General features: G+C 62.3%; 45 protein-coding genes (2 of these 45 running past the window's edge). 27 read left to right on the plus strand and 18 right to left on the minus strand.

Features of this window, described 5'->3' with window-relative positions; genetic code table 11:
- From gyrA to dnaA, 7 genes are all read right to left on the minus strand, one after another.
- A protein-coding gene (gene gyrA, locus HNP00_RS18960) for a DNA gyrase subunit A (RefSeq protein ID WP_184741273.1) crosses the window boundary here: on the minus strand, positions 1 to 1,481 show its 5' portion. 1,261 nt of this gene lie to the left of the window's left edge; only the first 1,481 of its 2,742 coding nucleotides appear in the window; the start codon lies at positions 1,479 to 1,481; its stop codon lies beyond the left edge, outside the window.
- Positions 1,482 to 1,542: 61 nt separating this feature from the next.
- Positions 1,543 to 3,618 carry a DNA topoisomerase (ATP-hydrolyzing) subunit B gene (gene gyrB / locus HNP00_RS18965; protein WP_184741274.1) on the minus strand — a complete coding sequence of 692 codons (2,076 nt, stop codon included), beginning with the start codon at positions 3,616 to 3,618 and terminating at the stop codon, positions 1,543 to 1,545.
- A 396-nt stretch (positions 3,619 to 4,014) separates the two neighbouring features.
- Positions 4,015 to 4,569 (minus strand): DUF721 domain-containing protein, encoded by a 555-nt coding sequence (locus tag HNP00_RS18970; RefSeq protein WP_184741275.1) that lies wholly within the window; start codon positions 4,567 to 4,569, stop codon positions 4,015 to 4,017.
- Complete coding sequence (gene recF / locus HNP00_RS18975) at positions 4,556 to 5,749, minus strand: DNA replication/repair protein RecF (RefSeq protein ID WP_184741276.1); 1,194 nt, start codon at positions 5,747 to 5,749, stop codon at positions 4,556 to 4,558. Before recF ends, HNP00_RS18970 begins: the two co-directional genes overlap by 14 nt.
- A gap of 23 nt (positions 5,750 to 5,772) precedes the next feature.
- Complete coding sequence (gene gnd / locus HNP00_RS18980; protein ID WP_184741277.1) at positions 5,773 to 6,657, minus strand: phosphogluconate dehydrogenase (NAD(+)-dependent, decarboxylating); 885 nt, start codon at positions 6,655 to 6,657, stop codon at positions 5,773 to 5,775.
- A 96-nt stretch (positions 6,658 to 6,753) separates the two neighbouring features.
- Positions 6,754 to 7,878 (minus strand): DNA polymerase III subunit beta, encoded by a 1,125-nt coding sequence (dnaN, locus tag HNP00_RS18985; RefSeq protein ID WP_184741278.1) that lies wholly within the window; start codon positions 7,876 to 7,878, stop codon positions 6,754 to 6,756.
- A gap of 522 nt (positions 7,879 to 8,400) precedes the next feature.
- Entirely contained in the window at positions 8,401 to 9,822 is a 1,422-nt protein-coding gene (gene dnaA, locus HNP00_RS18990; protein WP_184741279.1) for a chromosomal replication initiator protein DnaA, read from the minus strand.
- Between the two features lie 459 nt (positions 9,823 to 10,281).
- Between dnaA and rpmH the strand changes: the two genes are divergently transcribed.
- The 8 genes from rpmH (at position 10,282) to HNP00_RS19030 (ending at position 15,881) form a co-directional block, all read left to right on the plus strand.
- Positions 10,282 to 10,419 carry a 50S ribosomal protein L34 gene (gene rpmH, locus HNP00_RS18995; protein WP_011776797.1) on the plus strand — a complete coding sequence of 46 codons (138 nt, stop codon included), beginning with the start codon at positions 10,282 to 10,284 and terminating at the stop codon, positions 10,417 to 10,419.
- Positions 10,420 to 10,459: 40 nt separating this feature from the next.
- Positions 10,460 to 10,867, plus strand: a complete 408-nt coding sequence (gene rnpA, locus HNP00_RS19000; RefSeq protein ID WP_184741280.1) for a ribonuclease P protein component — start codon at positions 10,460 to 10,462, stop codon at positions 10,865 to 10,867.
- On the plus strand, positions 10,860 to 11,258 hold the full coding sequence (gene yidD / locus HNP00_RS19005; RefSeq protein WP_184741281.1) for a membrane protein insertion efficiency factor YidD: 399 nt from the start codon (positions 10,860 to 10,862) through the stop codon (positions 11,256 to 11,258). The genes rnpA and yidD overlap by 8 nt, the downstream gene beginning before the upstream one ends.
- Positions 11,259 to 11,274: 16 nt before the next feature.
- Entirely contained in the window at positions 11,275 to 12,246 is a 972-nt protein-coding gene (gene yidC / locus HNP00_RS19010) for a membrane protein insertase YidC (RefSeq protein WP_184741282.1), read from the plus strand.
- Positions 12,246 to 12,824: a R3H domain-containing nucleic acid-binding protein gene (locus tag HNP00_RS19015; RefSeq protein ID WP_184741283.1), complete on the plus strand. Its 579-nt coding sequence runs from the start codon at positions 12,246 to 12,248 to the stop codon at positions 12,822 to 12,824. Before yidC ends, HNP00_RS19015 begins: the two co-directional genes overlap by 1 nt.
- A 6-nt stretch (positions 12,825 to 12,830) precedes the next feature.
- Complete coding sequence (gene rsmG, locus HNP00_RS19020; RefSeq protein WP_184741284.1) at positions 12,831 to 13,481, plus strand: 16S rRNA (guanine(527)-N(7))-methyltransferase RsmG; 651 nt, start codon at positions 12,831 to 12,833, stop codon at positions 13,479 to 13,481.
- Positions 13,482 to 13,567: 86 nt separating this feature from the next.
- Positions 13,568 to 14,623, plus strand: coding sequence for a ParA family protein (locus tag HNP00_RS19025; protein ID WP_311770616.1), 1,056 nt, complete (start codon positions 13,568 to 13,570; stop codon positions 14,621 to 14,623).
- 67 nt (positions 14,624 to 14,690) lie between these two features.
- A complete protein-coding gene (locus HNP00_RS19030) occupies positions 14,691 to 15,881 on the plus strand; it encodes a ParB/RepB/Spo0J family partition protein (protein WP_184741285.1) in 1,191 nt (396 codons plus the stop codon).
- A 6,818-nt stretch (positions 15,882 to 22,699) separates the two neighbouring features.
- Here HNP00_RS19030 and trxA read toward each other — a convergent pair.
- The 5 genes from trxA to HNP00_RS19055 all read right to left on the minus strand — a co-directional run bounded on the left by trxA (position 22,700) and on the right by HNP00_RS19055 (position 28,757).
- Positions 22,700 to 23,026 carry a thioredoxin gene (gene trxA / locus HNP00_RS19035; RefSeq protein WP_184741286.1) on the minus strand — a complete coding sequence of 109 codons (327 nt, stop codon included), beginning with the start codon at positions 23,024 to 23,026 and terminating at the stop codon, positions 22,700 to 22,702.
- A 36-nt stretch (positions 23,027 to 23,062) separates the two neighbouring features.
- Entirely contained in the window at positions 23,063 to 24,019 is a 957-nt protein-coding gene (gene trxB / locus HNP00_RS19040) for a thioredoxin-disulfide reductase (RefSeq protein WP_184741287.1), read from the minus strand.
- 302 nt (positions 24,020 to 24,321) lie between these two features.
- A complete protein-coding gene (locus HNP00_RS19045; protein ID WP_184741288.1) occupies positions 24,322 to 25,953 on the minus strand; it encodes an ABC transporter substrate-binding protein in 1,632 nt (543 codons plus the stop codon).
- Between the two features lie 142 nt (positions 25,954 to 26,095).
- Positions 26,096 to 28,186: a murein biosynthesis integral membrane protein MurJ gene (gene murJ / locus HNP00_RS19050; RefSeq protein WP_184741289.1), complete on the minus strand. Its 2,091-nt coding sequence runs from the start codon at positions 28,184 to 28,186 to the stop codon at positions 26,096 to 26,098.
- Between the two features lie 70 nt (positions 28,187 to 28,256).
- Positions 28,257 to 28,757 carry an NUDIX hydrolase gene (locus HNP00_RS19055; RefSeq protein ID WP_184741317.1) on the minus strand — a complete coding sequence of 167 codons (501 nt, stop codon included), beginning with the start codon at positions 28,755 to 28,757 and terminating at the stop codon, positions 28,257 to 28,259.
- A 216-nt stretch (positions 28,758 to 28,973) separates the two neighbouring features.
- Between HNP00_RS19055 and HNP00_RS19060 the strand changes: the two genes are divergently transcribed.
- From HNP00_RS19060 to HNP00_RS19080, 5 genes are all read left to right on the plus strand, one after another.
- A complete protein-coding gene (locus HNP00_RS19060) occupies positions 28,974 to 30,470 on the plus strand; it encodes a CCA tRNA nucleotidyltransferase (protein ID WP_184741290.1) in 1,497 nt (498 codons plus the stop codon).
- Positions 30,471 to 31,055, plus strand: coding sequence for a histidine phosphatase family protein (locus HNP00_RS19065; RefSeq protein ID WP_311770617.1), 585 nt, complete (start codon positions 30,471 to 30,473; stop codon positions 31,053 to 31,055).
- 600 nt (positions 31,056 to 31,655) lie between these two features.
- Positions 31,656 to 31,796 (plus strand): hypothetical protein, encoded by a 141-nt coding sequence (locus tag HNP00_RS19070; protein ID WP_184741291.1) that lies wholly within the window; start codon positions 31,656 to 31,658, stop codon positions 31,794 to 31,796.
- A 151-nt stretch (positions 31,797 to 31,947) separates the two neighbouring features.
- Complete coding sequence (locus tag HNP00_RS19075) at positions 31,948 to 33,480, plus strand: glycosyltransferase family 87 protein (RefSeq protein WP_184741292.1); 1,533 nt, start codon at positions 31,948 to 31,950, stop codon at positions 33,478 to 33,480.
- Positions 33,473 to 34,918, plus strand: a complete 1,446-nt coding sequence (locus HNP00_RS19080; RefSeq protein ID WP_184741293.1) for an NAD(P)/FAD-dependent oxidoreductase — start codon at positions 33,473 to 33,475, stop codon at positions 34,916 to 34,918. Before HNP00_RS19075 ends, HNP00_RS19080 begins: the two co-directional genes overlap by 8 nt.
- Before the next feature lie 254 nt (positions 34,919 to 35,172).
- Here HNP00_RS19080 and HNP00_RS19085 read toward each other — a convergent pair whose 3' ends face one another.
- Positions 35,173 to 35,778 (minus strand): NAD(P)-dependent oxidoreductase, encoded by a 606-nt coding sequence (locus tag HNP00_RS19085; RefSeq protein WP_184741294.1) that lies wholly within the window; start codon positions 35,776 to 35,778, stop codon positions 35,173 to 35,175.
- Positions 35,779 to 35,861: 83 nt separating this feature from the next.
- On the opposite strand from HNP00_RS19085, the gene HNP00_RS19090 reads away from it, so the two are divergent.
- Entirely contained in the window at positions 35,862 to 36,254 is a 393-nt protein-coding gene (locus tag HNP00_RS19090) for a helix-turn-helix domain-containing protein (RefSeq protein ID WP_184741295.1), read from the plus strand.
- 13 nt (positions 36,255 to 36,267) lie between these two features.
- Here HNP00_RS19090 and HNP00_RS19095 read toward each other — a convergent pair whose 3' ends face one another.
- Positions 36,268 to 36,966 carry an ABC transporter ATP-binding protein gene (locus tag HNP00_RS19095; protein ID WP_184741296.1) on the minus strand — a complete coding sequence of 233 codons (699 nt, stop codon included), beginning with the start codon at positions 36,964 to 36,966 and terminating at the stop codon, positions 36,268 to 36,270.
- 45 nt (positions 36,967 to 37,011) lie between these two features.
- Positions 37,012 to 38,103 (minus strand): ABC transporter permease, encoded by a 1,092-nt coding sequence (locus tag HNP00_RS19100; protein ID WP_184741318.1) that lies wholly within the window; start codon positions 38,101 to 38,103, stop codon positions 37,012 to 37,014.
- 199 nt (positions 38,104 to 38,302) lie between these two features.
- Here HNP00_RS19100 and HNP00_RS19105 point away from each other — a divergent pair, with 199 nt between their 5' ends.
- The 3 genes from HNP00_RS19105 to HNP00_RS19115 all read left to right on the plus strand — a co-directional run bounded on the left by HNP00_RS19105 (position 38,303) and on the right by HNP00_RS19115 (position 42,402).
- Positions 38,303 to 39,664, plus strand: coding sequence for a sensor histidine kinase (locus HNP00_RS19105; protein WP_184741297.1), 1,362 nt, complete (start codon positions 38,303 to 38,305; stop codon positions 39,662 to 39,664).
- Entirely contained in the window at positions 39,661 to 40,320 is a 660-nt protein-coding gene (locus tag HNP00_RS19110) for a response regulator transcription factor (RefSeq protein WP_311770618.1), read from the plus strand. The genes HNP00_RS19105 and HNP00_RS19110 overlap by 4 nt, the downstream gene beginning before the upstream one ends.
- Before the next feature lie 102 nt (positions 40,321 to 40,422).
- Positions 40,423 to 42,402, plus strand: a complete 1,980-nt coding sequence (locus tag HNP00_RS19115; RefSeq protein WP_184741298.1) for a penicillin-binding transpeptidase domain-containing protein — start codon at positions 40,423 to 40,425, stop codon at positions 42,400 to 42,402.
- A gap of 160 nt (positions 42,403 to 42,562) precedes the next feature.
- Here HNP00_RS19115 and HNP00_RS19120 read toward each other — a convergent pair whose 3' ends face one another.
- Both HNP00_RS19120 and HNP00_RS19125 read right to left on the minus strand, forming a co-directional pair.
- Positions 42,563 to 43,987, minus strand: coding sequence for an aspartate aminotransferase family protein (locus HNP00_RS19120; protein ID WP_184741299.1), 1,425 nt, complete (start codon positions 43,985 to 43,987; stop codon positions 42,563 to 42,565).
- A gap of 27 nt (positions 43,988 to 44,014) precedes the next feature.
- Complete coding sequence (locus tag HNP00_RS19125; protein WP_184741300.1) at positions 44,015 to 45,502, minus strand: CoA-acylating methylmalonate-semialdehyde dehydrogenase; 1,488 nt, start codon at positions 45,500 to 45,502, stop codon at positions 44,015 to 44,017.
- Between the two features lie 125 nt (positions 45,503 to 45,627).
- Here HNP00_RS19125 and HNP00_RS19130 point away from each other — a divergent pair, with 125 nt between their 5' ends.
- The 7 genes from HNP00_RS19130 (at position 45,628) to HNP00_RS19160 (ending at position 54,724) form a co-directional block, all read left to right on the plus strand.
- Positions 45,628 to 47,283: a PucR family transcriptional regulator gene (locus HNP00_RS19130; protein WP_184741301.1), complete on the plus strand. Its 1,656-nt coding sequence runs from the start codon at positions 45,628 to 45,630 to the stop codon at positions 47,281 to 47,283.
- 34 nt (positions 47,284 to 47,317) lie between these two features.
- On the plus strand, positions 47,318 to 48,235 hold the full coding sequence (locus HNP00_RS19135; RefSeq protein WP_184741302.1) for a LysR family transcriptional regulator: 918 nt from the start codon (positions 47,318 to 47,320) through the stop codon (positions 48,233 to 48,235).
- Between the two features lie 349 nt (positions 48,236 to 48,584).
- A complete protein-coding gene (locus HNP00_RS19140; protein WP_184741303.1) occupies positions 48,585 to 49,946 on the plus strand; it encodes an MFS transporter in 1,362 nt (453 codons plus the stop codon).
- A 33-nt stretch (positions 49,947 to 49,979) separates the two neighbouring features.
- A complete protein-coding gene (locus HNP00_RS19145; protein WP_184741304.1) occupies positions 49,980 to 51,242 on the plus strand; it encodes a M20 family metallo-hydrolase in 1,263 nt (420 codons plus the stop codon).
- A complete protein-coding gene (locus HNP00_RS19150; protein WP_184741305.1) occupies positions 51,239 to 52,663 on the plus strand; it encodes an amidase in 1,425 nt (474 codons plus the stop codon). Before HNP00_RS19145 ends, HNP00_RS19150 begins: the two co-directional genes overlap by 4 nt.
- 169 nt (positions 52,664 to 52,832) lie before the next feature.
- Positions 52,833 to 54,113, plus strand: a complete 1,281-nt coding sequence (locus tag HNP00_RS19155) for an FAD-dependent oxidoreductase (RefSeq protein ID WP_184741306.1) — start codon at positions 52,833 to 52,835, stop codon at positions 54,111 to 54,113.
- 23 nt (positions 54,114 to 54,136) lie between these two features.
- On the plus strand, positions 54,137 to 54,724 hold the full coding sequence (locus tag HNP00_RS19160) for a TetR family transcriptional regulator (RefSeq protein WP_221451640.1): 588 nt from the start codon (positions 54,137 to 54,139) through the stop codon (positions 54,722 to 54,724).
- Between the two features lie 4 nt (positions 54,725 to 54,728).
- On the opposite strand, the gene HNP00_RS19165 is transcribed toward HNP00_RS19160, so the two are convergent.
- Positions 54,729 to 55,220, minus strand: coding sequence for a MarR family winged helix-turn-helix transcriptional regulator (locus HNP00_RS19165; RefSeq protein ID WP_184741308.1), 492 nt, complete (start codon positions 55,218 to 55,220; stop codon positions 54,729 to 54,731).
- Between the two features lie 62 nt (positions 55,221 to 55,282).
- On the opposite strand from HNP00_RS19165, the gene HNP00_RS19170 reads away from it, so the two are divergent.
- The 3 genes from HNP00_RS19170 to HNP00_RS19180 form a co-directional block, all read left to right on the plus strand.
- Positions 55,283 to 56,014, plus strand: a complete 732-nt coding sequence (locus HNP00_RS19170) for an NAD(P)-dependent oxidoreductase (protein WP_184741309.1) — start codon at positions 55,283 to 55,285, stop codon at positions 56,012 to 56,014.
- Complete coding sequence (locus tag HNP00_RS19175; RefSeq protein ID WP_184741320.1) at positions 56,014 to 56,499, plus strand: anthrone oxygenase family protein; 486 nt, start codon at positions 56,014 to 56,016, stop codon at positions 56,497 to 56,499. Before HNP00_RS19170 ends, HNP00_RS19175 begins: the two co-directional genes overlap by 1 nt.
- An 83-nt stretch (positions 56,500 to 56,582) precedes the next feature.
- Positions 56,583 to 57,671 carry the 5' portion of an ATP-binding cassette domain-containing protein gene (locus HNP00_RS19180; protein ID WP_184741310.1) on the plus strand. 594 nt of this gene lie beyond the right edge of the window, so 1,089 of the gene's 1,683 nt are visible here — the first part of the coding sequence; its start codon is at positions 56,583 to 56,585; its stop codon lies off the right edge, out of view.

Genomic DNA, 57,671 nt, shown 5'->3' on the forward strand with positions numbered 1-57,671 from the left:
TGACTGATGATGTCGCGCTGGCGCTGTTCGGAGGCCAGGATCGCGTTGAACTCCGTGATCATGGCCTCAAGCTCGGAATGCCTGTCCTGGATCTTCTGCCGTTCCAATGCGGCGAGCCGGCGGAGCTGCATGTCGAGGATGGCGCGGGCTTGGAGCTCGTCGATATCCAGCAGCCCCATCAAGCCATCGCGGGCGGCCTCAGTGGTGTTGGACGCTCGGATGAGCGCGATAACCTCATCCAGCATGTCCAGGGCCTTGAGAAGCGCGCGCAGGATGTGCGCCTCTTCCTCGGCCTTGCGCAGGCGGTAGCGGGTCCGCCGGACAATGACACTGATCTGGTGGGTCACCCAGTGCCGGATAAAGGCGTCCAGGCTCAGTGTGCGGGGTACCCCGTCGACGATCGCCAGCATGTTGGCACCGAAATTGTCCTGCAGCTGGGTGTGCTTGTAGAGGTTGTTGAGCACAACCTTGGCCACGGCGTCGCGTTTGAGGACAATCACCAGTCGCTGACCGGTGCGGCCGGACGTCTCGTCGCGGAGGTCCGCGATGCCTTGGATCTTGCCGTCCTTGACGAGTTCGGCGATCTTGATGGCCAGGTTGTCCGGGTTGGCCTGATACGGAAGTTCGGTGACCACCAGGCACGTGCGGCCCTGAAGTTCCTCCACGTTCACCACAGCGCGCATGGTGATGGAGCCGCGGCCCGTGCGGTACGCGTCCTCGATGCCCTTGTGGCCCAGGATGGTGGCACCGGTCGGGAAATCCGGACCCTTGATGCGCACGAGCAATGCCTCAAGAAGCTCTTCACGGCTGGCCGTCGGGTTGGCCAGATACCACTGCACACCCTCTGCGACTTCGCGGAGGTTGTGGGGCGGAATGTTGGTGGCCATACCGACGGCGATGCCGGAGGAACCGTTGACAAGCAGGTTGGGGAAACGCGCCGGCAGGATGGTGGGTTCCTGGTTCTTGCCGTCGTAGTTGTCCTGGAAGTCGACAGTTTCCTCGTCGATGTCACGGACCATTTCCATAGCCAGCTGGGCCATCTTGGTTTCCGTGTATCGCGGAGCTGCGGCACCGTCGTTGCCGGGGGAACCGAAGTTGCCCTGGCCGAGCGCCAGCGGATAGCGCATGGTCCAGTCCTGGATGAGGCGGACCAAGGCATCGTAGATCGCGGTGTCACCGTGCGGGTGGTACTGGCCCATGACCTCGCCCACCACGCGGGCGCACTTGTTGAAGGAGCGGTCCGGGCGGTAGCCGCCGTCGAACATCGCGTAGAGCACCCGACGGTGAACCGGCTTCAAGCCGTCGCGGACGTCCGGAAGCGCACGGCCAACAATAACGGCCATCGCATAGTCCAGGTAGGAACGCTGCATCTCCGTCTGGAGGTCCACCTGGTCTACGCGGTCGGTCAGCACATCGCCCTCTAGTACGGGTTCCGGAATGCCGGCCGACTCAGCGGGGACCTCGGGTGTTTCTTCACTCATAGTTTATGATTTCCGTTTCAGGTATATGTCAGTTCTGGAATATTCCTAGGCTTTGAAGTCTCTAGATATCCAGGAACCTGACGTCCTTGGCGTTCTGCTGAATGAAGTTCCGGCGCGATTCCACGTCCTCACCCATCAGTACGGAGAAGGTCTGGTCCGCCGCCAGGGCATCGTCCATGGTGACTTGCAGGAGGGTGCGGTGGTCCGGGTCCATGGTGGTATCCCAGAGTTCGGTGTAGTCCATTTCACCGAGGCCCTTGTAGCGCTGGATGCCGTTGTCCTTCGGGATTCGGCGGCCAGCGGCCTGGCCGGAGACCAGCTTGGCGTCACGTTCACGGTCGCTGTAGACATAGTCGTGAGGGGCGTTCGACCACTTGATGCGGTACAGCGGCGGCTGGGCCAGGTAGACGTAGCCGTTCTCAATCAGAGGCCGCATGTAGCGGAACAGCAGTGTCATGAGCAGCGTGGTGATGTGCTGGCCGTCCACGTCGGCATCGGCCATGAGGACGATCTTGTGGTACCGCAGCTTGGAGATGTCGAAGTCCTCGCCGATGCCCGTGCCGAAGGCCGTGATCATGGACTGGACTTCATTGTTGCCGAGGGCCTTGTCCAGGCGTGCGCGTTCCACGTTAAGGATCTTGCCGCGCAGCGGCAGGATGGCCTGGGTTTCGGGGTTTCGGCCACGCTTGGCCGAACCGCCGGCGGAGTCACCCTCCACGAGGTAAACCTCGCAGCGCGCGGGGTCCTTTGAGGAGCAATCGGACAGTTTGCCCGGCATGCCGAAGGACTCCAGGGGGCTCTTGCGACGTGCGTTGTCGCGGGCCTTGCGGGCAGCCATGCGGGCTTGGGCAGCCTGGACAGCCTTGCGGATGACGTCGCGGGCCGGTCCGGGATTGCGTTCCAACCAGTCGCCAAGCTGGTCGGTGACCACGCGCTGAACGAAGCCCTTGACCTCGGAGTTGCCCAGTTTGGTCTTGGTCTGGCCTTCGAACTGGGGTTCGGACAACTTCACTGAGATGACGGCTGTGAGTCCCTCACGAATGTCGTCACCGGTGAGGTTGTCTTCCTTCTCCTTGATGATGGTTTTCTCGCGCGCGTAACGATTGATGAGGGACGTCATCGCGGCGCGGAACCCTTCTTCGTGGGTGCCGCCCTCGTGCGTGTTGATGGTGTTGGCGTAGGTGTGAACGCTCTCGGAATAGGCTGTGGTCCACTGCATCGCGACCTCGACGGCGATGTGCCGCTCGATGTCTTCGGTCTCGAAGGCGATGACGTCCTCGTGGACGATGTCTACCTTCTTGCTTGAGTTGAGGTGCTTGACGTAGTCGAGCAGGCCATCGTTGTACTGGTAGACGACCGTGCGGTGTTCTGCCGCCACTTCGCCGTCAGTAGCAACCGCGTCAAGATCCAGGTCATCGTCGCGTACCCCTGCCACAGGACGCTCGTCCGTGAGGGTGATGCGCAGGCCCTTGTTGAGGAAGGCCATCTGCTGGAAGCGTGCACGGAGCGTCTCGAAATCGAAATCGGTGCTCTCGAAAATGGTGCCGTCCGGGTAGAACGTCTGCGACGTTCCGGTCTGGTCCGTTGCTTCGCCCTGGACGAGTCCACCCTGTGGCTTGCCGCCGTCGGCGAAAGTCATCCTCCAGACGTGGCCTTGGCGACGAACCTCGGTGTTTACCCTGCGCGAAAGTGCGTTGACAACGGAAATACCCACGCCATGGAGGCCACCGGACACGGCATAGCCACCGCCGCCGAATTTGCCGCCCGCGTGCAGGATGGTCATGACAACTTCAACAGTCGGCTTCTTCTCAGTGGGGTGCATGTCCACCGGGATGCCGCGGCCGTCGTCCACCACCTTCACGCCACCGTCGGCCTGAAGGGTCACCTCAATGTGGCTGCAGTAACCGGCAAGAGCCTCGTCCACCGAGTTGTCCACCACTTCGTACACCAGGTGATGGAGACCGCGTGGACCCGTGGATCCGATGTACATGCCGGGGCGTTTGCGCACCGCCTCGAGACCCTCAAGTACGGTGATATCGCTCGCACCGTATCCTTTGGCCTCCGCGGGCGTATCAGGCGTGTGGGCATTCCCTTCCGCGGGCTCTACTGCCAAGGTCTCTGCATTGTCGTTAGCCACAGGCGCTTTCGACTCCTCTGTACTCGATGGTCGCCGGCCGTCACCGCACCAAGGAAGCACGTCCGTCAGGACACACCACGGGGATACGGCAGCCGCCAACAGGGACGTCACTGCTAACGCCGGCTACTTCGCGACTGGCGGATCCGCTTTCACATTGCTGTTTAGCGGAGCCAATCAACGTTCACCGGCGCCCAGTTGTCTATGCCGATTCTATCGTGACTGAGCGCAGTTCCTTACAAAACCCGGCCCGAATGCCAACGAATGTACCTGTGGGAGGCCGCTGGCCCCATCTGCAAGCCGTCAAAAGAGCACCCTCTAGGGAGCTATACGGTCCGGGGAGGTTTCTCGCCCCTGTGCGCCGTTCAAGGAAACCGGCCGACACGGGCGCCCAGGAAGTTACCCGTAGGTATCCCGGGGACCCCGTCCGTTGACGCTCCGGCCGCCCTTTCGCCAGCTCGGTGCGGTTGGCGCGAGCACTTGGATCGACGTCACCACACCATCGCCGAGTTCCCTCCGGAACATTTCCAAGAGGCTGGTACTGAGAAGCCGGAGTTGCGTTGCCCAGGCCGTGGAATCACAGCGGACGTGGAGCGTGGTGTCGGTAAAGCTCTCCGGGGTGCAATGCGCGGAAATTTCCGGTCCCACCAAGGCGTCCCATTCCGCCATCACGGAGCCCACAGCTACAGGAGAAGTCCAACCCCGTTCGGCCACGAGCCTCCCGACGACTTTCCCCAAGCCAAGGGGGTCCCGGCCTGTGCCGTGGAATTGGCTGAATCCACGGGTATCACGGACGCCTTTCCGTTTCGCAGCGGCACCGGCACGGGGCGCAGCACGCCGGATTTCGCCACGTGCAGCGGCCGCTTCGCGCATCCGGTTCAGGGCCGATTGGGCAGCGTCAATCTCGTCAGGGTCCCTGCCCGGCTGGCGTCCGCCGGGGCTATCCTTCTCCATCAATGCCTCCGGGCACAACCTTCACGCGCCGCCCAGCCAGTTCGTCGGGAATATCGGCGTCGACGGCGGCTGTCACCAGCACCTGTTCGGCGCCGGCCACTATTGCAGCCAGTTTACGCCTGCGCTGGACGTCAAGTTCGGCGAACACGTCGTCAAGAATGAGGATCGGGGCAGAACCGCCGGTCCGCGTGTCATCGAGCATGACGTAGTAGGAGGCCAGGCGCAGGGAAAGGCACATCGACCACGTTTCACCGTGGGAGGCATAGCCCTTGGCTGGCGCGTGCCCTAGAACCAATTCGAGTTCGTCACGGTGAGGGCCAACCAGGGAAATCCCTCGTTCCAGCTCCTTGCGGCGCGAGGCGGCGAAAGCTTGGATGTAACGCTCGGTGAGCTGTTCCACCGAAAGCAAGCGGAGCTCCTCAACCCCGTCCGAACCTTCGTCGAGACGCTCGGCGGGACCGCCGTCGTCGTCCAACACGCCCTGGATGGTGGAGCGGTAAACCGCGCCGGCCTCTTTGGTGCCATCCGTCAGTTGCGCGTAAGCGCTCTTGAGGTGGGGGCGGAGCCGCTCCACGAGTTCCAACCGTGCATGCAGGAGTTCCGCACCGGCACGGGCCATGTGCTGGTCCCAAACATCGAGGGTTGCTTCATGGCCCGCAGTGAACTTCCCGGTGCGGGCCGATTTCAGCAAGGCGTTGCGTTGTTTGAGCACGCGGTCGTAGTCACTGCGGGTCGCCGCATGCATTGGCATGAGGCTGACCAGAAGTTCGTCGAGGAAGCGTCGACGGTTGGACGGATCACCCTTGACCAAAGCGAGGTCTTCAGGGGCGAAAAGCACCATGTGGCAAATGCCCAGGATGTCGCGGGCACGCACCGGATTTCCGCGGTTGATCCGGCCACGGTTGGCGCGGCCGGCATTGATTTCGAGTTCGACCACGGTTGATTGTTCTCCGCGGACAAGCTTCGCCCGGATCAAAGCCCGTTCGGTGCCGAAGCGCAAGAGCGGCGCATCCGTACTGACCCGATGCGAACTCAGGGTGGCCAGGTACCCAATGGCTTCCATGAGGTTCGTCTTGCCGATGCCGTTGGACCCCACCAGGACCGTGACACCGGGGCCGAGCTTGAGGTCAACCTGCGCGTAACTGCGGAAATCGGTGAGGGAAAGATGTTCGAGGTACACGCGTACTGCTGTTTGCCCTGGGCCTAGTTGGCCGGACGGGTGGCGTGTCCGCCGAACTGATTGCGCAGCGCCGAAACCATCTTCATGGCCGGTGAGTTATCCTCGCGGGAGGAGAAGCGGGCGAAGAGCGCAGCGGTTATGGCGGGTGCCGGAATCGCGTTGGCGATGGCTTCTTCCACGGTCCAGCGTCCCTCGCCGGAATCTTCGACGTAGTCGCCGATCGAGGCCAGGCCCGGGTCTTCATCCAAAGCCTTGACCATGAGGTCCAACAGCCACGACCGAACAACCGTGCCCTTTTGCCAGGCGCGGAAGGTGCCGGGAAGATCTTTGATGATGTCCTTGGCCGCCAGCAGTTCGTAGCCTTCGGCGTAGGCCTGCATCAGACCATATTCGATGCCGTTGTGCACCATCTTGGCGTAGTGGCCCGCACCCACGCCGCCTACATGGACGAAGCTGTCGGCGCGTTCGCCTTCGGGGCGGAGGGCATCGAACACCGGCATGGCGAGTTCGATGTCTTCGTCAGACCCGCCTGCCATGAGTCCATAGCCATTCTGCAGGCCCCAGACGCCACCGGAAACGCCGCAATCGGCAAATCGGATGTCCTTGGATCCCAGGAAAACGGCGTGCTTCTGGTCTTCGGTGAAGCGTGAGTTTCCGCCGTCGATCACCATGTCTCCGGGAGAGAGCTTCTCGCCAAGTTCGCTGATCACGGCATCGGTAATGTCCCCGGAGGGAACCATGACCCAGACCAGGCGCGGCGCCGGAAGGGCTGCGATGAGTTCATCGATCGAAGCGACGTCGGCGACGTCGGGATTGCGGTCAAAGCCAGTGACTTCGATTCCGCCGTTCCGCATGCGCTCACGCATGTTGAAACCCATTTTTCCAAGGCCGATCAGTCCGATGTGCACGGTGTGAACTCTTTTCTGCGTTGGTTGATAACTGTCTGGGCCCACCCCGCCAGGGTTCCCCGGCGGGGACTTGCGAGGCGAGGGTGGCGGTGGGGACTAGTTGGGCAGGCGGACGGGCATCACGAGGTAGCGGTAGTCGCCCTTGTCGTCGCCGTCGGCGTCAGCCTGGGCAGTGATCATGGCCGGCTTGGGCGCTGTGGTGAAGGAGAAGCGCACGAACTTGGTTTCGATAACGCTCAGGCCTTCCACCAGATAGTGCGGGTTGAAAGCTACCGTGATGTCTTCACCGCTGAGCTGGGCTTCGAGTTCCTCGGACGCCTGGGCGTCTTCGCCAGTACCGGCGTCAAGGCTCAGCTGGCCTTGGGTGAACGCCAGGCGGACCGGGGTGTTTCGTTCAGCGACCAAGGACACGCGGCGAACGGCCTCGACGAGCTCCTGCGTCTGGACAGTTGCGTGGATCGGAGTGGAATCCGGGAACAACGAGCGGATCTTGGGGTAGTCGCCGTCCACGAGCAGGGACGTGGTGGTGCGTCCGCCGCTTTCGAAGCCAATCAGGCGGCTGTCGTCATCAGCGAGGGCAAGGTGGATGTCACCGCTGCCGCCGAGGGTCTTCGCCACTTCGTTGAGGGTCTTGGATTTCACCAGGGCACTCGTGGAAATCCCCGGAGTAACGGGCTTCCACGGTACTTCTCTCATGGCGAGGCGGTAACGGTCCGTGGCGAGGAGGGTGATCATGTCATCCTCGATCTCCATTCGAACGCCCGTGAGGATCGGCAATGTGTCGTCCTTGCTGGCCGCGATGATGACCTGTGAGACGGCCTGGGCGAAGGCGTCGCCGGGCAAGGTTCCGCTGATGGCGGGAAGTGCGGGAAGCGGCGGGTATTCGGATTCCGGCATCGTGGCGAGGTGGAAGCTGCTTCGACGGCACGTGAGGGTGACCTTGCTGCCATCGGTTTCGATTTCGACGGGCGCCGATGGCAGGCTGCGGCAGATATCGGCCAGGAGACGCCCGGAAACCAGGATTGTTCCCTCGGTGGTGATGTCTGCGGGAATCTCAAGACGGGCAGAGGTCTCGTAGTCAAAGCTCGAGAGGCTCACGGTTCCGGCTTCTGCCTTGAGCAGGAGACCTGAAAGGACCGGGACGGGCGGCCGCGGAGACAACGACCGGGCTGTCCATGTGACGGCTTCTGCCAGGACATCCCGCTCGACTCTGAACTTCACGGAAGGGTGCCGCCTTTCATTGCTGCTGCCAGTGTTCCACCGGAAACTCCCCAGGAGCCCCGAAAACCAGCGCCCGGAACCCGAAAGCTGCATGGTCCGCAGTGAGCGAACTACAAAGCAGCGCCAAGGATGGACGCGATGCAGACAGCTTAGCGGGAAGTTCGGGCATTAACCCATCCCCGGCCTGCTGGCTTGGGGTTCAGGCAGCCACTGGCTGCGTCGGTCAGCGGGCGGAAGGAGATTGTTATTTGAGGGAATTCATTTTTTTGGGATTAGTAGTGTTAATAACCCCTGTGGAAACTGTGGATAACTGCCTCTGGACCCGCAGTTCCGCGGTTAAGGCCTGTTCACGATGTGTGGGCGACGGGGTTTTAAACAGGGTGTGGACGTGGATAACCCCCAGGGCCGTTTTTAACGATCCACAGATGCCTTAAGGGTTTTAAGCCCATTAACCGAGCTTGTCCCCTTAAGTATCCACAGGCTTATCCACATGCGCCTGTTAATAAGGTATGTAGTGGCCGCTTAGGAATCGCGTTGCTGCTGTTTGATGCGGTTGGTCAGCTCTGTCACCTGGTTGTAGATCACACGGCGCTCGGCCATGAGTTCGCGTATCTTGCGATCGGCGTGGATCACCGTGGTGTGGTCGCGGCCGCCGAGCTCCTGGCCGATCTTGGGCAGGGACATATCCGTGAGCTCACGGCACAGGTACATCGCGATTTGCCGCGCAGTCACCAAGGTGCGTGTACGGGACTTGCTGCAGAGCTCTTCCATGCTGAGCTTGAAGTACTCGGCCGTCTGCTTCAGGATCTGGTCAGCCGTGATCTCCTGGGCGCCGTCGTCGGTGATCAGGTCCTTAAGGACCATTTCGGCGAGGGCTACATCCACGGGCTGGCGGTTAAGGCTGGCGAACGCCGTGACGCGGATCAGTGCGCCTTCGAGCTCGCGGATGTTGCTGGAGATCTTGGAAGCGATGTACTCCAAGGCGTCGTCGGGGGCGGACAGTCCCTCGCTTTGTGCCTTCTTGCGGAGGATGGCGATGCGGGTTTCGAGTTCCGGCGGCTGGATATCGGTCAGCAGGCCCCACTCGAAACGGGACTTCATGCGGTCTTCGAAGCCCGCCAACTGCTTGGGGGGCAGGTCCGAGGTGATGACCACTTGTTTGTTGTTGTTGTGCAGGGCATTGAAGGTGTGGAAGAACTCTTCGAGCGTCCGGTCCTTGCCCGCCAGGAACTGGATATCGTCAATCAGCAGAACGTCGACGTTGCGGTAAGTGGTCTTGAAACTGGCACCTTCGTCGTCGCGGATGGAGTTGATGAAGTCGTTGGTGAACTCCTCGGAATTCACGTAGCGCACCCGGATCCCGCTGTAGAGCCGGCGGGCATAGTGGCCGATCGCGTGCAACAGGTGCGTCTTGCCGAGCCCGGAATCCCCGTAGATGAACAGCGGGTTGTAGGCCTTGGCAGGTGCTTCCGCGACCGCCACAGCTGCAGCATGGGCGAAGCGGTTGGAGGAGCCGATCACGAAGGTGTCAAAGACGTACTTCGGGTTCAGCCGGCCGAATTCGTGCGAAGTGCTCGGCGGAGTGGGCTGGGGCTTCAGTTCCACTGCCAGGTCGTTTGCGGAAGAAAGCTCGACGACGGCGGCCGGCTCTTCGTGGATGGGCACCAGATCCGTGTCGACGTCGATCGCGCACCGGATGTCATCGGAAAAGACACTGCGGAGGGCGTCGTCGAGGGCTTCCTTGACTTGTGTCTGGAGAACCTCGCGGGTCAGCTCATTGGGCACGGCCACCAGGAGGGTGGAGCCGATCAGGCCTTGCGCCTGGGCGAGGATAACGAAACCACGTTGCCGGGGTGTGACGCGATCGTCTTGTTCCAGCAGGCTCAGCACCCGCCGCCAGGAACTTCCGACCGTGTTGGCGTGGTTGGCGTCGTCTACCGTCATCAATTGGTTCCCTCGAGTGCTTGCTTGCCTTGATTGCGGCAGCCGAAAGGTCCAAACCATGAGTGGATTTCAAACCGAATCCACAGGGTTATGCACAGTCCGTGGATAATCGGCTACTGAGCCACTCTAGGGGATGGAAACCCCAGAAGATAGCTGGGAACATGCTTGTGGATAATTACACCGTTGTGGTTCTGAAACGGGCCCTGTGAGCCACTTCATCCACAGGCTGTTGGGGTCACTTAGCCACAGTTGGGGATAGCGGGCAAAACGGCTCCCGGTTTGACCTGGGGGGTCTTTTTGCCCTAACGTTGTGAAGTCCTATGTGTCCGCTTTTTGACCACCCGCACCTCCGGTAAATCCGGCGTTGGGCGGCGGCGGATACACAAATAAACTTAGCGTCGGCCAGTTCTTCCCCTTTTGATCGGGTGGGCGCACCTTTGATCCACTGGAGTAACTAACGTGAGCAAGCGGACTTTTCAGCCGAATAACCGCCGTCGGGCCAAGAAGCACGGCTTCCGCCTTCGTATGCGCACCCGTGCCGGCCGCGCCATCTTGGCCGCCCGTCGTGGCAAGGGCCGCGTCGAACTGTCGGCCTAAATAACTGACTCGTCGGTCAGTCTCCCAAGCGAGTCACTAGGTGCTAGCCACCCGTAACCGTCTACGGACTTCAACCGACTTTTCAACAACTGTACGTTCCGGCGTCCGCAATGGACGCCGGAACTTAGTGTTATATACGGCACCTATCAGTGCCGGGGAACCGAGCCGGATCGGCTTCATTGTTTCCAAAGCTGTCGGGAACGCTGTGACCAGGAACCTCGTTAAGAGGAGACTGAGAGAAGCAGGTGCTTTGTCTCTCAAGAGGCATGGCACAGGTCTTGCTGTTGTGGTCCGGGCTCTGCCTGCGGCTGCGACGGCAAGCTGGGACCAGCTGCTGACGGATTACAACGCCGCCTTGGCGGTGACCACGAAACGGCTCGTCGGATCCTCTCCGCGGGTTGTTTCGCCCACCCAGGGCACCACAACGGAAGGGACACCGCGTGCATGAGCTGAGCTCCGCCGTCGTCCGCTTCGTAAGAGTCGTTCCGAGGATCCTCGGAACATTTCTGTGGGAGCTGCCGCGCAACGTCCTCATGATCCTGTTGAAGACGTACCGTCGGATCATTTCTCCCTTATACGGCCAGGTGTGCCGATTCTTCCCATCCTGCTCGGCTTATGCCCTCGAAGCGGTGACGGTCCATGGTGCCGTCAAGGGAAGCTGGCTCGCAGCGCGGCGCCTTGCGCGCTGCCACCCCTGGAACGCCGGCGGCGTGGACCACGTCCCCGCCGGACATCGCCATTGGCCCGAGGGCCAGACGCCCACAATTGTTGTACTGAACAACCCGGACCTGTTCCTGGCTGTGCGGTCTGATGAAGACGGCCGCCGTACAGCGGCCTGAGGAAATAGGGAAACGTATGGACATCTTTGGAACAATTCTGGCCCCGTTCAAGTGGCTTGTGTCCGCGATCATGCTGGGGTTCCACGACGGCCTGAGCTTCATTGGCCTGCCCGCGGCGAATGGCTGGACCTGGACGCTGTCCATCATCGGCCTGGTGCTGGTGATTCGCGCCGCCCTTATCCCTGTGTTCGTCAAACAGATCAAGGCACAGCGAGGGATGCAGCTGCTTCAGCCTGATCTGAAGAAGATGCAGGCGAAGTACAAGGGCAAGACCGACCAGCTTTCCCGCCAGGCCATGGCCCAGGAACAGATGGCGCTGTACAAGAAGCACGGCACCAACCCGTTCTCGGCATGTTTGCCCATGCTGATCCAGATGCCGTTCTTCTTCGCCCTGTTCCAAGTGCTTTCCGGCATCAGTGCTGCTAAGGAAGCCGGCCAGGGCATCGGTGCGCTGAGCCATGAGCAAGTCGTCCAGTTCGACCAGTCAAGTATTTTCGGCGCGCCCCTGTCTGCGACGTTGCTTCACGGCACGCCTGCAGGCGGCGACGTTGTGGCGGTGTGGGTCTTGTCGATCGTGATGATTCTCGCCATGACCGCTTCGCAGTTCATCACGCAGAAGCAGATCATGGCCAAGAACATGTCCGAAGAGGCCATGGCCAGCCCGTTCATGCGTCAGCAGAAGATGATGCTCTACATCCTGCCGGTCGTCTTCGGCGTGGGTGGCATCAACTTCCCAATCGGTGTGCTTATCTACTGGACCACTACCAACCTGTGGACCATGGGCCAGCAGTTCTTTGTCATCCGCCGCATGCCGACGCCGGGATCCCCCGCAGCCAAGGCACTTGCAGAGCGCCGCGCCGCCAAGGGCTTGCCGTCCATCCCGCTCCTGGGCGGCAAAAAGGACGCCGAAGTGGCTGCCGAAGTGGCGGCCGTCGAACTCAAGGCACAGCGCATCCAGCCACAACGTAAGAACAGGAAGAAGAAGTAATGTCTGTTGAAAGCACCGAAGAGGCAACGGCCGCTGGGGCCACCGAGGAACTGGCAGAGGCCACGGTAGAAACTGCCGCTGAGGACGAGTCCACCGGAAAGAGCTCTTCCGTGAGCCGCCTTGAGGAAGAGGGCGACGTCGCCGCAGACTACCTCGAGGAACTCCTGGACATTGCCGACATCGACGGCGACATCGACATCGAGATCCGCAACGGCCGCACCTACATTTCCATCGCAGCCGAAGACGACTCCGAGGGTCTTGAGAGCCTCGTGGGCCGCGACGGTGAAGTGCTCGAAGCCCTTCAGGAGCTTGCGCGCCTCTCCGTACTGTCTGCGACCGAGAACCGCTCGCGCCTCGTGTTGGACATCAACGGTTACCGTAAAGAGCGTGCCGGCGATCTGCAGCAGATTGCCGAAGACGCCGTCGCCAAGGTCAAGGAGACGGGCGCTTCGGTGGCCCTTGAGCCTATGAGTGCCTACGAACGCAAGATTGTGCACGACGCTGTTGCGGACCTCGGCTTCGTTTCCGAGTCCGAGGGTGAAGGCGCTGGCCGGCACATCGTGGTTTCGGCCGACTAACGGATCATGGTTGACATCACGGCAGCCGAATTGCAGGCGGCAGAGAAGATTTTTGGTGACCGTCTGGGGCTCGCGCAACGGTACGTAGAACATTTGGCGACGTCGGGGACCGAGCGCGGGCTGATCGGCCCGCGTGAAGTTCCCCGCCTCTGGAGCCGGCATGTTCTCAATTGTGCCGTCATCGAGTCGGCCATAGCCCACGGAAGCCACGTTGCGGATGTAGGTTCAGGTGCTGGGCTTCCCGGCTTGTGCTTGGCGATTGCACGTCCTGACCTTGAACTCACGTTGATCGAACCTCTCGAACGCCGGGTTATCTGGCTCCAGGAGGTAGTGGATGATCTGGGGCTGGACAACGTCACCGTGATGCGCACCCGGGCTGAGCTTGCGGTGGGAATGGTCAACGCTGACGTCGTTACAGCGAGGGCGGTCTCTGCTTTGTCCAAGCTAGCTGGCCTGACCATTCCCTTGCTTAACGGCAAAGGCGAAGTGGTGGCGATCAAGGGCCGCAGCGCTGCCGAAGAGATTGAGCAAGCTGCAAAGGTCATCCGCAAGCTCGGAGGTGTGGAAACATCCGTTGTGGTTTGTGGACAGGAACTTTTGGAGGAACCCACCACAGTGGTGAGGATCGTCGTCAACAAACAGCGGAAGATCCCTTAGCTTCGGCGCTGTGTCCCGCGTGTCCGCAGCCGAGCGGTTAAGCTAGAGAACGGCAGCTAGAGCCGAATGAGAGTGAGAGTGTGACAGTGGGCAGTAGCGAAACCTCCACGCAGCGGATCCCGCCGTTTATTTCCCTAGGGTCCGCGCGGGCTATGGCTGCGCCCTCGGCGTCGTTTGAATCCGCGCTGATGCGCACGAATTTGGTTGCAAATTCCGCTGTTTCACGTGAAACCTTGATTGTCGGAAACGACAATGTCATGGACTCCATCGACGACTCCAGTCCAATTGCGCGCCAGCTCGCCAACGAGACCCGACGCCGCGAACGGCTGGTGGGACGCGAGCTGCCCAAGCCTGAGAAGACACGTATTTTCACAGTGTCCAATCAAAAGGGTGGGGTGGGAAAAACCACCACCACGGTCAACATCGCGGCTGCTTTAGCTTCTGCCGGACTCAATGTCCTGGTGATCGACATAGACCCCCAGGGCAATGCGTCCACCGCTCTTGGAATTGAGCATCACGCCGACGTTGACAGTATTTACGATGTACTGATCAATGACCTGCCACTGCGTGACGTCGTGGCTCCTTGCCCCGACATTCCCAATCTCATCTGCGCGCCGGCCACAATTCACCTGGCCGGCGCCGAAATTGAGTTGGTCTCCCTCGTTGCGCGTGAACAGCGCCTGCGCCGTGCAATCGATGTGTATTCGAAGGAACGAGCGAAGAACGGTGAAGGTCGCCTGGACTTCATCTTCATCGACTGCCCGCCGAGCCTGGGCCTGCTGACCGTCAACGCCTTCTGCGCGGCCAGCGAGGTTCTCATTCCCATCCAGTGCGAGTACTACGCGCTGGAAGGCCTCAGTCAGCTCCTCAAGAACATCGAAATGATCCAGAAGCATCTCAATGCTGATCTGGTCGTTTCCACCATTTTGCTGACGATGTACGACGGCCGCACCAATCTTGCTGCACAGGTGGCGTCGGAAGTTCGCCAGCATTTCCCGGACCAAGTTCTCGGCGCCGTGGTTCCGCGCTCTGTGCGCATTTCTGAGGCGCCGAGTTACCAACAGACGGTGATGACTTATGATCCGTCATCCAGCGGCGCGTTGTCCTACATGGAAGCCGCAGCGGAAATCGCCGAGCGCTAGACTTTCTGAATCACTGCAACATCCTTGGCGGGCTCCATTCTTGCCATTCCACCGGAGGGACATACTAATGAGCGAAAAGCGACGAGGCCTGGGTAGGGGTCTTGGGGCTCTCATTCCCAGCTCCGCTTCGGCTGGCGCATCGGGCAATGGCGTTCCGGCATCGCGCCCCGTGGACCTCTTCTTTCCTGAGGCACGCAAAGCACCAGAGACGGCGGATATTCCGGAGGTGCTTGAGACTGAGGTAGCGAAGAGCTCCCCATCGCGGGGCTCTTCGGCCACGAGTTCGACGGCGGAAGAGACTCCGGCGACGAAGTCGCCTGCGTCTAAAGCCCCCGCTAGATCAAAGCCAGCCGCTGCGAACGCATCTACTGCCGATGCTGCCGGAGACTCCGTTTCTGACACTGCTGCTGTGGATGCGCCCGAGGTTGAGCTGGTCGAGGTTCCAGGTGCGCGTTTCGCTGAAATTCCCGTTGGCGACATCCACCCCAACCGCAAGCAGCCACGCAGCGTCTTCGATGAGGACGACATGGCAGAGCTGGTTCACTCCGTCAAGGAAATAGGTGTCCTCCAGCCAATTGTTGTACGTACTTCAACCGAAATGGGTGGAGAACCGTATGAGTTGGTGATGGGTGAGCGACGCTGGAGGGCAGTTCAGGCCGCGGGCCTCGAAACTATCCCGGCGATCGTCCGGGACACCAACGACGATGACCTCCTGCGCGATGCTCTGTTGGAGAACCTCCACCGTAGTCAACTAAATCCCTTGGAAGAGGCGGCTGCATACCAGCAGCTACTTGAGGACTTCGGTACCACCCATGAGCAACTGGCGGATCGAATTGGTCGCTCGCGCCCGCAGGTGTCCAACACTCTTCGTCTTCTCAAGCTTCCTCCTCTGGTTCAACGGCGCGTCGCCGCTAGCGTGTTGTCGGCAGGTCATGCACGCGCCCTACTCGCTCTTCCGGATGCCGCTGCGATGGAGCGCCTCGCACAGAAAGTCGTTGCCGAAGGAATGTCAGTGCGCGCCACGGAAGAAGCCGTGGCACTGTACCAGGATCCTACGGTGCCACCTAAAAACAGCATCCCGCGCCCTAACGCACGTCACGAGCGCCTGGATTACCTTGCTTCGTCTCTTTCTGATCGTTTGGACACCAACGTGAAGATCACGTTGGGTGCCCGCAAGGGTCGGGTCAGCATTGAGTTCGCGAGTGTCGAAGATCTCAACCGCATCATGGATGTCTTGTCCCCCGACGCCGAGGGCTAGTCTGTCCGATTTCTATGAAATGGGGTTTGCTTCTGAGGGAGCAAACCCCATTTTTGTTTGTCTCGGTTGCTGTGCGCGTGTGGTTCGTCTAGAGCTCTAGGCTCTAGGCGCGCGCCGCTTCTGTGTTCGATTCCCAGCTGATCGTGCCGGTGCTGCGTCAGAACGATCAGGCGCTTCTTCTGGCACTTCTCTGCTGCAGGCCTTCCTGCGGGGAGCAGGCTATTCCCTGCAGTGCGGGTGACGTGCCACATGTGCCGGTTGCCTAGCGGTCGCGGTATTGTTCCATTGCCTTGCCTTGGCAGGTGTTTCACGTGAAACACCTGCGTGCTGTAGGTGTCGCGATGGGCGGAACGCGCCCATGCATTTGCGTCCTGGCGATCCAATCCACCAAGTGGTCCTCTCAAGAACTTTCGAGACTTGTTCGGGCTCTTGTGATTCGGGAGTGCTGGAGGTCTGGATGAACGGTTGTCCGGGCGCTTTATCCTGGGTGTCTTCTTCGCGATTGGTGGTCACCTCTGTCCGCGATCGAGGCTGTAGCCCTCGTCGATGAAGCCTCTGGTACGGCGTCGGCGCATCATGCGCGGCAACTTTTCCGTGTAGGACTCTGTATGGCTGCAGAGTAGGTGCTATTCCGGGCGCGCGGATGTGATGGCCATTCAGGGACGCGCGCTGCATCGGGACAGTCAGAGCCCACTTGGGCGAGGCAATCGATATCGACAAGTTCATGCTCGCGCGTTTCACGTGAAACACCTGCGTGCTGTACGGTGTCGCGATGGGCGGAACGCGCCCATGCATTTGCGTACTGGCGATCCAATCCACCAAGTGGTCCTCTCAAGAACTGTCGAGATTTGTTCGGGTTCTTGTGATTCGGGAGTGCTGGAGGTCTGGATGAGCGGTTGTCCGGGCGCTTTATCCTGGGTGTCTTCTTCGCGATTGGTGGTCACCTCTGTCCGCGATCGAGGCTGTAGCCCTCGTCGGTGAAGTCTCTGGTACGGCGTCGGCGCATCATGCGCGGCAACTTTTCCGTGTAGGACTCTGTATGGCTGCAGAGTAGGTGCTATTCCGGGCGCGCGGATGTGATGGCCATTCAGGGACGCGCTGCATCGGGACAGTCAGAGCCCACTCGGGCGAGGCAGTCCATATCGATAAGTTCGTGCTCGCGCGTTTCACGTGAAACATTCGCGGCCGCAATCACCCGGTACCGATGCCCTAGGATCCCAAAGGGGTGGATTCTTGGCTTTCCGCGTTCCCATATCAAGGCCGTCCTTCAACATCGCCGACAAGACGTCCTCTCCTATCTAGATCCATCTCTCGGATTGGTGAATGCTGCTCACGGAAGACGTCTCATCGATGCCCACATGCGATGCTCTGTTTGTGGGGTGAGTACACGAAGGACGCGGCGGATGGTGTTGGCTGAGGCCTGTTGCTGCAGGGCCGCTACTGACAAGCGGGGGGCAGCCCGCTAGGTATCGTCACTTCGTAACCGGAAGCAAGGACTCAATGTTTCACGTGAAACGAACCGCAGATCCCACGGTCCCTTTTTGCGTCCGAGCCAGGTTGCTGGATCGCGCCAGTGTTCCATTTGGATAGGTGACTCCTTTGCTGTTTCACGGAGAACGAGAACATTGGAGCTGGGCAACACCGACCCAGGGCGACGTCTCGGTGCGGAATTGGTAGTCCACTCGCAGTCCGGTAGCTTCTGTTTTAGGCAGATGCCGTGCGGCAACTGGGCGGGACAACTTTGTGGCTCATCTGGTTCATGAACTCACCCTAGAAAAGGTGAGAGTCTGTCACTTCCGGGCCTCGCTCTATCCCCAATGGAACTCTGGGCTAAGGCCGTACTCCCGGTCCGACCCATTCTCGGCAGCGTCGAATCGAATTGTGCGGTGCACTTTTCCAGCTTCTTGCGTCGCGAATTTGTGTACATGCCCCCTAGGATCGCTTGCACGTTGAGTTCCAGGTTTCGTTTTCAATGAAGGCATGGCTCGGGGATTTGGCTCTAGAACTGCGTTCCGATGAATGTGTGGATAGCCACGAGTGGATCCGGCATCCGACTGATGGGGCCGCCCGCTACCCTCCGGGTGACGCCGAATGCCCGTGCCCCGTGCGCTGCGCTTCGTGCTCTGCGCTCTGTGATTAGCGCCCTTGCCTGTGTAGCGGTCTGCGAACTGTCGCAGTGATCATGTGTTGTTGATAGCCATATCCGATCTCGGGATGACAGTCGGAATGTTCGGGATTGTAGTACGCGTGGTTTCGCGTTGGCAGGCTGAGGATTGGGAGCGTGCCCGTTCTCCTGGGCCGGTGCCGGCTGGAGACGTGCTCGTAGGGCGACTGTTTCCACACCTTGGATTCCTGATGGCGGGTGTCTTGCTGAAGTGCCGCGCGCACGCTTGTGGGGGCAGAGCACGGGAAATCTACATCGAGTCCTGGTTTCCCCGGCCTTCGAAGCGGCTACCTAAGCTGGGCTATCGTCTCCGGACTGAACGCCGTGCGAGCCGAGAGGATCTGTTTGGCTTGAAGTTTCCCAGGCTGGCGCTGAGGTGAGGGATACGCTGCGTCACCGGCTTTTCGAAGAAGTGCGGTCCGACTCCGCTGTCGTAGCATGGCTCTCGTTGGGCTGGTGATTTTAGGGTCGCCTAGAAGCTCCGTGCTCAGACTTTGGGTGTAGTAGGTGCTTGGTCGAGCTGTTCGCCTCAAAATTACAGGCTGCTCGTATCCCGGGATCTAACTTAGGCATCCTTGAGTCCCCAACGCTTTGACGCCTGACGGCTCCTAACCAGCGAGGGTGTGGCGTGGATTAGATTATTCGGAGTAGGGGAAGCGGCAGTAATCTCTGCTCCTTCTCATCTGTATCAGCAGGCCTCGGTCTTCGTTGTCAGCAGTCGTCTACTCCCCCTCAGCGAGCCGAGCGTCAGCGAGCAGCTGGTCTGCGTCTCTGGACGGATGGGTGCGACACTAGTGAGCTCGCATGGAGTCTTGCCGTTCCCATTGGAGAGCACTGGTGGACTAGGAGGGTGTTTTGGGGCCAGGGCTTGGCCCGGGGCCAGCGCCAGGGCTTGGGCCAGCGCATGGGCTGGGGCTTGGGCCGAAGTTTGGGCATAGGGCTTGCGGCCTCGTGCCGCGACGACCCATCGGTGCCTTGAGCAGTCCCGTGTCTTGTGATGGCAGGAAGCGTTAGCGACGAGCTGTCGCCGTGCTGGATTTGCGTTGTCGAGTATTACGGAGGCTCGGCGGGGAACTAGTTTGAGGACTGGCCGACTGAGCCCCGGCGACGATCCGAGGAGTCATATCTGGTGTCGCTTCGAGACCGTCGCTTTTCGTATTCGCGCCTGAGATGGCCCCAGAGAGTGTCGACGAACAATCGGGCGTACAGCACCGTGGCAGGTCCACTCATGCGTTTGCGAGTCTCAGAGAGCGTGATGCCCTCCTGTTGAAAAGTCGAAGACCCCCGGTGGATATCGTTGTGGATAACTTTGTTGATAACTCTTCTGCTCACTGCGACTAACAGTCTCAGATCTGTTTACGTCTGCTCGGTTCGCCGCCAGATTTTCGGGGTAGTCAGGCTCCCTGCTGTCTTGTTTCACGTGAAACAAGACAGCAAGCCAATAGTTGGAGCAAATTGGGGCTTTTGGTTCGGATTTTGGCCAGTTCTGGCCTTTTTGAGGCCGATCTCCGATATCCCCACAGGTCCGACCGTGCACTGATCCTGCGGTCGAGCCGAGATACCCGTACACCGCGCATCTTGCTCGAACAGCAGCGCGGCTGTGGGTAATCTTTTGGTCGGTGGATATCGCTGTGGATAACTATGTGCATAACTTTACGACCGTCGGTGGATATCTTCCCTCGTCGTGAGCGTGAGTGGCACCACCATGGGTCTTCCGTTGGTGTATCACGGTTCGACGATCGCGGGCAGTAATGGCTTTCAGAACTTCCAAGCTTCTGTTAGAGGGAAGGCCGGCGCCGCGGTCCCCCTATGTTTCACGTGAAACGGCGGCTGCGCCAACGGACTCCTGTGCCAGAGCCTTCCGTGCTCTGGAGAACAAACTAGACGCCCACACGAGGCATCGAGACGTTTGTTGGAGTCGATGCCGTACGCGGCTATTACGCAGCTATTGTGGCAACGCCAGCTATGGGAGCCCTGGTTCCTCATGCCCCCGAAGGGCTAGCTGTTGACCTGCGTTATCTGTGGAGAATGAGTAGGTGCTTCGCGGACACTCTTAGGGGCTGAAGCTGGTAGACCCAGGGCACACCCATCGACTCCAACTTCGAACCTTGTTCCAAGATCGCAGATCGTAGGTAGAGGCCTACCGGGAGCACTGTTGTCGCGTAAGGTGGCGAACGTCCGTACCAAAATCTTCGATCCGATGTCTTCGCGCGGGCGACCGGTTCGCAGTTGTGGGGGCAAGGCTTCACGCCGCCGGCCGCGTAGGCCCTCGGCAGACGGCAGATACTCAGGGTTGGCGGAGCCAGATGTCAGCCTTGAGCTCGAGAGCGGCCCAACGCGAAGGGATTCCAGGCATGGTGCGAATGGTCGCGGGTTGCTCCTCCCCTGGGCAGACACAGGGCGACTGGTTGCACTAACCTGGCGAACCGTTACGCTCGCGTATTTGTATAGAAGGAAGTACCGATTGATCTCGATGGTGATCTGACGATTGCACGCAGAGAGTGTCTAGAAGGCGGACCAGAGAGCATCTAGAAAGGCGAAAGTTTGAGATAGTGCCCTGGCCCCCGAGCGAGTCTGGCCCCCGAGCGAGTCTGGCGCACGACGCGGAGAGCCGTGCACAATGCCAGCGATGGCCAACGGATGCCAGCCAGATCGCGGGGATAAAGGCGCTCCATTCAAGGCTAGTGCGAGTTGACCAATGGGTGTGTTTGATTCGGACTCCCAATCCTGCCCACGGCAAGGCGGGTCCTGCTGGGCGCCGCTCTATCGTCAACACTCTGCCGGTCTCCTAGAACTGTTTCAGAAGCCGACGGCGGTGTATTCCCAATTTGCGGCGGCCATTGCATCTAGGAAGGCTGTCGGGGTACTCCTGATCTCAATGAGATGGGTCCTGCCGAGCGCGATGCGCTACGCTTCAAACCTTGGTCTAAACTCCAATTTCCATGCTTTTGCTCGCCAGGCCGGACTCATAGGCAACAATCCACAAATGAGGGGGCAAGCGGCTAACCAGGGAAGCCGGAATATGTGGTTGGCCCGCCTCATTCCCCATAGCCGATCGCTGCGATCATACCGCGTGTCTGGGATCAGCCAACGTGCGGACAGGAGGTGCTCGGATTTCCTTGGCTGCATCGTGCGTCCTGACTGCAGGCGGCAGTATCACCCCAAGTGGACTATTAATCAACCGGTCTAGTATGAGCATTCCTCCTGCCGTGAGAACCACGTTGCCCCTATCACCAGTTCGGTCAGCTATTGAGAAACCCGGGCCGGGCAGGACTCGGACCCTACAGACTGCGGATTCCTGAGTAGCGGGTGCTAGAGCTCGGAGTGGTAGGAAGGGCTCCTCCCAGCTAGCGGGCGGACCGTTTGGAGGCCTGTCTAGCTTCGGCCGAGCATGCTTGAAACCCAAGGGGCCCGGGGCCTAAGAAGCTTTGCACGCGAACAGCCTGCAGCGCGAACAAGCCTGCAGCGAAGACAATCTGTAATCTGAACACCTCGAGCCCAAACAGCCCGCAACCAGATGGATCCCCAGGTCGGGAGGCGGTCCCTTCTGTTGTCAAAGCTCCAGGACGGTCTCGGTTGGGCATCTCGGTTGCGCAGCTGGGCGCTGCTCAAGGCGGTGAACCCCTTTGTGCTGACGCCCATCAGGATCACTCCCAATACCCTGGTGGAAGCAAATTTCGCACTCTGGACGCTCGCCGTGCCTGTTGACGGGTATTGCACAGACAAGAGCCACGGATTACGGGTACTTCTACTGTGCCAAACGGTCCCCCGTGTCGCGGGCTGCCTTTGCTCTAAACGCATGCGTCGTTTCACGTGAAACAACGGGAGGAGCTGGCGCCAACCCCGCGGCCTCATGCGTAGAGGCCACTAGGGTCATCTGCTATTTCGCGTTGGCTGTGAGGGTTCGTCACCTCGAACAAGGAGCGTGGGCGCGCGTATGGTCAGCACGGGGCTTGCCGAGCACAGCTGTCCACACCAGCCAATGAGCAGCGTGCTATTCGAGCCCGCTATTGCATAGGGAGACATCATCTGAGGCAATGCGCTTGAAAGGCGCGTAGGCAACAAGCGCCACGATCGAAGGAACCGCAGGGTGCGCACTGCAAGTTCATGGTGTTTCACGTGAAACAATCCCTAAGAGCGCTGCTTGAATTTCTCCTTCGACTTCCCACCAAGATGCATCCATAAGCCCGGCAGTGGCACGTCTTGTTTCACGTGAAACGGCGCCCTTGGCCGCTAAGGACCTTGCGCCAAGTCAAGGAGTTCCATGCTTGATGCGACGAAAATGCGTCTTCTGGCAAGAGGCTTCCCAAGGGGCTCAAAAGCACGGGAAGGGGAAATTCCGCGCGGCCAGCCACTAACTCAACCGCAATCCACCCCTACCCAAGATAGGTAAAAGGTAACTTCGCAAATGAATGGCTTTCCCTCAAAATTCGCTGGTTTTGAAATGGAAAAAGGTTCCTGATGCGTGAATTGAGCCCGGAGCCGCTGGGCCGGAGCCGCTGGGCCGGAGCCGTCGGCGCCGGCCCAGAGCCGTCGGACACGAAAGAGCGCGGACACGAAAAAGCCGGTGGCTCCCACTCACAAGCGAGAACCACCGGCTGAGTCAGGAAGCGTCACAAAACAGCGGCGCCCGAACCCAAGGACAGAACGAGTCTTAGGAGAGGACGGACTCAAATTCCTTTTCGAAGAACTGCTTCGGCTTAGCGCCGATAACCGTGCTCTTCACTTCTCCCCCGCTAAACAGGTACACGGCTGGAATTGACGTGATGCCGTACTCCGCGGCGATGGCCGGGTTGTCGTCGACGTTGAGTTTGACGACGTCAACCTTGTCTCCGTATTGAACCGAGATTTCGTCGAGGATCGGGCCCAACTTACGGCACGGGCCGCACCACTCTGCCCAGAAGTCCACGATGACCGGCTTTTCAGCGGCCAGGACGTCGGTGCTGAAACTGGCGTCGGTAACGTCTTTAGCGTTGCTCATAATTCTTTCCCTTCGAATGGATGGCTGCTGTGCCGATTAGGCGTGCAGGTCTGCAAGATAGTGTTCGACGTCCAGGGCCGCGACACAACCGGAACCCGCGGCCGTGATGGCCTGCCGGTAGGTGGGGTCGACGACGTCGCCGGCAGCGAAGACGCCCTTGATGCTCGTCTTGGAACTGCGGCCTTCGACGGCGATGGTGCCCTCTGCGGCCAACTCCAGTTTGCCCTTCACGAGTTCGGTGCGAGGGTCATTGCCGATGGCCACGAAAACGCCGGTGACGGCGAGTTCGGACTCGGTGCCGTCGACGAGGTTTTTCAGCTTCAAGCCGGTCACCTTGTCACCGCCGATGACGTCCTCGACGGCGGTGTTCCACACGAAGTTGATCTTCTCGTGGGCCTGGGCACGATCGCCCATGATCTTGGAAGCCTTCAGCGTGTCGCGGCGGTGCACTACTGTGACGGACTTGGCGAACTTGGTGAGGAAGAGAGCCTCCTCCATGGCCGAGTCGCCGCCACCGATCACCGCGATGTCTTGGTCCTTGAAGAAGAAACCGTCACAGGTTGCACACCAGCTCACGCCGTGGCCAGAAAGGCGCTTTTCGTTCGCCAGGCCGAGCTCCCGGTAGGCGGAACCGGTCGACAGAATGATCGCCCGTGCCTTGAAGGTCTCCCCCGTGGCGATGGTCACCGTCTTGATGTCGCCGTCGAGACCCAGTTCGGTGACATCCTCGAACTGGATCTCTGTCCCAAAGCGTGCCGCCTGCTTTTCGAAATTCTCCATGAGATCAGGTCCCATGACGCCGTCGGGGAATCCCGGGTAGTTTTCGACGTCTGTTGTGTTCATCAGTTCGCCACCGGCAGTCACAGAACCGGCGATGAGCAGCGGGTTCATGTTGGCACGTGCCGTGTAGACGGCCGCCGTATAGCCGGCAGGCCCGGAGCCTACGATGATGACATCACGTACTTGGGACGCGGTGTTTTCTGCGTTGCTCACTGTTGGGTGAACCTCTTCCTTAGTCGATGCACCGGATTATCGCGGCCGGCCACATGGCACAACCCCATGGCGGTGTCGAATATTCCGGTGTTGCCGGGGACCCTAATATCTACCACCATTCAGGGTACCTTCTGGCGGCGCAGGGCATCGAAGGGGCACGGGCTCCGTTACCCGAGTTGACGGTCCACGGGACAGGAGCACACGGGAAGGGACACCGAGACGGGAGCACTCGCGACGGTCAGGCGAGGCCGAAAGCTGCTGCCCGCCGTCGACTACTGGACGTTGATCTACTGGTCCGTGACCTATTGGACCTTGATCTCGGCGAGGCGCAGGCCGAAACCGTAGCGCGTCTTGGGCGCAGTGAGCTTGGGCAGCGACTTGATGGAGATGATCACGTACTGGGCTGTTGCGGGGGTGCTGAGCGGCATGGTGAGTTCCGGCGAAGTGAAGCTGTTGGTGCCCACCAGCTTGGCGCCGTCCATCGCCGGACGATCGTTGGTGTACACACTGATGTTGCCACCGGACGCACCCAACTGGCTCAGCGTGACGGACTTGACTTGCGCGGGCCCCTTGAGCTTGACCAGCAAGGAAACCCCGTCAGATGCCAGTCCACCCCAGTCCGCAGTGGCGAACTCCATGTCTGACCAGTAGCTCGCAGCATTGCCGTCGAAGGCCTTGACCAGATCTTTGTCATAGGTCGCCGCAAATTCGAAATCGCCCATGCGGGTGACGCCGTCAATGACCGGAGGGGCTGCGACCGCGGTGGCCGACTCGGTGCTGCTCGGCTGTCCGGACCCTGTTTGAGACGCCGGAGTGGACTGCTTGGCCGCGGGAGCGCCGCCCGGGATGAGATTACCGAGATTGGTGACTGCAAGAATCAATCCGACAATCAGGACGGCGGCCAGGACGCCACCCACAAGCCACCGGAAGGAACGGGGTTCACGCACTGGCTCGTCGTCGTAGTATTCGTCCTCGTCGAGAGGATCGGCTTGCGCCCGGGCCGTGGCCGGAAAACTCGACGCTCCCCGGCTGTACCCGCCTGCAGCAGCGCCGGCAGCACCGCGGGAGGTGGCGGCGTCGTCGTTGACGAAACCGTAGTCGTCCTCCGACCAGAGCGAGACCTTGGAGTCCTGCGCAGGGTTCGCGGACGTCGGCGCAGAAGGAGTCGACGCTGGAACGGCCTGCGTCGCCGGCCCCTGCTGGATCTGCTGGGGGGCAGTCTGGCTCGGCTGGACAGTCGAAGCCGCCTCGGTGGAAGCGGCCGCCGCAGACGTGCGCTGCGCGTCGTCGTTGCTCGGCTTGCTGGCGCCTTTCACAGCTGCAGCGGCCGCTGCCCCTGCTCCCGCTGCCGCAGCAGCGATGCGGGAACCAATGCCCCCAGGGGCCGACGTCGGCCGGCCAGCAGGCATGGGAGGAACCACCGGGCGGCGCGGGTCTTCGGTCGACGGAGCGGCTGCTTGCGATCCACCAGCCGGGTTGGGCTCGACGTCGTCGTAATTGATGTATTCGGCGTCGTGCTCTTCGTCGTCGTACAGTCCGTCGTAGGTTTCGGGCTCGTGGGACCGGGCCTGGCCGAAGATCTCGCTTCCAAGCGTGTCAGTGAAGAACGGCTCGACGTACGGCGGGTTGGTGGCTACCACGAGGTCCAGCAGGTCAGGAGCACTGCTGTGGTTGGTGATGAGGTACGTGGTGCTGTCGCTGACGCCGAGGTCGAGGATCTGGACGTGTCCGGGCCGTTCGCCGGTGGCCACTTCGCGGGCACTCTTGGCAACCTGATCGGCATTTCCAGGGCCGGCCACGAGGATACTGACGGGTCTGTTGAGGACCTGGTCGACGCCGTCGAGCACCAGATCTTGGTCGTGCGAAGTCAATACGGTGGCTATGACTTTGTAGCGGCCGCCAAGCACTGATCCGACATCGATCGGGTGGGACACGGGTTCCTCCTAGACTGTCCGGAAGCTGCGGGTCCTGAATACGGGATCCGGACAGCCGGGTGACCCGTGGTCTGCAACTACCTGTATTAGTTTCTGATCCTAGCGGATTGGGCCGTTCTGACTCCCGGTTTGCGCCGAAGCGTCACCTTTTGCGGCGAGGTCCACCGCGGAAATAGGGGTTGTTTCCCAGCGGCCCCTGATAGGTGCGGCGGCCAGGGAGCGGAATGCCCGGACGGCCTACGCCTCCTTGGGCGGTGCTGGGGAGGTCTTCGTCCGGCAAGTAGGACTTCTCGATGTCGGACCAGGCGTCCACGGTGGTCCTTCCGTTGGACCCGCCCTCCGCGATGGCCGCATCGGCAACCCCGTCGGAGTCGTGGCTGCCGTCCCACCCATCCTTGGGCGGGAGGGTTTCCAATGCGGGACCGGCGCGGAACGATGCCGCGTCGAATTCGCCCGAGATGCGCGGAATGAGCCCGGTATCGTCGGACACGGTGGCGCGGACCGGCGTCGGGGTTTGCTTCCCAACGGTGGACGGCGCTTGCGCCACCGGAACGCCCCGGCCCAGCCGGCCGAGCACCGGACGGAGCAGATCGCGCAGTTCGCTGACGTGGAAGATTCGCAGCAGGAACAGGTAGGCAAGCAGCATGACCGGACCGACGACGATCACTGTCACCAAGGCGGCAAGCCTGCTGCTCCAGGCGAAACCGTCCGCGTGGTAGCTGCCGAGGAGCCACAAGGCCAAGGCCCCGGCGATCGCCGAACCCAGGGCCGCGTAACCCATGCGGATGTAGGAGTTCGCAATCCGGGGGCCGTCCACGTGGCCGAGGAGGCGCCTCAGGAACCAGACGCTGATGACAACGGAAAGGATGTTGCCGAGCGTATAAAGGACGGCGATCGCGAAGATGATCTGGGCGACCGGCAGGAACTGGATGATGAAGGCGCCCACAACGTTCAGCAGGGCCAGCATGAGCTGGATGTAGAACGGGGTTCGAGCGTCCTCGTTGGCGTAGAACACGCGGGACATCATGAAGTTGGCGCTCATGAATGGCGTGCTCAGGGCAAGGATCGTGAGCGTCTGGGCCAGCATGACGCCGTCCTGGGGCTTCCCGGAGAAGAACATGCCCAGCGGACCGGCGAGGGCAAAGAGCGCCAGCGCCCCGAAAACGGTGGCGACAGCCATGGTCCGCAGTCCGTGGGAAAGGGCGTCGCGCAACTCGGCCTTGTTGCCGGTTTGGGAAGCGTGGGTCATGCGGTTGAACAACACTGTGGCGAGCGACAACGCGATGATCGAGTGCGGCAGAAGGTACAGCTGGCTGGCGACTTCCAAGACCGCGTTACCGGGAAGAGTGGCGGCGGCCGGGTCTTGCGCGTGCTCCAGGCGGAGGCGCTCGGATCCGGGAATGGTGGCGATCCTCATAACGTAAAGGAACGCGAGCTGCCCGACGGCGGCGGTCAGGAGCGTCCAGACGCTCAGTTTTGCTGCCTGACCCAGCCCCACGCCCCGCCAGCCGAAACGGGGCCGGAGACCGAGCCGCAGGCGGATCACGGGGACGAGGAGAATGGCCGTCTGGGCGAGCACACCGACGGTGGAGAAACCTGCGATCAGGAAGGTCTGGAAAGGCCCCCAATTGTCCAAGGTGTGGGGGTTGGTGTTGTTGGCACCGAGGATCCAGATAAACATGCCCAGTCCGGCGATGGCCACCACATTGTTCAGGATCGGAGCCCACATCGCGGGACCGAAGGCGCCGTTGGCGTTGAGTATCTGGGTCAGGAGCGCGTACAAACCGTAGAAGAAGATCTGCGGTAGGCAGTAGAACGCGAAAGTCACGGCCAAGGATTTTTGCTGGGGCGAATAACCCTGGGTAGTGAGGTCGATGACCATCGGCGCGGCCAGCGTGACCAACGCTGTCAGCGTCAGGAGAACCAGCACCGCCAGCGTCAGGAGCCGACTGATGTAGTCCGCGCCGCGGTCCGGGCCCCTGCTGGCTTTGATGATCTGCGGCACCAGTACGGCATTGAAAACGCCGCCAGCCACGAGGAGGAAGATCAGGTTGGGCAGGTTGTTGGCATTGATGAAGGTGTCATTGACCGTCGATCCCAGGCCCAACGCGGCGGCAAGCATCCACGTTTTGGCGAAGCCGAGAAACCGTGAAACGAGCGTGCCAGCGGCCATGACGGCACTGGAACGGGTTTCTCCGGACTGGGTTGACTGGGTAGTTTTGGCAGCAGACATTGTCTTTATCGTCCCATGAGCCGGGCTGCCTGTTGCGTCAAACCGGCGTCAGACGGTGGGAACGGCCGCGCTAAAGGTGTTCGGGAAGGACTTCCCGGGCGAGATCGGCGATGCGCCGCTCATTGGGGAAGGACAGCTTGCGTGCCAGGTCCTGGAGGGGAACCCAAGCCGCGTCTATGGCCTCTTGATCGGGATCGTTCTCGATGGTCAGCTCGCCGCCCGTGGCGCGGAGCAGGAAGTGGTGCACGGTCTTGTGTACGCGATGCCCACTCACGGTGAACCAGTAGTCGATGCTGCCGAGCGGAGCCAGGACATTGCCTTCGATTCCGGTCTCTTCGGCGATCTCGCGGACTGCGGCTTCCTCGTTGTTTTCCTTGCCCTCCGGATGACCCTTCGGCAAGCACCACTCAAGCCGGCCACCCCTATTAAGGCGGGCGATGATCGCGACCCTCAGTTCGCCGTCGGACGTGTCCACTACGACGCCGCCGGCAGAGACTTCCTCCACAGTCGGAAGGGCGGCCTGCGCCGTGTGCTGAGCGGGCGCGACGTGGGCACCAATTGCCGACGGCAATGGTGCATTCGTCCTCCTGCCAGGAGCACTCGGGATCGGGTTGGCCATGAAGTCCACTCTAACGACTCTTGCCCGTTGGTGATGACCGGGACATGGACTCACGGTGACGTGCGGATGGCGTTCGGCGGTGATCCCGGTGTTGTCGTCGCGCAATCGCAGCGCAATGACAAGGATCCGGTGGGATGGCGCAGCGAAATCTGACAAGCTTAAGGAACTATGGCGCAAGTATTGGACAGTTCTTCAGTTAATTTCCAGATGGATCCAGTGGTCCTGGACCTCGGCCAGCGTTTTGTCGACGCTGGATTCGAACTGTCGCTCGTGGGTGGGCCCGTGCGGGACCTCTTCCTAGGCCGTGTCTCGCCGGACCTGGATTTCACCACTGACGCCACCCCGGACCAGACCCTTTCCATCATCAAGAGGTGGGCGGACAATTTCTGGGAGATTGGCCGCGCGTTCGGAACGATCGGGATGAAGAAGTCCGGCTTCCAGATCGAGATCACCACGTACCGCGCGGAGGCGTACGACGCCGATTCCCGCAAGCCGGTGGTGGCTTTCGGTTCGTCGCTGCTGGATGACCTGCTCCGCCGCGACTTCACCATCAACGCCATGGCGCTCCGCCTGCCCTCGCTGGAGCTTGTGGACCCGTTCGGCGGCGTGCGCGATCTCCATGCCTCGGTGCTTGCTACCCCTGGAGCCCCCGAATCGTCCTTCTCCGACGACCCGCTGCGCATGATGCGCGCCGCCCGCTTTGCCGCGCAGCTTGGCGTTACAGTGCACGACGACGTCCGGCTCGCCATGTCCGGGATGGCTGAGCGGATCAAGATCATTTCCGCCGAGCGCGTCCGCGAGGAACTCGTCAAGCTCATTAACGGTGCGCAACCGCGGGCGGGCATCGATCTCCTCGTGGATACCGGACTGGCCGAATTTGTCCTGCCGGAGGTCTCTGCGCTGCGTCTTGAGGCCGACGAGCACCACCGCCATAAAGACGTCTACCAGCACTCCCTCCAGGTGCTGGAGCAGGCCGCGTCGCTCGAGACCGGTCCAGACGGCCCCGTGCCCGGTCCAGACTTCGTGTTGCGCTTCGCGGCGTTAATGCACGACGTCGGGAAGCCGGCGACGCGCCGGTTCGAACCGGGCGGCGCAGTGAGCTTCCGCCACCACGACATGGTGGGCTCCAAGCTGACCGCGAAGCGCATGAAAGCCTTGCGCTTCGACAACGACACCATCAAGGCCGTGGCGCGGCTCGTCGAGCTGCACATGCGTTTCTATGGATACGGGGACGCGGGCTGGACCGATTCCGCCGTCCGCCGTTACGTGGCTGACGCCGGTCCCCTGCTGGAGCGCCTGCACCGGCTCACCCGGTCCGACGTCACCACGCGTAACCAACGCAAGGCAGAGCGGCTCTCCTTTGCCTACGATGACCTTGAGCAAAGGATCGAGGTCCTGGCCGAACAAGAATCGCTCAACGCCATTCGGCCTGACTTGGACGGAGCACAGATCATGGCTTTGCTGGGGCTCAAGCCCGGACCCGTTGTTGGCCGCGCCTACAAGTTCCTACTGGAAGAGCGCATGGAAAACGGTCCACTGTCCCACGAGGACGCTGAATCCAAGCTATTGGCGTGGTGGGCCGAGCAGCCCGAGTCCGCCGTCGAACTTTCATCGGAACCAGCCGTCGATGCCCATGCCGGCATCGCCGAACCAGAGGAGTCCTAAGTGAACGAAGCAGCCAAGCCCGCCCGGCCACAGCTCTGGATCATGCGCCATGGGGAGACCGAATGGTCCAAGAGCGGCCAGTACACGGGATTGACCGATCTCCCTTTGACGGTCGAAGGCGAGCAGCAGGCCGTGGAAGCGCGCAAAATCCTGGAAGGCATCGACTTCGACCTCGTCCTGACCTCTCCGCTGCGACGAGCCCGGCGCACGGCGGAGTTGGCAGGGTTCCCCGACGCTGTCCACGAGCCGCTGGCCGTGGAGTGGAACTACGGAGACTACGAAGGCATCAGCTCGGACCTCATCCGCAAGGACAATCCGGACTACCTCATCTGGACCGACGGCGTCCCCAATGGCGAGACGCTCGACTCCGTGGCAGCCCGTGCAGACAAGATCATTGCCCGCGTCCTGGAGTCTGGAATGGACAACGTCCTGATTGTCGCCCACGGCCATTTCTCCCGCATCCTTACGGCCCGCTGGCTTGAATTGGACGCCAGGGAAGGACGCCACTTTGTCCTGGGAACCGCCAAAGTTTGTACCTTGGGATGGGATAAGCGGACGCCTGCCATTCTTCGCTGGGGACTGTAAGGGGAATTAATTTCTAAAATGTCTGTAATTGGCTGGCCAACAGCACGATTCATGGTGTAACTTTATTTTTGATCCCAGAGCGATCCGCCGGGATTATGGCGTGCCCTACCCAGTCAGTCTGCTGTGGTGGTGCCAAGGCAGACTGTGTCGCCAAACAGAAAAGGAGGTTGGGAAAATGATTACTTTGACTAGCGGATGGAAGATGACTGTTGCTGGCACCCCGGCCTTCGCTGCTCGACGCCGTTTTGCGGCCTAACTTCTCCTGATGTACTTCCGCCCCTGAATATCGGGGCGGTTCACGGTGCAATCAGTCGTCGAGTTGGCCTGCCATTGAGCGGTATCACGCGATTGACGTGGTGCGCAGCTTCCTCATAGTTCGGAACCAGCTTCTTGTTGGGGACGGCTGCCCTCTGAATACCCCGTACCGGATCTCAGTGCTTCAGTACTGTCCGCGGTCATTCGAACAATTCGCTTAATCCACCCATCATCGCCCGGCATTTACATGCCTATATCCACTGCTGTCTTCCTTCGAATTCAGTGGGGCTTAATTGTCATGCCCGAATTCCGGCAATTCTCTTCAATAACGAAAGGAGGTGAACCATGGCCAAGCGCCTCAAAGACCTGATGGTCTTCAACGGCAAGCCGGTCGTCAAAGACAAGACCCTCTTCAACGGACAACTCCTGGACCAGCGCCGGGAGGACGTCTACGTCGTCCTACACCAATTGGGCATCATCCGCTGAGTGTCCCCACCACTGCAATTCAGGAGGGACTGATGGCACACATCGGACCGTTCGCCTCGGAAGCCCACGCGGCTACGCGTGGGCTTCCGCCTTTTAATGCGGGGAGTTAGGGGCGAAGCTGTCCGCCGCGCCTGAAGGTAAGCTCGATTCCATGCAGGAGACGAAGCCGCACATCCAGCAAAAGCGTGCGCGCTTTGTGGTCCCCACCCGTAGCGACACCTTACTGAGGAACTTCACCGAACTGGTCGGAGGACCCCTCGGGCGGCGCTCCTCTCCGGGAGACATGTCCCCCGGATTCTTCACCGTTGAGCGTGTCCTCATCATCCTCACGATCGTTGCTGCTCTGCTGTCGATCCTGATCAAGGGCTATTGCCGGGTCAACGGTTGGCAGGCACCCCAGCAGTTCTACGCCACGTGCTACTCGGATTTCCCCGAACTCTTCCGTAGCCGAGGCCTTGCCGATGGCGTCTTTCCGTTCTTCGACCAGAAAGGCGTCTTCGAATATCCCGTGATCGCCGGGCTCATAGCTGGTGCTACGGCGTGGTTGGTACCCGGTCATGGCGCCAGTTCCGAACGGGTCTTGGGCTACTTCGATGTGAATGCCACCCTGATTGCCGCCCTGTGGATCGTGACTGTCCTGGTTACCGCGCGCATCAACCCACGCCGGCCCTGGGACGCAGCCATGGTGGCGCTGGCTCCGGGGATCGTGTTGGCCGGCGTTATCAATTGGGACATGTGGGCCGTAGCCATGCTCGCAGTCGGGATGTACTTCTTCGCGAAGGAACGTCCCGTCCTGGCTGGCGTGTTCATCGGCCTCGGCACGGCCACCAAGCTGTACCCGGTGCTCATCCTGGGCGCAGTCTTCCTGCTGGCGCTACGCAGCGGCCGGTTTCGGGCCTTCTTTACGACCACCCTTTCCGCGGCAGTGGCTTGGCTTGCGGTCAATATCCCTATCGCCGCCGTCAACCCCGCCGGCTGGCGATACTTTTTCGACTTCACCCAGGACCGCCCAGCCGGATACAGCTCGTTGTGGTTCGCCTACAACTTAGTGGCAGAACGGCTGCACCTGGTCCAGCTTGGGCCGGAAGCCATCAACGCCCTGGCATTGAACGTGTTCCTGCTTGCATGCGTCCTGATCGCGGGATTGGCTTTGACGGCGGCGCGGCGCCCACGGTTAGCCCAACTGACGTTCCTGATCGTGGCCGCCTTCATCCTGAGCAACAAGGTCTATTCGCCCCAGTTTGTCCTGTGGCTTGTCCCATTGCTGGCCTTGGCACGCCCCCGGTGGCGCGACTTCCTTCTCTGGCAGGCTGCCGAGGCTCTGCACTGGACAGCCACGTGGATGTATTTAGGCCAGACGAGCAGCGGCGGCCCTGCGCAGAACAACATCGACATGCCGTACTACGTCATGGCCGTGATGCTGCATATTGCCGCGACGGCATATTTGATGTTGAGGATTGCGTGGGACATCTGGGAACCGCGCTTGGATCCACTCCGGATCCGAGGTGTGGACGATCCCCATGGTGGGGAGTTCGACCATGCCAAGGATTGGTTCCGGGTGGACCTCAAGAATCCCGCCGCTTCGGTGCTGCCTTGGCGCCACGTAGTCTCCTCTCTTGAAGAGCGGCGGCCGGCAGAGGACTCGGTCCCATCCGCGAAAGGCGAGTCCGAACGCGATGGCTGAGGTCGCCGTCGTCGGCTCCGGACCGAATGGCTTGGCTGCCGCGGTAGTCATGGCACGCGCCGGCCTGGCTGTCCGGGTTTACGAGGCTGCGGAGACGATCGGGGGCGGAACACGCACCGCCGAGCTCTTGGAACCGGGCCATGTCTACGATGTCTGTTCCGCGGTCCACCCGATGGCGCTGGCTTCGCGATTCTTCCGGGAATTTGAACTCGAACGGCGCGTGGAGCTGCGTTTGCCGGAGGTTCAGTACGGGACCCCGCTCGACGGCGGCAGGGCAGCTCTCGCCTACCGCTCTCTGGAGCAAACGGCATCTGGACTTGGAGCCGACGGAGATGCTTTTACTCGCCTGATGGGACCGCTGGTGGAGCACCTGGGCGGAGTGCTCGACGTGACGCAGAACCAATTGCTGCGAATGCCAGCAAATCCTGTCGCTGCGCTTCGACTCGGTATAGCAGCCCTGGAGCAGGGTTCGCCATGGTGGAACCGGCGATTCGCCGGGGACGCCGCGCCCGCGCTCTTGACTGGGGTCGCGGCGCACGCTGTGGCGCCGCTGCCCTCGCTCACCGCAGCGGCGGCGGGACTCTTGCTGGGAGCGCTGGCCCATGCCGGAGGCTGGCCTATTCCCGTTGGTGGCTCGGCGGCGATAGCCGATGCAATGGCCCGCGATATCGAAGCCCATGGCGGGGTGATTGAGACCGGCGTACGGATCGATTCCTTGGAAGAGTTGAGTCCCGCGAAGGCCATTTTGTTGGACGTTGCACCCCCGGGCCTGCTGCGCATGGCTGGTACGGCCCTTCCGGGGGGCTACCGGCGGGCACTGGAAACATTCCGTTTCGGGAATGGGGCGTGCAAAGTGGACTTCATCCTGTCCGGGCCGGTTCCCTGGGCCGCTCGGGGACTAGCTGGCGCCGGGACTGTACACGTGGGTGGTACGCGTGTAGACATGGCTGAAGCGGAGAACCTGGTAGCTGCCGGCCGGCATCCTGGAAAGCCGTATGTGCTTGTGGCCCAGCCATCGATCGTGGATGCCGGGCGTGCTCCGGCCGGGAGACACATTCTCTGGACCTACTGCCACGTGCCCAAGGGGTCGACGGTGGACATGGCTGAGGCAGTCATGTCCAGGATCGAGGAATTCGCGCCGGGCTTCCGGGATGTGGTGATCGGATGGAAGACGACGACGGCGGCAGGCTTGGCCGAGTACAACGCGAACTATGTGGGCGGGGACTTTAGCGCAGGACTGATGGACATTCGGGGACTGGTGCAGCGTCCCGTGCTTTCACCCGTGCCGTGGCGGACGCCGCTGCGAGGCGTGTACTTGTGCTCATCGTCCACGCCGCCAGGGCCCGGAGTGACAGGAATGCCCGGATACCATGCAGCAAAGCATGCCCTGAAGGACATATTCGGACTGCAGGTACCCGGGCTTGGCATGCGCGCATAGCCGCCCCCCACACATCGCCGCCCCACGGCCACGCTCGCTCACTTGTGTGGCTCTCCCGGCCGACGCTCGCTCGGATATACGGCCCTTCCGGTCGATGCTCGCTCACATATGGGCCCAAACGGCGGAACCCTCCTGCAGAACATCTGCAGGAGCGTTCCCTGTTTTCCCCGATATCTGCAGGAGCGTCGGGTGGGGAGCCGATATATGTGCAGGAGGGTCGGGTGGGGAGCCGATATATGTGCAGGTGGGCCGGGTTAGTTGGCCGCCGTGAAACGTGCGCGGCGGTGGGCCGGAGTCTCGATCTCGTCGAGCATGGCGACGGCATAGTCCTGGGTGGAGATGCTGTTGCCGGCCGGGGAATCCTTGGCAGTGGAGTAGTTACCCGTCCGCTCACCCGGCTGGATGAGGGGTGCCGGTGCCAGCACTGTCCAGTCCAGGGTCTCGGGGGCTTCCTTGACGGCGGCGAAGGCTGCAGCGGCGGTGGTGGCTTCGGCCTTGTAGGCTTCCGGGAAGTCGGGCGAATCGAGGAGGCGGACGCCGTCGATCTCCAGGGTCCCGGCGCCGCCAACGATCATGAGGCGCGTGCCTTCGGCGTTGCTGTAGGCCGTATCCATCGCAGCGAGCCACTCGCCGTGGTCTCCGCCAGTGCGGCTCGGGCCGGTGGCGAGGATGACCGCGTCGTGCTCTTTGGCGATCTCAGCAAAACGCTGGCCATCAGCGAGATCGGCGGCGAGTGACGCCGCTCCAGCAACCTCCACGCCCTTGCGGGAGATGGCGGTGACCTCGTGGCCGCGGGTGAGGGATTCGTTGACGATCTGGCTTCCGACCATGCCTGTTGCGCCGTAAACTGCGATTTTCATGACTCTCCTTGGGGTTGCTATCCTTGCAATACGAAAACAGTATCTATTTGATACTGATAGCTTCAAAGGAACTTAGTTACCTGATGGAAACCAATGAACTGCCGGCAAACGTGTTGGACCCTGATTGCCCGTCCCGCGTGATCTTCCAACGCATCGGCGACAAATGGGCCTCGTTGGTGGTCCAGGTCCTCGCAGACGGCCCCATCCGCTTCTCCGAGCTTCGCAAAATGGTCCACGTGGTGACGCCCAAGGTGCTGACCCAGACCCTTCGCACCCTCGAACGCGACGGGCTCATCACGCGGACAGTCCATGCCCAGGTGCCGCCACGCGTCGACTACGAACTGACGGAACTTGGAACTTCGTTGTTGGAACCCTTGACCCTCCTGCGTCTGTGGGCCGAGGACCACGTGCCCAGCATTCTTGAGGCCCGCGACGCCTATGACGATGCCCAGGACGAGGCTGTCCTGAGGGGCTGACCCTGCCACTCTTTCAGCTAGGTGTTCCAACGGGTACGCCCGAGCCAAGGCGCCCGTCCCGCATGGTTGCGACGGAGTCGGTGAGCGGCAGGAATTCGGTATCGTGCGTCACCATGACGGTCGCGGTCGCGAACTCGTCCGTGACCTGACGCAGCAACCGCACGATCGATTCACTGCGCTCGTGATCCAACGCTGCTGTTGGCTCGTCCACGAGCAATACCCGGGGTTGGCCCATGAGCGCCCGCGCAATGTTCACGCGCTGCCGCTGTCCGCCTGAGAGCTGGTGTGGCCGCTTGTTGAGTGAAGCAGAGAGCCCGACGACGTCGAGCAGCTCGGTGGCACGCCTCCGTGCCGCTTTGGCTGCCTTCCCCCGGAGATGGTCTCCGATGATCAATTGCTCGACGGCGGTCAGCGATGGCAAGAGATTGGGCTGCTGGAAGATGATGCCCACCTTCTCCCGGCGCAGGGAGGTGAGCTCGGTGTCCTTGAGCTCCGTGGCATTCACGCCGTCGATGACAACCAGTCCGGAGCTTGGCCGGACCAGCGTGGACGCCACGGCCAGAAGCGAGGACTTTCCGGAGCCGGACGGGCCCACGAGGGAGAAGAATTCGCCTGCGTCCACGCTGAGATCCACAGCATCCAGCGCTTTTAGGGTGGAGTCTCCGTCTGGGTACTCCAGGGTGACGCTGGCCAGGGTGAGAGCGGGGTTCATTGATATGCCTTTCATGGAATATTTAGTGGTAGGGGCGGGCTGGCCCTAGTTGCCGCCGAGGGCGATGAGCGGATCCACCGTGGTGATGCTGCGGACCGCAAGGGCGGCCCCTGCCAGGCCCAGGAGCACAATCCCCGCGATGGGCAGGAGCGTGGTCAGCGGAGTCACCAGGAACGGGGCCGCTTGGGCCGCGAAGAATCCACCCAGCACGCCCATCGCACCACCCAGTCCCGCACCGGCGAGCAGGACGATCCCGGCTTGGACCAGGGCGTCCCGCACTACGTAGCCCGAAGAAGCGCCCATGGCCTTGAGCACCGCGATGTCGCGTGTTCGCTGGACGGTCCAGACAGTCAGGAACGCCACGATGACGAGTGCCGAGATGCCGTAGAGAAAAGCCTGCATCAACATGAGGGAACCGTTTTCGCTCTTGTACGAACCGAGGGCTTGGAACGAGCCGCTGGGGCTGGCGCTGACCGTGCCGGCAGCGGCATTGGCGGCATTGACGTCCACGGAAGCCCCGGCGTCGTACGTCACGGCGAGAACTGTTCCTATGGATGCCCCGGCAGGAATATGGGCGAGCTTCTGCCACGTGGCTCGTGAGGTCCAGACGACGCCGGTGTGCGAATACCACTCATCCTGGGCGATCGCAGAAACGGTCAGGCCGGTACCGCCGACTGTCACCTGGCTCCCGGTACTCAGTGAGAGTTCCTTCGCCAAGGACTTCCCGACCACCACTTCGCCGTCCTTAACCGCGATCGGTGAGATCCCGCCGTCGGCCCCGAAGACCGCGACGTTGGCTGTGCCAGCGGCATTGTTGGACGAATCGAGGGATTGGAATCGAGTCTGCGTGATGCCGACGGCCTCGGCGGAGGCAATACCAGGCCGGTTTCGCCATACTTCAAGGTGTTTGGCGGAGACCTCCGATTCCGTGTAGGACGCCTTGACCTCGCCTCCGGCGGGCGCGCCGAACACGATCTGCTGGGCCGGAAGGGCTGCGATGGCGGACGTCGACTGGTTGCCGAGGCCCGAGGTAAGTCCGGAGAGCATAACGAGGAGGAGCGTGATGAGGGCCACGACGCTTCCCATGAGGGCGAAGCGGCCCTTGGCAAAGCGGAGGTCACGCAGAGCGAGGTACATGTAATTCCTTTGTTCAGCCATTGAGGCGATCTTCTGGTTCTGTTTCAACTCTCCGACCTAAAAGCCTGCGAGGCATCGGGAGGCGGATGGATCCGTTCGATCGCCTTGGTTGACCTGCGGATCAACCGTTTGGTTGATTGGGCCCGAATACCGCGGAATCGGGGCAAAAGTGTCGGCGGGCGGGGCTACGCTGGAGGGCATGCAGGGAGCCGATTTGCCTCAAGTCACCGCGCAGCCCAGTCTCACCGCGCAGCCCAGTCTCACCGCGCAGCCCAGTCTCACCGCGCACCCCAGCGGCGCTCCCGTGATTTTGCGTGTCCTGCGCGTCAGCCTGCACGTTGGTTTTGCCGTGCTTCTGCTGGTCGCCGTCCTCAGGCTTGTGGCCGCGGGCCTTTCGCCACTCGCCACCGCGGCAGGCCTGGTGTTAGCCATGCTGCTTGCGGCTGTCTACCTCGTGGGGACGGTTCTCGAGAAGAGGCACGCCCTCAATCCCAAGCGCCTCGATCCGAAGCCATACGCGCGGTGGTGGCTCGCCGTGGTTTGCTGCCTGTGGCTGTTGCTCATGCTCATCAGTCCGGACTTCGCCTGGATAGCCTTCCCGTTGTTCTTCCTGCAACTGCACGTCTTGCCGCGGCGTTTGGCCCTGCCCGCAATAGCCGCCAGCACTGCGCTCCTCATCGCAGCCATGTGGTTCCACAACCGGGGTGCCGGGGCGGATGCCTTGCAACTTCCCATGGTCCTTGGGCCGGTTTTCGGTGCCGCCTTCGCGGTGGTCACCGGCCTGGCGTATCGGGCGCTCTACGTCGAGGGGGAGAACCAACGGCTCGCCGCCGAGGAATTGCGCCGCACCCGCGCCGAACTGGCACGCAGCCAGCACGACGCCGGTGTGTTGGCTGAGCGCGAAAGGCTCGCCCGCGAAATCCACGACACCCTGGCCCAGGGATTCTCGAGCATCGTCCTGATGGGACGTTCGGCGGAGAAGGCCCTTGATGCTGGTGACGCCGCTGCGGCTCGCGATCGCCTCAGGACGGTCCGTGAAACTGCGGCCAGCAACCTGGCGGAGGCTCGGAATTTTGTCCGTGGACTGAGGCCGCCGGACCTGGAGGAGTCTGGCCTGGCGGACACTTTGCGGCGTCTTTGCACGAAGACCGAGGCCGAGGCCGCCGCGCGTGGAGCCATGCTGCGCTGCCGTTTTGAGCTCCACGGCACGCCGGTGCCGCTGCCCAATCCACACCAAACCACTTTGTTGCGCGCGGCTCAGTCTTCCCTGGCGAACGTGTGGGCGCATGCCCACGCGAGCACCGCCGTCGTCACCCTGTCTTTTCTGGACGCCGAGGTGACATTGGACGTGTTCGACGACGGTGCGGGCTTCGATCCCGTCGCGGCCGCTGCCGCGGAAGCGCGCGGTGATGGAACCGGCGTCGGGCTCAAAAGCCTGCGCGAGCGTCTTGCGGCCTTCGACGGAACCCTCGACGTCGAGTCTGCTCCCGGGGAGGGGACCGTGGTGGCTATCCGGCTGCCGCTGGGTACCCTTAATCCAGCTCAGGAGGCATCCCAGTGACCGATAACATCAGGGTCTTGCTGGTGGACGACCATCCCGTGGTCCGGGCGGGCCTCCGGGCCATGCTTGCCGACTTCGAGGGAGTCAGCGTTGTGGCGGAAGCCTCCGACGGCGGCGCCGCCTTGGCCGAACTGTCGAAGCTCCATACCCTCGGCGAGCCAGTGGACGTGGTCCTCATGGATTTGCAGATGGGCTCGGGAATGGACGGAGTCACCGCCACCGGCAAGATCAAGGCCGGTGAAGCCGGGACTCCCCCACCGCCGGTCCTGATCCTGACCACCTACGACAACGACGCCGACATCCTCGCCGCGGTGGAGGCCGGTGCGAGCGGATACATGCTCAAGGACGCCCCACCAGAGCAAATCCGGCAAGCCGTCGTGTCTGCGGCGGCGGGCCAGACCGCACTCGCGCCCGAGGTTGCAGCGCGCCTCATGGGCCGGATCCGGAATCCGGCGCCCGCCCTGAGCACCCGCGAAGTCCAACTTGTAGAGCTCCTCGCCACCGGTATGAGCAACCGCGCAATGGCGAAGCAGCTCTTCATTTCCGAAGCCACGGTGAAGACGCACTTGGTGCACATCTACGCCAAGCTGGGCGTGGACAACAGGACTGCGGCCATCGCGGTAGCAACACAGCGCAGGATTATCCGGAGCCAATAGCTCGCACGGTGGCTCGGACCCGACTGGCCTGAAGCATTACAAAAGGGGAACTAACTGTGCCTTGGATCATTCCTGTCGGCGCAAGAAGGCATAATGGCGCAAATGGGGAAAACTAAGAATCTTGTCCTAGGGCTTGCTGCCCTGATGATTGCTGGCTCGCTGTCCGCTTGCGATGACGGCCGTTCCGGGGCGGAAGGTGCGGCCAAGCAGCTGGCTTCCTCTCTGGCAGCCCTCGACGTCGGCTCACTCGCCGTTGACGGCAAGGACGCCGTCGCGGCGAATGAGCAGCTCAAGGCTGTGTTTGCTGCCCTCGACCCTGCCAAGCCCTCCGTTGAAAGCGGAGCGGTGAAGCTCGACGGCGACAAAGCCACCGTCCCGCTCAACTACACGTGGAAGATCGGAACTGCGGAGTGGAAGTACACCTCCCAGGCCGCGCTGAAGAAGTCCGGCGACAAATGGTCCGTCCAATGGAATCCGACGCTCCTGGAGCCCGACCTCAAGGACGGCGAGATTCTCGACAAGACCGTCACATCACCGTCCAGGGCCGACATCCTTGGTGCCGGGGACGCGAAATTGGTCAGCTACCGTCCGGTGGTTCACGTGGGCATCGACAAGACCACGATTGGGTCGGCTGATCCTGCTGTTTCCGCGGCCAAGCTTGCACAGCTGGTCGGTGTGGACGAAGCGGCGTACGTGAAGCAAGTCCAGGCGTCCGGCCCACAAGCCTTCGTCAGTGCCATCACCCTGCGCGAGGACGGCAACCGGACGGTCACGGACCAGCAGATTGCGTCGATTCCGGGCGCCCGTGGCATTCCTGATTATCTGCCGTTGGCACCGACCCGCACCTTTGCCCGCGCCGTTTTGGGTACCGCGGCTGAAGCAAGCGCCGAACAGATCCAAAAGGCCGGGGGTGCCCTCAAGGTGGGAGACACGGTCGGAACCGGCGGACTGCAGGAACAATATGACGCGCAGCTCCGGGGTCAAGATGGAGTCTCCATCAAGACCCGGCCGCAAGGCATGACGGACGACCAGATCAAGGCCGCAAAGCCTGATCCCCGTCGAGTGCTTTTTGCCGTTGAGGCGAAGCCCGGCGAACCGGTGAAAACCACCTTGGATCCGCGATTGCAGCAACTCGCCGAGGACACTTTGGCGGGTGTTGGCCCGGCCTCGGCAATCGTGGCGCTCCGCCCATCCACCGGCGCCGTCCTGGCGGCCGCCTCCGGCCCCGGAAGCAACGGCTACAACACGGCAATGCTTGGCCAGTACGCACCCGGCTCCACGTTCAAGATCGTCGATTCCCTTGCCATGATCCGCAACGGAATGACACCGGATTCCAAGGTTGAATGCACGCCAACAATTACTGTGGATGGCCGGACCTTCAAGAACGCCGAAGGTTATCCGGCGTCGTCCTTGGGTTCTGTCGCTTTGCGCGATGCCTTTGCGCATTCGTGCAACACAGCCTTCATCAGTGCCCGCGACAACGTCAGCCAGGCCCAGCTCGAATCCGCGGCAACCTCCCTAGGGCTGGCCGTCCAGGCGCCGAAGCTGGGGGCCGATGCTTTCCTGGGCTCGGTACCGGGAAACGCTGACGGCACCGAACACGCTGCTTCGATGATTGGACAAGGCAAAGTGCTGCTTTCCCCGCTCGCCGCAGCCATCATGGCCGCCTCGGTGGCCCACGGCGCGCCGGTGTCACCGCAGCTCGTCCTGAACCCCGGCTCAGGTTCGCCCTCCGCAGGTGCCACGCCGACGGCGTCCGGCTCGCCGTCGTCGTCGGCTACTGCCGCCGCGCCCGCAGCGTCTGATAAGCCGATCACCCCGGCGGAGGCCGCCGCGCTGGGCGACATGATGCGTGCAGTGGTGACCTCCGGCCATGCCGGATTCCTCGCGTCGGTACCTGGAGCCCCGGTGGGCGCCAAGACCGGGACGGCAGAATTCGGAAAGGACAACCCGCCCAAGACGCACGCCTGGATCGTTGCGGTCCACGGCGATCTGGCAGTGGCAGTGTTCGTCGAAGACGGCGGCCTTGGGGCGACCACCAGTGGCCCACTGCTGAAGTCGTTCCTGACCGCGGCAGGCTAACGCCGGCGCACCTCAGACGCTCGCTTACCTTTGAGCTCCACGACGGAAACCTTCCTGCACATCTAGTGCGGGAAGGTTTCCGTTTTATGGCCCATATGTGCAGGAGGGTCGGGCTTTTTGGCGCGATATGTGAGCGAGGATCGCTAGGAGACCACCGGCGCTAGGAGACCAAGGTGTCGGCGATGTCCAGTACTTCGTCCAGGATTGCCAATCCAGCCGTCAGGTCCTCCACGCGGATGTTGCAAGGCGGAACCACGTGGATCCGATTGAAGTTCGCGAACGGGATGAGCCCGCGCGACTTGCAGGCGGCCACGAGTTGGTTCATTTCCGGGCTTGACGAACCGTAAGCGGCCAAGGGTTCCCGGGTTTCACGATCGCGGACCAACTCGATCGCCCAGAAGACGCCCTTGCCTCGGACCTCGCCTACCGACTTGTGCCGCGCGGCGAAGCCGGCCAGCGCCGGCCCGATCACCGTCTCGCCCAACAAGGCCGCGTGTTCCACGATGCCCTCGCGTTCCATAGCGTTGATGGTGGCGACGGCCGCCGCGGCAGCCAGGGGGTGCCCGGAATAGGTCAGGCCGCCCGGATATGGCCGCGTGCCGAATGTTGCCGCGATCTCCGGGCTGATCGCCACGCCGCCCAGCGGCACGTAGCCGGAGTTCACGCCCTTGGCGAAGGTCAGCAGGTCGGGGACGACGTCGAAGTGCTCGACGGCGAACCACTTGCCCGTGCGGCCGAACCCGGCCATGACCTCGTCGGCTATGAAGACGATGCCGTACTTGGAGCAGAGTTCGCGGACACCCTGCATATATCCGGCCGGCGGCACGTAGATTCCCGCCGTTCCCGGTATGGATTCCAGGATCAATGCCGCGATGGTGGAAGGCCCCTCGAAGGCTATGAGCTGCTCGAGGTGCTCCAGGGCGCGCTGGCTCTCCTCCTCTTCCGTGGTGGAGTGGAAGGCCGTGCGGTAAAGATACGGCGGGAAGAAGTGGATGGTGCCGGTGGAACCGGTGTCGTTGGGCCAACGGCGGGGGTCGCCCGTGATGTTGATGGCGAGTTGGGTGCCCCCATGGTACGAGCGGTACGCGGAGAGGACCTTCTGTTTTCCGGTGTGCAGGCGCGCCATGCGGACGGCGTGTTCATTGGCGTCCGCGCCGCCATTGGTGAAGAAGATCCTGTTCAGTTCTCCCGGGGTCCGCTCGGCGATGAGGCGTGCGGCCTCGGACCGGGCCTCGTTGACGTAGCTGGGTGCGATGGTGCACAGTTTCGCGGCCTGGGCTGCGATGGCGGCGACGACGGCGGGGTGCTGGTGTCCGATGTTGGTGTTGACCAACTGAGAGGAGAAATCGAGGTACCTGTTGCCCTCGCCGTCCCACACGTATGAGCCCTCGGCGGCCGAGGCGACCATGGGGTCCAACAGATCCTGAGCGGACCAGGAGTGGAAGACGTGCTTGCGGTCCAGTTCGTAGGCCCGCTTGGCAGCAGCAGCGGCGGCGGCAGCGGCGGCGGCGTTAGCACCGGCGTCGACGACGGCTCGCGGATCGGTGCTGTCGGGAAACCGGCTATTTTCAATCGTGGAAGTCATGGACGGAAATCCTTTCCGGTGAGGGCGTCAGTTGTTCTGGGGGAAGCCGAGGTTGATTCCGCCGTGGCTCGGATCCAGCCAGCGGGTGGTCACTGCCTTGCCTCGCGTGAAGAATCCGACGCCTTCCGTGCCATGCGCGTGGGTATCGCCGAACAGCGAGTTCTTCCAGCCGCCGAAGGAGTAGTAGGCCATGGGAACGGGCACGGGCACGTTGATGCCCACCATGCCCACCTCAACTTCGTTCTCGAAGCGGCGGGCCGCGCCGCCGTCGTTCGTGAAGATCGCGGTGCCGTTGCCGTAGGGGTTGGCGTTGATCGTGGCGAGGGCCTCGTCATAGCTGTCGACGCGGACCACCGAGAGAACCGGGCCAAAGATTTCGTCGCGATAAATGGACATGTCCGTCGTGACGTTGTCGAAGAGGGTGGGGCCGACAAAGAAGCCCTCACCTTCGGCGTCGGGCATCACCGAGCGACCGTCGACGACGAGCGTGGCACCGGCCGCTTCACCGGCGTCGACGTAGCCAGCCACCTTGTCCCGGTGCTGGGCGGTGACGAGCGGGCCCATGTCGCAGCCGCGGAGCCCGTCGCCGGTCCGGAGGCCGCGGGCGCGTTCGGCGATCTTCGCCACCAGGGAATCGGCGATGTCGCCCACGGCCAGCAACGCTGAAATGGCCATGCAACGCTCGCCCGCGGAGCCGAAGCCGGCGTTGATCGCAGCGTCTGCGGCGAGGTCCAAGTCGGCGTCGGGCAGCACGATCATGTGGTTCTTCGCGCCGCCCAGGGCCTGGACGCGCTTGCCGTTGGAGGTAGCGGTTTCGTAGACGTAGTTGGCGATCGGCGTGGAGCCGACGAAGGAGACGGCCTTGACGTCGGGGTGGGTGAGAAGCGTGTCAACGGCTACCTTGTCCCCCTGTAGGACGTTGAAGACCCCGTCCGGCAGTCCGGCTTCCTTCCAGAGTTCGGCCATCCAGGCCGCAGCCGTTGGGACTTTTTCGCTTGGCTTGATGATCACCGTGTTTCCGGCGGCGATGGCGATGGGGAAGAACCACATGGGCACCATGGCCGGGAAGTTGAAGGGGCTGATGATGGCCACCGGACCGAGGGCTTGGCGGATGGAGTGGATATCAACCTTGGTGGAGGCATTCTCCGTGTAGCTGCCCTTGAGCAGGTGCGGAATGCCGCAAGCGAACTCGACGACTTCCTGGCCACGCGTGACTTCGCCCAGGGCGTCGTCCAGGACCTTGCCGTGCTCCGAGGTGATGATGGCGGCGAGTTCTTCTTTCCGGGAGTTCAGCAGTTCCCGGAAGGAGAACAGGATCTGGGTGCGGCGGGCGAGGGATGTATCGCGCCATGCGGGGAACGCGGCTTTGGCGGCGGCGACGGCGGCGTTGCCGTCTTCGACGCTGGCCAAGGCCACTTGTGCGGTGACCTTACCCGTAGCGGGGTTGCTCACAGGGGCGGTGCGCTCTCCGGCCGGGACGTAGCTGCCGTTGATCCAATGCTCGATCGTGTTCAAGGGTTCTCCTGGGTTGGTTCTCAGAGGGGCGTTCGCTTCTGCGTTGCGTTCAGTTTGTCCGCCCTGCGGAGCCCTCGTAAGAGCCGATGTGTAAAGGAATCGACTCAAGCATTTACAATGTGTAAATGCTGCCCTCCCTTCGCTCGATCCTTGACCTTCCTGTGGTGCGCGACGCTAGCCCGGAGGTCCTGGGCGGAGAGGGCAGGCTGGATGATCTTGTGCGCTGGGTTCACGTCAGCGAGATCCTGGACCTGACAGGCCTGCTGTCCGGCGGCGAACTGGTGCTGACCACTGGCTTGGAACTCGACAAAGAACCCGGCCGCGCGGCGTCGTACATCCGCTCACTGGAACGCGCCGGGGCGGCGGGCCTGGTCGTGGAACTCACCGAACCCCGGGAGCGTACGACGGCGGCCCTGCGGTCCGCGGCTCGCTCGGCTTCGATGCCGGTAGTGATCGTCTGGCGTCGCGTGCGCTTCGTGGAAATCACGGAGATCGTGCACCGGTTGATCGTTGCCGAGCAGCTTGAACGGGTGGAGCGGGCGCGGGACGTCCACGAGGCTTTCACCGTGTTGAGCCTTGAGAGCGCCGGGACGCAGCAAGTGGTGGAGAAGGCGGCCGCAATGATCGGTGCGCCTGTGGTGCTGGAGGACTTGCAGCATCTCGTCCTGGCCTATTCCGCCCACCATCTGGCAACCACGGAGTTGTTGGATGACTGGGAGCGGAGATCGCGGACCACTCCTTCGCTGCCGCGGGCTGATGGCTCGGCCAAGCGGATCGGTCCCGAGGGATGGCTGCAAGTCCCGGTGGGTGTTCGGCGGCAACTATGGGGCCGCTTGGTGGTTCCTGCGCCCCTGAGCGCAGGAAGCGACGATGACATGGCGGTCATGGTCCTCGAACGGGCGGCGCAAACCCTCGCCATCAACCGCCTGGCCGAACGGGACCAGCGCGAACTTTCCCAACAAGCGCAGGCCGGGCTCCTCAACACCCTTCGCCAACCCCGCGGACTCAGCGAGGCAGAGGCACTCGCACGCGCCGGCTCGCTGGGCTTGAAATTGTCGCCCTACTACGTTCCCTTGGTGTTCCGGACGGCGCTTCCTGCCGCGACGGCTTCCGGGAGCACAGCGTCCCCTGATCCATTGGCAGGTCAGCAGGAGGAGCGGGTGCTGCTGGAAATCCTGGCCGAGGCACTGAAATCCACGGCCAGCAGTGGATTGACGGCCAGTATCCATTCGGGTTCGGTGGGGATGATCCTGGCTCTCCCGGCACGGCAGCTTGAAGACCCCACACTGGAGCGCCTCGCCGACGCACTCCGCGCCCACGGCGGTGACTTTGCCCCTCACTGGACCATCGGCGTCGGGCGTTACCGCTCCTCGTTGCTGGAAGCGGCGGCTGGAATCGACGAGGCCGCGCACGTTGCCGAAACTGCTGCCACCCTCCGCGAACCAGGCAAACCGTATTACCGCGCCACGGACATCCGGCTCCGCGGCCTGCTGGCACTGATCCGCAACGATCCCCGTGTGCAGCAGTTCGTGGAATCCGAGCTTGCCCCGGTGCTGCAGGCCGAGGCAGAAGGAAAGGCCGGCTACCTTGAGCTGCTTGGACGGTATCTGGAATCCGGAGGCAACAAAGCGGCCATGGCACGCAGCGGCTACCTGAGCCGGCCAACCCTCTACGCCCGGCTGGCCAAGCTGGAGGAACTCCTGGCCGTGGATCTGGAGGACGCAGAATCGCGAACCTCGCTGCACGTGGCTTTGATGCTTCACAGGCTGCGCGGGCAGTAGGAGGGGGCGTGGGCTGGGGTGTCATCATGGACAAATGGCGAAGCCCTTTACTCTCACCCAGTTGCGGTATTTTGCGGTAGTGGCCGAGCTGGAGAACATGACGGCGGCCGCGGCGCGACTGTCGGTCACCCAGTCGGCGCTTTCAACCGCAATGGGGCAGCTAGAGGTCAGCCTCGGCACCCAACTCTTCGTACGCCACCGTTCCCGAGGCCTTCGTCTCACCCAGAGCGGTAGGCAGTTCGCGCAGGACATCAAGTCTTTTCTGGAGCACGCGGATTCCCTCTACGAATCCGCGCGCGGTCTGTCCACCACCCTTGTTGGCGAACTCAGGGTGGGTGTGTTCACTCCGCTGGCACCTTTCCGGCTCCCGGCGATCCTGCAGACTTTCGAAGCCCGGCATCCAGGCGTCGACGTGTCTTTCCTTGAAACCGACCTGGCGACGCTTCAGGAGGCGCTGATGGATGGCCGCTGCGACGTGGCGCTCACCTATGGGCTGGGGCTGGGCCGCGGTTTCACTTACAAGGTGGTGGAACGAGTGCCGCCGCACGTCCTGGTCCACGAGGGACACCCTGCGGCCATCCGACCGGAACGGGAGATTGCCCTTAAGGAGCTCGACGGCGAGCCCTCCGTGGTACTGGATCTCCCCCACACCCGGGAGTACTTCGAGCAGCTCTACGCCATGGCCGGAGTAGTCCAGAATGTCAGGCACCGTTTTGCGGGCTACGAGACCGTCCGCTCCTTTGTGGCCAAGGGGCATGGGTACGCCCTCCTCAATCAGCGACTTCACAGCGATGTCACGTACTCCGGTGGCAAGGTGGTGCCGTTGACGCTGACGGACAATTTCCCGCCCATCGAAGTCATGCTCGTTCGGCCCGAAGGGGTGCAGGCGACCAAGCGGGTTCTTGCCTTCGAGGAGACGTGCCTGACGTTGTACGGGGCGGAACGAACCTAGGCCGGCCCCACACGCGGCGAGATTGTCATCGATTAGATCTATGGCATTTTCAAAAACAATCAATTGGACAGATGTGATGCGGGGCACCGAAGGTTGAACAAGTCCGGTAACCCGCGGAGGCGCTCACGCTTCAAGAAGCCCGCAAACGCAGGTCACCAAACCGAACCGGACATCAGAATGCCATCCTGATCAAAGGAGATTCGATGGTGATGAATTTCGCCGAAGGTGTCCGAGGGGTTTCCCCGAAGCGTTCCTATCGCAATATGGAAGCAATAACCGCCGAAATCATTTCTCATGGCCGAAACAGTGCGGCCGTCGCCGGAAATACTGTCCGCCTAGCGTGGCTGCCATGACCATCAACGAGCTCTCCGGGCAACCCCAGCCAACGCAAGACGCGACTCCCGTAGCCCCCGGCGCCACGAGGATCGGGCGGGTCCCCAAGATCACCAAAATGCAGAAGCGGGTCCTGGCGGGCGGCAGCGTCGGCCAGTTCATCGAGTTCTACGACTTCACCCTCTACGGCCTCACCGCCGTCATCTTTTCCCAACTGTTCTTCCCAGGCAGGAGCCCGCTCGCCGCAATGCTGGCCACTTTCGCCACCTTCGGCGTCGCCTTCGTAGTCCGCCCACTGGGTGGCCTCTTCTTCGGAGCCCTCGGCGATCGGATCGGCCGGCGCCGCGTCTTGACCATCACGCTCATCGCGATCGGCGGTGCCACCGCCCTCATGGGTATCCTGCCCGGTTACGGCCAGATCGGTGCCTGGGCGCCCGTACTTTTGGTCCTCTGCCGACTTATCCAAGGTTTCTCGGCCGGGGGCGAATCCGTGGGCGCGCCGTCGTTCGTCTTTGAGCATGCGCCCGTCAACAAACGCGGATTCTGGCTAAACATCACCATTGCCGCGACCGCACTTCCTTCGGTGGTGGCCGGTTCGATGATCCTGATCCTCAGCCAGTCCATGCCGAACGAGGCCTTCACGGCCTGGGGATGGCGTCTGCCGTTCATCTTGGCCCTCCCCCTAGCCCTCTTTGGTGTCTGGATCCGCAGCCGGACCGAAGAGAGCGCTGTGTTCAAGGACGCCAAAGCCAACCAGAGCAAGGAATTCAGCCCCGTCCGTGAGGCCTTCCGTGAGAACAAACTCCGCATGGTCCAAGTCATCTTCGTGATGGGCCTGACGGCCATGGGCTTCTACTTCCTGTCTGCCTATTTCGTTTCCTACGTCCAGACCACCGGCCACTTGAGCCGCGAGCAGTCGCTCTTGATCAACGCTGGCGCCCTTGCCCTCTACGCCGTGCTCTTGCCTATCGGCGGACGGCTCAGTGACCGCTTTGGACGCAAGCCGATGCTCATCGCGGGTGCCGCCGCCTTGGCCATCGTCTCCGTTCCGAGCTTCATGCTGGTCACGAGTGGCGCTCTGCCGCTTGCCCTGCTTGGGCAGGCACTGTTTGTGGTGGCCCTCTGCATCTACGGCGGCGGCTGCTACACCTTCTTCGTCGAAATCTTCACCACTAAGACCCGATTCACTTCCGCGGCCGTGAGCTACAACGGGGCCTACGCCATCTTCGGCGGCACAGCCCCATTCATCGGCACCGCCCTGGTAGGGGCGAGCGGTGTAGCGCACGCGCCGGGCATCTACATGGCTGCCGCGGCCGCCGTCGTACTCCTGCTGGTGATCTTCACCAAGGTGCCCGAGACCCGCGGCCGCATGGGCTGACTCCCTCTTTCTTCTATCTATCAAGGACTTCACATGAGCGCAGCAGCTTTCCTCCAGGACTTCCACCACGTGGCCGGCATCGGTGCCACAGCGAACAGCGGCGTCGACCGCCAGGCCGCAACCCCCGAAGACGCGCAGACCCGAGCGTGGTTTCAGCAGTGCGTGCACGACGCCGGATGGCAACTTCAGGTGGACGGCATCGGCAACATGTTCGGGCTGCTGGAGTGGACGCCAGGAGCCCCTTACATCCTGATTGGCTCGCACCTGGACAGCCAACCCCTGGGCGGCCGCTTCGATGGGGCTTACGGCGTCGTCGCTGCGCTGCATGCGGCCCGCGCCATCGATTTGGAAGTGCGTGAATCCGGAGACGCGCCACGTTTCAACCTTGCCGTGGTGAATTGGTTCAATGAAGAAGGCGGCCGTTTTGCCCCCAGCGTGATGGGCAGCTCCGTTTTCGCAGGCCTGTTCGATCGCCAACAGATGCTTTCCGTGACGGATCTCAAGGGCGTTTCGGTCCGTGAGGCCCTCGACGGCATCGGCTACCTGGGCACGGACGCTGGCCCGGAAACCGCTGGCTATGCGGAAATCCACATAGAGCAGGGCCGCATCCTGGAACGCGAAGGGATCACCATCGGCCTGGTGGACAGCAGCTGGTACACGCAGAAGCTGGACATCGAGGTCCTCGGCGAGCAATCGCACACCGGCGCCACAGCAATGGCGGATCGGCACGACGCCCTGGTGGCAGCCTCCAAGATCATCCTGATGGTGCACGACGTCACCAAGGATTTTGCCGAGGAGGAACTTGTTTCCTCAGTGGGTCAGCTGACCCTTGAGCCCAACTCGCCCATCGTCGTCGCGCGCCGCGTGCATTTGGTGGCGGACCTGCGTTCCGGTGATCCGGAGATCGTTCGCTCCGCCCGCTCCAAGCTGCTCGCGGACATTGATGTCCTGGCTCGCGAGCACGACATCAAGGTCAAGGTGAAGGACTTCGACATCCGTCCCATCCGGAGATTCCCGGAGAACGGCCTGGAACTTTCCGCGAAAGTAGCGGCAAATCTAGGCCTCTCCTCGCGCCGCATCCAGACCATGGCCGGGCACGACTCCATCGCGTTGAACACCATGGTCCCCTCGGTCATGATGTTCATCCCGAGCGTGGACGGGGTTTCGCACTGCGAACGCGAATTCACCACTGACGAGGACATGGTGGCAGGGATGGACATGCTCACCGGAGTGGCGCGCGAAATGGTGGGTGGTGCCCTTCCCGGTGCAAACACGGAGCGGGGTACCGCCGCATGACTGAGCTGCACTACCTCGACGCTACGTCCGCATTGACGTTGTTCCGCAGCCGTGAGCTATCCCCGGTGGAGCTCCTGGAATCATTGATAAGCCGGACCGCGGCCGTCAACGGCAGCATCAATGCCCTGACGGAGACGCTCTTCGAGGAAGCCCTGCTGGAGGCCAAGCGGGCCGCCACAGCCTATGCCCGCGGACGTGACCTGACGCCGTTGCTGGGGTTGCCGGTGGCGGCCAAAGAGAAACACGGGCTCAAAGGACGCACCCTCTCGCAGGGGCTCATCGCGAGAAAATCCGATATCGCCCACCAAGATCATCCGGTCATTGAGCGTATCCGCCAGGCCGGAGGCATCATCCACGCCCGTACCACCACTCCCGAATACAGTTGCGCGACCGTTACCCATAGCCCGCTCTGGGGGGTGACCCGAAACCCGTGGAACCAGCGGTACTCGCCGGGCGGGTCTTCCGGCGGAGCAGGGGCCGCCCTGGCCGCCGGGCTGACACCCTTGGCCACGGCCTCAGACATCGCCGGCTCAACCCGGTTGCCGGCGTCGTTCACCGGAACAGTCGGCTTCAAAGCTCCTTACGGCCGGATTCCCGGGTTCGCGCCACTGTCTGCAGACCACTACCGCGGGGACGGTCCCATGGCGCGGACCGTGGCCGATACTGCACTCCTGGCCAACGTTATGGCCGGACGGCACCCCGGAGACCACGTTTCCTTGCCGGAGGCGTCGGCGTTGCCAGTGGGATCAGCTTCCGTGGCTGGAATGAGGATCGCCTTGTGCATCCAGCTCGGGAACTACCCCGTGGCGCCCGACGTCGAGGCCAACACGCGGCGGGTCGCTTCCGCTTTGCAGGGGGCCGGTGCCGTCGTTGAGGAGATCGAACTGCCCTGGTCGGTTGAGGAGATCAACCGCACCATGTTCACCCACTTTGGCTACCTTTTGGGTCCAGCGATGGAGGACGAGACTGCGGGCACGGAGGAACAACTGGCCGCGTACACGCGCCGTTTCATGGCCGATGCGCGCCGGGCTGCGGAACGGAACCGTTTTGTGGACGGAATCCGTGCCGAGACCTTGATCCAAGCCCAGTTGGCGGACGCCATGGACGGTTTCGACGCGCTGCTTTGCCCGGCGTCAGCGGTTCCGGCCTTGGAAGCGGATGGAAACTACCTCGACGGGATCGACGCCGGCGCGATGCACCTCGAGCATTACTGGCAGGGCCACATGACAGTCCCCTTCAACATCGCCAACCGCTGCCCGGTACTCGCGGTGCCGAGCGGCATGGCGGACTGCGGCATCCCGAGCGGCGTGCAGATTGTTGGCCACCCCTTCGACGATGCCACGGTTTTCAGGGTGGGTGCAGCGGTGGAGGCCTTGCTTCCCTGGGCCGGACGCCGGCCAGCTGTGCCTTCGCTTGGATGAGAGGTGAGATCTCGGCTCTTTGAGTTCGCGAAAGGGCCGAGATCTCACCCCTCCATGACGCTGGTGACCCCCTAGACACGCCTTGCCTACAGGTGCACACTTAATTCAACGCTTGTTGAATTAGTCGCAACGGTTACGCAACGGTTAATTGCATCCTGCGGGGGTGGCCATGGACCAGCTCGAAAGCACCACGTGCGTCATTGCCGGCGGCGGCCCCGCTGGTGTGATGCTGGGACTCCTGCTGGCCCGGGCCGGAGTGGACGTCACCGTCCTCGAAAAGCATGCCGACTTCCTGCGCGATTTCCGCGGCGACACTGTCCACCCCTCTACCATCCGTCTCTTGGATGAGCTTGGGCTCGGCGAGGGATTCCGTGCGCTGCCGCAAAGCAAACTCGGCAATTTCAAGCTCCCCACGGTCGGCGAGGAAGTGACCCTGGTCGACTTCGATCGCCTCAAGCCGCCCTACGATTACGTAGCCATGGTTCCGCAGTGGGACCTCCTGAATTTCCTGGTGGACGCCGCACAGCAAGAGCCGCAGTTCACGCTCCGGATGAACACCGAGGCCACGGATCTGCTGTACGACGACGGCGGGAAGGTCGCCGGCGTGGCATACCGCACCCGGGACGCGGCGTCCGGAGAGGAAACCGGGACGGGGGAGCTTCGCGCGACGTTGACGGTGGCATGCGACGGCCGCAGCTCCGTGCTCCGGCAGAAGGCAGGCCTGGTCCCCCACGAGTTCCCCGTGCCGTTCGACACCTGGTGGTTCAGGCTCTCCCGGCGCGCGGACGAACAGGAGCAGTTGGCCTCTATCACGCCCCGCTTCTCCGGCACGGATGTGCTCCTCAGCCTGACCCGCAAGGATTTCTACCAGATCGCCTACATTGCCGAGAAGGGCAAGGACGCCCAAATGCGCGCCGAAGGAGTGGAGAGCTTCCGCGCACGTGTAGCCCGCCTCCGCCCGGATCTGGCGGACCGCGTGGACGAAATCAGGTCCATGGACGATCTCCACATGCTGGACGTGAAGCTGAACCGGATCAAGCAGTGGCACAAACCCGGCCTCCTTCTCATCGGGGATGCCGCTCACGCGATGTCTCCCGCTGGCGGTGTGGGCATCAACTTGGCCATTCAGGACGCCGTCGCCGCGGCCCAGCGCATCGCCCGTCCATTGCTTCAGGGCATCCTGGACGAGGCCGATCTCGCTGCGGTGCAGAAGCGTCGATGGTTCCCCACCGTGGTGATCCAGAAGGTGCAGCTCCTTATCCAGAAAGCGGTCTTCGGCCCCGCAGTGAGAGGTCAGTTGGCGGGCCCGCCGAGTCCGTTGGTCTTTATTGCCCAGCACATGCCGTGGCTAGGAAAACTTCCAGCGTTCATGATCGCCTTCGGTCCCCGGCCGGAGCACGCCCCGGACTTCGCGCGCCGAAAGGCTCCCAAGACGCGGAATCCAGCGTGAACAGGGGTCGCCGCCCGGGACAAGTGAGCAGTCGCGACGCCGTTCTCCGTGCGGCTCGCGAACAGTTCAGCCGAAAAGGCTATGACGCCGCAACGGTCCGGGCCATTGCAGCCGAAGCTGGCGTGGACCCGTCCATGATCAACCACCATTTCGGCACCAAAGAACAGTTGTTCATGGCTGCTCTCGAATTGCCGGTGGACCCGAAGGAGCACGTGACGGCTATCCTTAACGGCTCGCGGGCGGACGTCGGCGAGAGGCTGGTGACGCGCTTCCTGACCGTTTGGGACTCGCCCGCGGGAGCAGCCGGCGTCGCGGTTCTCAGGACGGCCATGCAACACGAATGGAGTGCCGCGCTGGTCCGCGAGTTCATCCTCAACCGGGCTATCAACCCGCTTCTTGCTGGCCTTGGCGTGCCCGCGGAAGAGGCCTCGTGGCGCGGAAGCCTGGTGGCATCGCAGCTCTCCGGGCTGATCCTGACCCGCTACCTGATCAAACTGGAGCCGATCGCCTCGGCGCCGCACGCCGTCGTCGTCCAAGCGCTGGGGCCAACAATCCAGCGCTACCTCACCGGAACGAAATACGGCGAACGCGATGCCTGGGGCCCCCGGTGACGCATCAACCCGCGGTCAGGTCCTCCGAGGCATCGCTGCCCGCGGCCTGGACGCGACGGAGGAAGTCGGCGATGACCTCCAGCTGGGCCTGGTCATAGCCCTCGCAGATGGCATCCATCCGACTGTTCATGCCGGAGTACAGCCGAAACATCTCGGCATTCCGTTCCGGCAGGATCCGGACCAGGACGGCACGGCGGTCGGACGGATCGCGGTCCCGTGCGATCCAGCGGCCGCGTTCCAAGCGGTCGAGGATGCCGGTCACTGTCGCGGGATGGAGGCCGGCGCGCTTGGCCAGCATGCTCGGGCTCAGCGGGCCTTGACTGGAGATCAGGTCAAGGCAGTCAAGGTCAACGTCCTTCAGCTCGGCATGTGTGCCAACCACATGATTGAGCACTGACAGCTGCACCCTGGCGCCACGGAGCTCGGCTTTGAGCTGGGTGACCGTGCGCCGTCGCAAACGGGTGGCTTCAGCCTCTTGATTTGGTATGAGATTCATATAATATCGATTCTGTATCTTATGGTTTTCTTAGTGTAAGACTACTGGAAGGCGCTACCGACATGAAGATCGCGATATTCGGGGCGAATGGTCCCACCGGCAGAATCCTGACCAGGCAGGTTCTTGACGCAGGCCATGCCGTGGCGGCCGTTACTCGCAACCCCGGCGAATTCCCGCTTGATGCACCCGGCCTGACCGTGGTGGGCGCCGATGTGTACAACTCCGAAGAGGTTGAGAGGGTGGTTGCAGGGCAGGATGCTGTCCTCTCTACCCTGGGTGTGCCTTACGGCCGGCAGCCGATCAGGGTCTACTCGGAAGGAACCGGCAACATCATGCGGGCGATGACCCGGCACGGCGTGCGCCGCCTGGTGTGCGTCAGTTCCAGCGCAACGGACCCGGCGGCTGGACCGCATGGAGGCATCTTCTTCAGCAAAGTGCTCCAACCCCTCATCACTAATCTGCTGGGGCGGACGCTGTACGAGGATATGCGGCGCATGGAAGCCGCCGTCGCGGAGAGCGGACTGGAGTGGACCATCATGCGCCCCTCGGGACTCTTCGAGACCGAATCGGTGACGGACTATCGGATGGCTGTGGACTACCTCAATGGAACTTTTACGTCCCGCACGGACCTGGCGGACTCGATGCTCCGCCAGCTCTCCTCCAGTGAGTATGTGCGCAAGGTCGCGGCGGTCGCCACGTTCGATCAGAAGCCCAGCTTGATCCGGATGATCGCCCGGGAAGCAAGCAGCAAGAAGTCCGCGCCGGATCGGACTTTCGAAGGGGACCCGTCGTGATGGGCGCCCTGCTCCAAACCATCAGCCGCTTCGCGAGCCTGCTCTTTGCAGGCCTTTTCGCCGGTTTCCTGGTAGGCGTGCTTGTCCTTGAGGTATCCCTGCGACGCTTTGATGGCTCCGTCTATACGCAGTTGCAGCAGGTGGCCCTCATCGGGTTGCCAATTCTAGCGTCGGTGTTGTTGTTGCCGGCCCTGGCCGCGACGGGTTTTCAAGTCATCGTGGGAGTGCGGTCGCGGGAACGCACGTTCTGGCTCACTGCTGTGGCCCTTGCCCTGTTGCTCGTGGCATTGGTGACGACGCTCGTGGTCAACGTTCCCATCAACCTCGCAGAAGGCGGCTGGAGCGTGCAGGCCCCGCCCGCGGACTGGGTGGGCTTGCGCGACCGCTGGCAGGTGGGCCACGCCATCCGAACCGGCGCGGCCTTGCTCGCCTTTGGAGCACTGGGCATCGCGGCGTATCGGCGGCCGATCGCGGGTTCCCGGTGATTCCTGACCGGCTGGCGGGCTAAGGCTCGCCCTAGGTAGGGGTCGCTGAAGGAGTGTCCCGCGGTCCGTGGGAAGATTGGGCAGTGGCCCATATTGACGTTTCTGGCATCGACTACTTCCTCTCCGACGGCACCCAGCTGCTCAACGGCGTGACCTTCAAGGTCCCGGACGGTAGCAAAACGGCCCTGATCGGGCCCAACGGAACGGGCAAGACCACGCTTTTCAAGATCATCGCCGGCGATCTCACGCCGGACGAAGGGGTGGTGGGCCGTTCCGGAACGATGGGCATCATGCGCCAATTCGTCGGCCAGGTCCGCGACGAATCCACGGTGCGTGACCTACTCGTTTCAGCCGCGCCGCCGGCCCTCGCCGCGGCCGCGAAGGCGGTTGAGGACGCAGAACTCGCCATGATGGAGCACGACGACGAGCCCACCCAGATGCAGTACGCCCAAGCGATTGTGGACTGGGGAGACGCCGGAGGGTACGACGTCGAGACCGTCTGGGACGAGGTCTGCATGGCCGCACTCGGCATCCCCTTTGACCGCGCCCAGCACCGCCCGGCGTCGAGCCTTTCGGGTGGCGAGCAAAAGCGGTTGGTGCTTGAGGGGCTGTTCTCGGGACCGGATCAGCTGCTGCTCCTCGACGAACCGGATAACTACCTCGACGTTCCGGGCAAGCGCTGGCTCGAAAGCGAGCTCAACGAGTCCAAGAAGACCGTCTTCTTCATCAGCCACGACCGCGAGCTGCTCAACAATGCCGCGGGCCGCATTGTGACGCTTGAACCCGGCATCAACGGTGCCGGCGCCTGGGTGCACGGCGGCGGTTTCGGGACGTACGTGGATGCACGTATCGACCGTAACGCGCGCTTCGAGGAACTTCGCAAGCGCTGGGACGAGGAGCACCTGAAACTCAAGGAACTCGTCATCATGTACAAGACAAAGGCTGCATTCCGCTCGGACATGGCCAACAAGTACCAGGCGGCCCAGACGCGCCTCGCCAAGTTCCTGGAAGCCGGTCCGCCCGAGGCCTTGCCGCTGGAGCAGAACGTGCACATGCGGCTCAAGGGTGGCCGGACGGCCAAACGCGCCGTCGTGGCTGAAAAGCTTGAACTCACGGGCTTGATGAAGCCGTTCTCCACCGAGATCTGGTTCGGGGACCGCGTGGGCGTGCTG

The organism is Arthrobacter sp. AZCC_0090 (assembly GCF_014207375.1).
GTDB lineage: Bacteria > Actinomycetota > Actinomycetes > Actinomycetales > Micrococcaceae > Arthrobacter.

Bases quoted from the DNA above. Each gene is read 5' to 3' on its own strand.
- HNP00_RS19070 (WP_184741291.1), top strand. From the start codon at position 31,656: ATGGCCAAGCGCCTCAAAGACCTGATGGTCTTCAACGGCAAGCCGGTC.
- HNP00_RS19135 (WP_184741302.1), top strand. From the start codon at position 47,318: ATGGCGAAGCCCTTTACTCTCACCCAGTTGCGGTATTTTGCGGTAGTG.
- HNP00_RS19165 (WP_184741308.1), bottom strand. From the start codon at position 55,220: ATGAATCTCATACCAAATCAAGAGGCTGAAGCCACCCGTTTGCGACGG.
- rsmG (WP_184741284.1), top strand. From the start codon at position 12,831: ATGGTTGACATCACGGCAGCCGAATTGCAGGCGGCAGAGAAGATTTTT.
- HNP00_RS19140 (WP_184741303.1), top strand. From the start codon at position 48,585: ATGACCATCAACGAGCTCTCCGGGCAACCCCAGCCAACGCAAGACGCG.
- HNP00_RS19100 (WP_184741318.1), bottom strand. From the start codon at position 38,103: ATGTACCTCGCTCTGCGTGACCTCCGCTTTGCCAAGGGCCGCTTCGCC.
- trxA (WP_184741286.1), bottom strand. From the start codon at position 23,026: ATGAGCAACGCTAAAGACGTTACCGACGCCAGTTTCAGCACCGACGTC.
- HNP00_RS19120 (WP_184741299.1), bottom strand. From the start codon at position 43,987: ATGACTTCCACGATTGAAAATAGCCGGTTTCCCGACAGCACCGATCCG.
- HNP00_RS19095 (WP_184741296.1), bottom strand. From the start codon at position 36,966: ATGAACCCCGCTCTCACCCTGGCCAGCGTCACCCTGGAGTACCCAGAC.
- HNP00_RS19085 (WP_184741294.1), bottom strand. From the start codon at position 35,778: ATGAAAATCGCAGTTTACGGCGCAACAGGCATGGTCGGAAGCCAGATC.
- HNP00_RS19105 (WP_184741297.1), top strand. From the start codon at position 38,303: ATGCAGGGAGCCGATTTGCCTCAAGTCACCGCGCAGCCCAGTCTCACC.
- HNP00_RS19170 (WP_184741309.1), top strand. From the start codon at position 55,283: ATGAAGATCGCGATATTCGGGGCGAATGGTCCCACCGGCAGAATCCTG.
- HNP00_RS19130 (WP_184741301.1), top strand. From the start codon at position 45,628: ATGCTGCCCTCCCTTCGCTCGATCCTTGACCTTCCTGTGGTGCGCGAC.
- HNP00_RS19030 (WP_184741285.1), top strand. From the start codon at position 14,691: ATGAGCGAAAAGCGACGAGGCCTGGGTAGGGGTCTTGGGGCTCTCATT.
- HNP00_RS19075 (WP_184741292.1), top strand. From the start codon at position 31,948: ATGCAGGAGACGAAGCCGCACATCCAGCAAAAGCGTGCGCGCTTTGTG.
- murJ (WP_184741289.1), bottom strand. From the start codon at position 28,186: ATGTCTGCTGCCAAAACTACCCAGTCAACCCAGTCCGGAGAAACCCGT.
- HNP00_RS19080 (WP_184741293.1), top strand. From the start codon at position 33,473: ATGGCTGAGGTCGCCGTCGTCGGCTCCGGACCGAATGGCTTGGCTGCC.
- HNP00_RS19145 (WP_184741304.1), top strand. From the start codon at position 49,980: ATGAGCGCAGCAGCTTTCCTCCAGGACTTCCACCACGTGGCCGGCATC.
- dnaA (WP_184741279.1), bottom strand. From the start codon at position 9,822: ATGACGGTAGACGACGCCAACCACGCCAACACGGTCGGAAGTTCCTGG.
- HNP00_RS19060 (WP_184741290.1), top strand. From the start codon at position 28,974: ATGGCGCAAGTATTGGACAGTTCTTCAGTTAATTTCCAGATGGATCCA.
- HNP00_RS19115 (WP_184741298.1), top strand. From the start codon at position 40,423: ATGGGGAAAACTAAGAATCTTGTCCTAGGGCTTGCTGCCCTGATGATT.
- HNP00_RS19150 (WP_184741305.1), top strand. From the start codon at position 51,239: ATGACTGAGCTGCACTACCTCGACGCTACGTCCGCATTGACGTTGTTC.
- HNP00_RS19090 (WP_184741295.1), top strand. From the start codon at position 35,862: ATGGAAACCAATGAACTGCCGGCAAACGTGTTGGACCCTGATTGCCCG.
- HNP00_RS18970 (WP_184741275.1), bottom strand. From the start codon at position 4,569: ATGGAGAAGGATAGCCCCGGCGGACGCCAGCCGGGCAGGGACCCTGAC.
- yidC (WP_184741282.1), top strand. From the start codon at position 11,275: ATGGACATCTTTGGAACAATTCTGGCCCCGTTCAAGTGGCTTGTGTCC.
- HNP00_RS19155 (WP_184741306.1), top strand. From the start codon at position 52,833: ATGGACCAGCTCGAAAGCACCACGTGCGTCATTGCCGGCGGCGGCCCC.
- HNP00_RS19175 (WP_184741320.1), top strand. From the start codon at position 56,014: ATGGGCGCCCTGCTCCAAACCATCAGCCGCTTCGCGAGCCTGCTCTTT.
- HNP00_RS19015 (WP_184741283.1), top strand. From the start codon at position 12,246: ATGTCTGTTGAAAGCACCGAAGAGGCAACGGCCGCTGGGGCCACCGAG.